Genomic DNA, 57,671 nt, shown 5'->3' on the forward strand with positions numbered 1-57,671 from the left:
GGTGGTGAAGGCCGAGGGTTCCGCTGCCCCCGTGGAGGAAGTGGAAGCGGAACAGGTTGTCGTCGATACGCAATCTTTGGCGCAATGGCTGCCTGCTAGGGCTGGCCAGGCGCTTGCTTTAGCGCTGGCTGGAGTGGCTAAACCTGCTGCTGGCGACACGTATGCGCTAGCGATTGCGGATACCAAGCGCCATGCGGTGTTGGTTGATGTGGCTGATATTTCAGCGGAGGATGAAAAGGCGCTGGCCACGTGGTTGGCGTCGGAAGATCCAAAGATGCTGCACGGCGCTAAGGCCGCCTATCATATGCTCGCTGGGCGCGGTTTTGAGCTGCACGGCGTGGTGCATGACACGGCGATCGCGGCATACTTGCTGCGTCCGGGCCAACGCACCTATGAGCTTGCCGACGTCTACCAGCGGCATCTTCAACGACAGTTGTCCACTAACGATAATGGTGGTCAACTGGCTTTGCTTGATGCAGCTGATGACCAATCGCTGGTTGATGATGCAATTGCAATTTTGGAGCTCGCTGAGGAATTAACAAAACAGCTTCAAGAGATCAAGGCGTTTGAGCTTTATCATGATTTGGAAATTCCGCTGTCTGGAATTTTGGCGCGCATGGAAGCAATTGGCATCGCGGTCGATGTTGAAACTTTGGAAGAGCAATTAAAGACATTTATTAATCAGGTTGCTCAGGAAGAAGAAGCTGCCCGCGAACTGGCTGAGGATCCAACCCTTAACCTGTCTAGTCCAAAGCAGTTGCAGGTTGTACTGTTTGACACGTTTGGAATGCCGAAAACGAAGAAAACAAAGACTGGTTATTCCACTGCGGCGGCAGAAATTGAAGCGTTGGCGATCAAGAATCCGCACCCATTCTTGGATCACTTGTTGGCGCACCGTCAGTACCAAAAGATGAAGACAACTCTGGAGGGCCTCATCCGTGAGGTGGCCCCTGATGGCCGTATTCACACCACCTTCAACCAAACGGTGGCGTCTACTGGACGTTTGTCGTCCACTGATCCCAACCTGCAGAACATTCCTGTGCGCACCGAGGCTGGCCGAAAGATTCGTTCGGGATTCGTCGTGGGCGAGGGGTATGAAACCCTGCTGACTGCCGACTACTCGCAGATTGAAATGCGCGTGATGGCTCACCTTTCCCAGGACCCAGGCTTGATTGAGGCGTACCGCGAAGGCGAAGATCTGCACAATTACGTGGGTTCCAAGGTGTTTAATGTGCCCATCGATGGCGTGACCCCTGAGCTGCGTCGCCAGGTTAAGGCCATGTCTTACGGTCTGGTGTACGGCTTGTCCGCGTTTGGTTTGTCTCAGCAGCTGAGCATTCCTGCTGGCGAAGCGAAGCAGATCATGGAGTCCTACTTCGAGCGCTTCGGCGGAGTACAGCGCTACCTCCGGGAGATCGTGGAGGAGGCTCGAAAAGCTGGTTATACGGAAACGCTGTTTGGGCGTCGTCGCTACCTGCCGGAACTGACCTCGGATAACCGTGTCGCTCGTGAAAACGCTGAACGTGCCGCACTGAACGCCCCGATTCAGGGAACTGCCGCCGACATCATCAAGGTGGCCATGATCCGGGTGGACCGTTCACTCAAGGAAGCTGCCGTGAAATCTCGCGTGCTGCTTCAGGTGCATGATGAATTGGTCGTGGAAGTAGCGGCCGGTGAGCTGGAACAAGTCCGTGAGATTCTGGAACGCGAAATGGATAACGCCATCAAGCTGTCCGTTCCTTTGGAAGTTTCAGCTGGTGATGGCGTTAACTGGGATGCTGCAGCGCACTAAGAGGTAACTGCCTTTTCGTCGACGAGCTGGGTTGGGCGCTCGCTACTCTTTCGGGTTTCGTGGCGCTTCAGCAGTGTGACGTGCTTGCTCGCAATGAGCAGCTTGGCATCTTGACTCAGGCGTGGTCACCAATCGGTGGCATCGCCTTCTACCGCGACGGACAGCTTCCAAGCACTCTAGAAAATGAGATCATCGCTGGAATCGCCGCAGAAGTTGGCAAAACACCAGCTCAAGTAATGCTGCGCTGGCACCTACAGCGTGGGCGTCACGCAATTCCAAAGTCTGTGACCCCATCACGCATTGTGGAAAACTTTGAGATCTTTGATTTCGAACTCTCCGATGAGCAACTACAGCAAATCGATGCCCTCAACACCGATCTGCGCGGTGGCCCAGAACCAGAGAACATCACCATGGAAAACTACTACCGAGAAATCCCAGAAGCCTAAAGGCCCTTTAAGGGGTCGGAAATTTCAAGGGCGCTTCCTCCTATGTTGATGTTTCTGGGCCCTTAGAGGCGAATGTAGGCCTATGTATTTTATGCCTAGTTCGGCGGGATTTAGACCCGACCAGAACATGTGGCCAATGAGAGGGGTAAAGGGGAGCTGTCGGCCATATGGGACGGTTACTAGTCGTCGAAACCAGACCATATGGCCAACGACCTCTCATTTCGGCTTCATTGGTCACCTGGTTTGGTCGGTCCATCCAGAGACCAAAAGCTCGGAAATTAGGGGAGCGCTTGGTCTGATTCGACAGTTTTGAGCACCAAAAACGTGCATTCGAGACCAACGGCAGCTTAAAAATGACTGCCGTTGGTTTTTTTAGGGGCGGTACGTGGCGAGGAAGATTGCTGTCCCGGGGAAGAGCTTTCCTCGAAGTGGTGACCATTGGCCCCAGTTTTCTTCCAACTCATCTGGCCATTCTGGTTCGATGAGGTGATCTAAGTGGAGGGAGGCGTCGATAAGCTCATTGATCCGCGCGCCCATGGTGCGGTGCTGTTCCGCATAGCTTAAAGCACCGGTTTCCTCGTCTTCTTCGACGTAGCCGCGCTGGTCGAAGTAGCTGGTGATCGCGGTGAGGCCTGCGGGGCCGGGATCGTCGAGGAAAATCCAGCGCATCGGGTGGGTGATGGAGAAAATGAGGCGTCCGCCGGGGTTGAGGACGCGCGCGATTTCCTTCATGAGTGCGGCGGAATCCTCCACAAAGGGGATGGCGCCGAAAACGGAAAAGACCACGTCAAAGGAACTGTCGGCGTAGGGGAGTGACATTGCATCGGCCTGCACGAGGTGTGCGTTATGGTCGTGACCTGCGTATTTGAGCATTTGTGAAGAAATGTCGAAAGCGGTGACAAAGGCATCCGGAACATCATTGGCCAGCCACCGAGCACATGGTGCTGAGCCGCAACCGATCTCTAGAATTTTCTTGCCGGAGAGTTCTGCGGGGGTGCCAAGAAGACGTACATCTTTTTCATGCAGCATCTCGGGACACCAATAGAACTCGCCGTGCGCGGAATCCGTGCCTAAATAAGAAGGGTGGCGTTCGTGATAGTCGGCCGCGTCCACATCCCACCAGTATCGGTTTGCTTGAGAAAACTGGCTCAATTGGTGGCTTGAGGTTTTCCCATTGGTCCCATCAGTATCGTATGTGCCCATTTTTGCCATTCTATTTGCTCTAGCTGCGCAAACGGCGTACTGTTTATTAGGCGTGTCGTTGCGTCATGTATCGGTGTGTTCATGTAGGAAAGCACATTGAGCCTGAACGTGAGATCAAAACCCCGTCTATACAGGGCATTTGAAAGATACTGCATCCTGTCCATTATCTAATTTCCTATCCATTTCGGAGCAATTTACATATGCCCACCAACAATGCACCTCAGGTAGCCATCAACGACATTGGCTCTGCTGAGGACTTCCTTGCAGCAATCGACGCAACCATCAAGTACTTCAACGATGGCGATATCGTTGAAGGCACCGTGGTAAAGGTCGATCGTGACGAGGTACTTCTCGACATCGGATACAAGACCGAGGGTGTCATCCCATCCCGCGAGCTGTCCATCAAGCACGATGTCGATCCAGACGAGGTTGTCGAAGTCGGCGACCAAATTGACGCACTTGTCCTAACTAAGGAAGACAAAGAAGGTCGTCTAATCCTTTCCAAGAAGCGTGCTCAGTACGAGCGTGCTTGGGGCGCCATCGAGGAGCTCAAGGAAAAGGACGAGCCAGTTACCGGTACCGTCATCGAGGTCGTCAAGGGTGGCCTCATCATCGACATCGGACTGCGCGGATTCCTTCCTGCTTCCCTCGTTGAGATGCGCCGCGTCCGCGACCTGGACCCATACATCGGCCAGGAGCTCGAAGCTAAGATCATCGAGCTGGATAAGAACCGCAACAACGTTGTTCTTTCCCGTCGCGCATTCCTCGAGCAGACCCAGTCTGAGGTTCGCTCCGAGTTCCTGCACCAGCTTCAGAAGGGTCAGGTCCGCAAGGGCGTCGTCTCTTCCATCGTCAACTTCGGCGCATTCGTCGATCTCGGCGGTGTCGACGGACTGGTTCACGTTTCCGAGCTTTCTTGGAAGCACATTGACCACCCATCCGAGGTTGTCACCGTTGGCGACGAAGTCACCGTTGAGGTCCTCGACGTTGATCTCGACCGCGAGCGCGTATCCCTCTCCCTGAAGGCAACTCAGGAAGATCCATGGCGCGTCTTCGCACGCACCCACGCTGTGGGCCAGATCGTGCCAGGCAAGGTCACCAAGCTCGTTCCATTCGGTGCGTTCGTTCGCGTCGAAGAGGGCATCGAAGGCCTCGTTCACATCTCTGAGCTGGCTCAGCGCCACGTTGAGGTTCCCGACCAGGTCGTCGCAGTTGGCGAAGAAGTCATGGTCAAGGTCATCGACATCGACCTCGAGCGTCGTCGTATCTCCCTCTCCCTCAAGCAGGCTGACGAGGACTACACCGAAGAGTTCGACCCATCCAAGTACGGAATGGCTGACTCCTACGATGAGCAGGGTAACTACATCTTCCCTGAGGGCTTCGATGCAGAGACCAACGAATGGCTCGAAGGCTTCGATGAGCAGCGTCAGGCATGGGAAGCACGCTACGCAGAGTCCGAGCGTCGCTACCAGGCTCACACCGCTCAGATGGAGCGTCGCCGCCAGCAGGCTGAAGAAGCCGCAGCTGAGGCTCCAGCAGGAAACTACTCCACTGATTCTGCAGAAGATGCACCTGTAGCAGAAGCAGTTGAAGAGTCCGCTGGCTCCCTCGCTTCCGATGAGCAGCTCGCTGCTCTTCGCGAGAAGCTCGCAGGTAACTAATAGTTCCTGCACCTCTTAAGAGGGCTCACTGACGTTGACAGTGAACCCTCCCAAAGAGTTTGCTCCGCATAAACACCCCGCACTTTTTAACCTTCACGGTTTGGGAAGTGCGGGGTGTTTTGTTGTGAGGCTTGGTTTTCGTACGGTGTGGTTAAGCTTTTGGCGGGCGCTTCGGCGAAAATACATGGGCCTACAACGCCGTCTAAGCGTGAAACTGGGGGATGGGGATACCTGGAATCATTTGGGGGACGTGATGCGGTGGAGGGGTGGTGCGGGCATAATCTGACAGTGTGTCCGTTTTCATTTTCAAAAAATGCAGGTCGGACATATTCAAAAGTATTACCTTTTTGGTTTGTCTGTATTCAGCTTGTTTTGGGTGGGTTTCCGGCTTATCATGATGGGTGACTTACCGCTTAATTGGAAAAAAGTGTGATCCACCACAAATCTATTGCGGGGGAGCCTGGGAAACTAGGTAAAAATTTTTGCCAAATTGTGCAATCGTTTTCACAACCTGAGAATGTCACAACACATTAAGTGGTAGGCGCTGGGGAATCGAATCCGATTCTTTTTCGGCCCAATTCGTAACGGCGAGCTTCTTAAGTGGACAAGAAAGGCTCTTGCCCGCGGGAGACAGGCCCTACGTTTAGAAAGGTTTGACATGGCGTCCAAACTGACGACGACATCGCAACATATTCTGGAAAACCTTGGTGGACCAGACAATATTACTTCGATGACTCACTGTGCGACTCGCCTTCGCTTCCAAGTGAAGGATCAATCCATTGTTGATCAACAAGAAATTGACTCCGACCCATCAGTTCTTGGCGTAGTACCCCAAGGATCCACCGGTATGCAGGTGGTGATGGGTGGATCTGTTGCAAACTATTACCAAGAAATCCTCAAACTTGATGGAATGAAGCACTTCGCCGACGGTGAAGCTACAGAGAGTTCATCCAAGAAGGAATACGGCGGAGTCCGTGGCAAGTACTCGTGGATTGACTACGCCTTCGAGTTTTTGTCTGATACTTTCCGCCCGATTCTGTGGGCTTTGCTTGGCGCTTCGCTCATTATTACGCTGCTCGTTTTGGCTGATACCTTTGGTCTGCAGGACTTCCGTGCACCAATGGATGAGCAGCCAGATACTTACGTGTTCTTGCACTCCATGTGGCGTTCTGTGTTCTACTTCCTGCCGATCATGGTGGGTGCAACCGCAGCGCGAAAGCTTGGTGCTAATGAGTGGATCGGTGCGGCAATCCCTGCAGCACTGTTGACTCCTGAGTTCTTGGCTCTTGGTTCTGCTGGTGACACCGTCACTGTGTTTGGCATTCCAATGGTTCTGAATGACTACTCCGGACAGGTATTCCCACCGCTGATTGCAGCAATTGGTCTGTACTGGGTGGAAAAGGGACTGAAGAAGATCATCCCTGAAGCAGTCCAAATGGTGTTCGTCCCATTCTTCTCCCTGCTGATTATGATCCCAGCGACCGCATTCCTGCTTGGACCTTTCGGCATCGGTGTTGGTAACGGAATTTCCAACCTGCTTGAAGCGATTAACAACTTCAGCCCATTTATTCTTTCCATCGTTATCCCATTGCTCTACCCATTCTTGGTTCCACTTGGATTGCACTGGCCACTAAACGCCATCATGATCCAGAACATCAACACCCTGGGTTACGACTTCATTCAGGGACCAATGGGTGCCTGGAACTTCGCCTGCTTTGGCCTGGTCACCGGCGTGTTCTTGCTCTCCATTAAGGAACGAAACAAGGCCATGCGTCAGGTTTCCCTGGGTGGCATGTTGGCTGGTTTGCTCGGCGGCATTTCCGAGCCTTCCCTCTACGGTGTTCTGCTCCGATTCAAGAAGACCTACTTCCGCCTCCTGCCGGGTTGTTTGGCAGGCGGTATCGTGATGGGCATCTTCGACATCAAGGCGTACGCTTTCGTGTTCACCTCCTTGCTTACCATCCCAGCAATGGACCCATGGTTGGGCTACACCATTGGTATCGCAGTTGCATTCTTCGTTTCCATGTTCCTTGTTCTCGCACTGGACTACCGTTCCAACGAAGAGCGCGATGAGGCACGTGCAAAGGTTGCTGCTGACAAGCAGGCAGAAGAAGATCTGAAGGCAGAAGCTAATGCAACTCCTGCAGCTCCAGTAGCTGCTGCAGGTGCGGGAGCCGGTGCAGGAGCCGCTGCTGGCGCTGCAACCGCCGTGGCAGCTAAGCCGAAGCTGGCCGCTGGGGAAGTAGTGGACATTGTTTCACCACTCGAAGGCAAGGCAATTCCACTTTCTGAAGTACCTGACCCAATCTTTGCAGCAGGCAAGCTTGGACCAGGCATTGCAATCCAACCAACTGGAAACACCGTTGTTGCTCCAGCAGACGCTACTGTCATCCTCGTCCAGAAATCTGGACACGCAGTGGCATTGCGTTTGGACAGCGGAGTTGAAATCCTTGTCCACGTTGGATTGGACACCGTGCAATTGGGCGGCGAAGGCTTCACCGTTCACGTTGAGCGCAGGCAGCAAGTCAAGGCAGGGGATCCACTGATCACTTTTGACGCTGACTTCATTCGATCCAAGGATCTACCTTTGATCACCCCAGTTGTGGTGTCTAACGCCGCGAAATTCGGTGAAATTGAAGGTATTCCTGCAGATCAGGCAAATTCTTCCACGACTGTGATCAAGGTCAACGGCAAGAACGAGTAACCTGGGATCCATGTTGCGCATTGGATTAACAGGAGGGATCGGCAGCGGTAAATCTACCGTTGCCGATCTTTTGTCATCTGAAGGATTTCTCATCGTCGACGCGGACCAAGTCGCCCGCGATATCGTCGAACCCGGACAACCGGCATTAGCAGAGCTAGCTGAAGCTTTTGGCCAAGACATCTTGAAACCCGACGGCACTCTAGACCGCGCGGGATTAGCAGCCAAAGCATTTGTCAGCGAAGAACAAACAGCGCTGCTCAATGCCATTACCCACCCTCGTATCGCCGAAGAGTCAGCTCGTCGATTCAACGAAGCCGAAGCTCAAGGCGCCAAAGTCGCGGTTTATGATATGCCTTTGCTTGTAGAAAAAGGCCTTGACCGCAAGATGGACCTTGTCGTCGTAGTTGATGTTGACGTAGAGGAGCGCGTCCGCAGACTTGTGGAAAAACGTGGCCTCACAGAGGACGACGTGCGGCGTCGAATCGCTTCCCAGGTGCCCGATGATGTCAGACTTAAAGCTGCTGACATCGTTGTGGACAATAACGGCACGCTAGAGGATCTTCATGCTGAAGCAAGCAAGCTGATTGCTGAGATCCTTGGTCGTGTGAATTAGTTTAGACAGACATTGGAGAGGAATCGCTAGAGCCCATTTCAGGGTGCGGGTAACTATGTGGCCGCACCCTGATTAAGCTACTTTTTCCTGTTCTTTTCTATCAAGGCATGAATGCCAGTACCTGCCACGACAAAAGTCATTACAAAGGAAACCAATACACCGAAGGCACCGATACTCACAGCTCCTGCGGCACCAACAATAATGCTTAAGACAAATGTCACAACAGTCGCGATTCCCCATTTTTTGAAACGGGCAACCGATTTATTGGGGAGAGACTCTGCATGTTGAATGTGTGGTTCCGAAACAGGAAGCGGTGCGCTCCATGAATGCATTCGTTCCTGTATCACCTGTGCCTGGTGTTGATGAGCTCGATCCATGAGTTCTTGAGGAGTCGGATCCAATGCGGTGTCATTCGATAGCGTCGGGATTGAGCTATCTTGAATAGTCTCCTCTGTTGGTTCCTCAAGAACAGGGGCCATGACAGGTTGCTCAGAAGGAATTGAAATTCTTGAGTCAACAAGCGACTCTTCAACGTGAACCGTATCAATTGATTCTGTGTTTTCAGTCTGAGATTCCAATTTTTTCGATGCCCACGCACTGAAGTCGGAAAGATGCATTAATGGTTTTGAATAGCGCAAAGCTAGCCCCATCTTCCCGTCAGTTGCGTGTGGGTCATCCGTTACTAAAAGGTCTGAACGGGTCTTGGTCACTGCTTGTTTGTACTCTAGGCCGAGTGATTCACAAAGAGTCTGGAGCGACTCACCATGGGAATATAGGTTTCCATTGACAAACGTAGAACCACGAAAAGCAACTCTGGTTCCTCTTTCCAAGAATTCATCTGGTTTTACCCAAGTGTAGGCGGAATTCTCTAATGCTCCATCCTGTGCCAATGATGTAGAGGGGCTTTCGGTTTTCCTCAGTTTTACAGGATTTTCTACTGCGGATACTTCCAAAATTGAAGCATCAGAAGCCGACCCAGAAGGCTGCCTACTGAACGGACCATTTGCATACCAGTGCTCGAAATCCTCCTGCGAAATGATTGGTTTTCCATATTCGCGGGCATTTTGTGCTTTTCGTGACATGGATGCCAGATCGCCAGCAATCAGCACATCGCATTTGGTCTTTGAAACAGAAGTCTTATATTCCAGCTCTCGATCTGCACATAACTGTTTCAAACGATCATCATCTGCAGGTCCACCGAGTAAGTGGTTACGTCCGGTGAAAGCAATTCGTGTTCCTGGTGCAAGAAGCTCACTGATGTTTTGGTTATTTTCTGAGGGAACTTCGATGTTGACGCTGTTAAGCCCAACTTGGAACGCACGGGCTTTAACATCCTCGTAGAGCTCTTGGTTCCAGAACCCGCGTGAAATCGCCCAAGCGGAGAGCAGCTCAGCGGTTTCTTCTAACTCTCCCTTGTCTTGGACGGTTACGTTGGCACCGGAAAAGGCCGCCCAGGCATTGTCAGAGTCCGTTGCGCGAGTGGGATCAAGCAGAATTGGAGTCTGGTCAGCCCATGTCGGGATGAATAGTGCGCCTTCAGTTTCTAATGCAGTGGGCGGTACAATTTCTCCGTGATCAATTGGGAAGGGGTTCTGCTGAAAAGTGGCGACCATGCTTTCACAACGCGTCATCACATTTGAGCCGGCAGGAATTACGTAGAACTCGGATATGTCGTAGCCGGTACCGAGCGCAATTTTCAATCCCTTTTCTTGATGACGAACTGCATGTTCGAGCATTGGTAGTTCGTCACCGATTACAATTCCGCCAGCAGCCTGTCTCAGAAGTAGAGGCCAAAAGTCCCCGAGTGCTGGAGCCATCGCTAATCCACCCGATGGTACTGCATTTTTCCTACCGAATTCACCCAGATCTGACATTGGGTTTATCCAGGAACCGAAATTGGCGACCACTTTGCCATTTTCCAAAATGATGGCGTGAATTCGAGCAACGTGGTCACTGATGCCAAATCTAACTCCATCGAAAGAAAGAAATACTAGACGAGATGGCGAGATTTTTGGGGTAATCTCGCGGCGTATCCTGCGAACGAGCCAGTTGTTTGCACGAATATGGCGTTCCTCCACAAGGGCACTGAATTTTAGATTCTCAAGCGATACGCCTCTTGATAAAGCTACGTAGAATTGACCGTCTGTTGCTGTACCACCGGTCAGGTTAATGAAGAGCTTTGGGATCGTCTTGCCCTGAGATTTATGGATCGTAATCGCCCAGGCCAAGATAATGGGGAACTGCTTAATGGTTCCAACTGGTTCACTAGATAAAGAGCCTGATGCTGTCGAAGGTTGCTTGACTTCCCACGTGTGCTTGCCCAGCGTTACGACCTCATCATTGTGATCAAGATGAACACTAATTGAGTCTGGGGAGGCAGAAACGACTGTTCCGAAACTACCATTCACAAATCGCCCAGCACCATCATTGATTATCGTCATTACTCGAGCACCAATTGCGTAATGAAGTTCACTTGAGCCAATGAACGATTTTTCATCAGTTTGCCCTGAATACTCAGCGATTGAAATAAGCTTCGGCGCATCCAGTTCGTTGAGGCGCTCCTGATTAATCTTCTCAACAGTTCGGCGGTGCGCTGCAAGCGTTACCCAGTCGCCGGGAGCTTTAAAAGCTGGGTCTACTTGTCCGTTAAGTACTTCAAGGGCTGCTTTTCCTAAGCTACCTTCTCGAACTTGATTCAGAACCTCGATGAATTCTTCATCGGTTTGCCTCCAAACTGTCGTGAGGGTGATGTTGGAGATTTCAAGCTCCGGGTAGCAATGTGATGAGAAGAAATAGGGGCTATCCCAGTTGGTTTTAAAAAGTTCAGCCTCATAGTCAGTAACCACCGGAGGCAATTGGAGAAGATCTCCAACGAGGACGAGTTGTACTCCTCCAAAAGGGGCATCAGTTTTTCTAATGCGACGTAATGCGAGATCAACCATGTCGAAAAGATCTGCACGAACCATTGAGATTTCATCAATCACAAGAACATCCACTGTTCTTAAAACAGCTGCAGTGTTCGCTCCTGGGTGCCATTTACCGCCAGGCTTTAGATCATCAGGATAAAGTCCAGGGCGAAGTCCAAAAGTGCGGTGAATTGTGAATCCATCAACATTTAGTGCTGCCACACCAGTGGGTGCTGTGACAAGAACATTCTTTTGGTGATTCGATTCGAGATAGTTACGGAGTAGCGTTGATTTGCCGGTGCCGGCTTTTCCCGTGATTAGAACATTTTTTCCTGAGCGGATTGATTCAAGTGCTAATTCGAATTCGCTCGTGATGATGACGGACATGAGGTGGAACTGCTTTCTGGTTCAAGTAAATGGGGTTAGAACCATTGAAGCATGAACCTTGGACATGAGAGCTCACTTCGAGTGAAAAGATCGAACATATGTGTACAGCTGCCTCCAAAATCACCCAGCCCGAAGCTCAGCAGTATGCGATTGCAGTCTTTCCTGAATCGCACTGATGAGGGTTGCGTGGTGTTGGTTGCAGATCTCAATCTCATGAGCCAGGTCCGTAAGATCCACCTGAGCAGAGTTTTTGATGCGCTGTTCCACTTCGAGTGCTTTATCGCGAAGCTGCTCCAGTTGGAGGCCAAATTCAGCGGAGGAACGCAAAATGTCGGCGTTATCACTGTTGGAGGTGAGGAATTCTGACCAAGTTCCCAACACAGTGGTTAGGTGATTTTGCTCTTTGAGTACGGAATTTCGGAGTTTTTCCAAGTCTTGATGAATAGCGTGGGCGTCAGTAGAGGTCGGGACAGTAAAGGCCCGCGGTACGATGTCTCCCCGGCTGAGGTCACTGTGTTTTTTATCTGCAAGCTGGTGCAAAAGTGAAGTCAAGGCCATGTGGGTGACTGGCGCCCAACGTTTTTCAACGCTGCGCTGGTGAAATCGACCAATAAATACCGTCGTGAGCAAAAAGTGACTAGACCAGCGGCAAGTCCGGACAGAATCACGATTTCTTGCCAGAATCCTGTGGAGATATCGATCCACAAAATGATGACAATGAGCGCCAGCGCGCCAATCACCGTGACAACGTGCAGAGCGGAAGCCTTGCTCAGGAGAGTACGCATCGATTGCCTCATTTCAATTTGTGCCAGCTAACAGGTATGACCTCGACCATATCCGACTTGGCCCGGGTGCGAGCGCAAAAGATTTTTGCTTTTCGACGTCCACTAGCAGCGATATCCACAAAAGGAGGGCGTACCCTCACCAATCAGGTGCGGATACGCCCTCTACCAACCTTGTGAACAGGTCTATCCGATGCGCTTTACTGCATCGATCACCATGTTCCAGAATTTATCAAAGTCCAGGTCAACAGCTACTTGGGTGGTGCAATCTGCTGGAGCCGGTGCGCGGAAATCAGCAACGGTCATGCCTGTGGTGAGTGCGCCGTACAGCTCCACATCGAGTGGTGCCTTGCGGGTGGTGAATACGGTTGGGTCAACAAGGTATGCAACGGCACAAGGGTCGTGTACTGGTGGGTTATCAAAGCCCTGTGCGTCCTGGTAATTCTTGCGGAAAGCGTCGAAAAGCGCGACGACGAAGTCGGCGACGTCGGTGCCCAGCTCGTTGAACTTGGCTTCGATCTCAGGTGTTGCGAGCGCCTGGTGGGTGAGGTCGAGGCCGACCATGGTCAGTGGCCACTTTTCGTTGAATACGATGTGGGCTGCTTCGGGGTCGATTTTGATGTTGAATTCAGCTACGGCGGTCCAGTTTCCTACGTGGTAGCCACCGCCCATGAGGACAACTTCCTTGACACGCTCGGCGATGCGTGGTTCTTTCCGGACTGCCAGCGCGATGTTGGTCAGTGGTCCGGTGGGAACCAGCGCTACGGTGCCGGGTTCATTATTCATGATGGTGTCGATGATGAAATCCACCGCGTGGGTGTCTTCTACCTGCTTGGTTGGTTCAGGCAGTTCGTACTTGTGGATTTCCATGCCGGTATCGCCGTGGATATCTTCGGCTACTTCAACGGGGCGCACTAGTGGTCGGGTGACACCGCGGTAGATGGGCGCATTGATTTCAGCGATGGTGGCTACGACCTGCGTATTGTGGGTGACTTTGTCCAACGTCTGGTTGCCGCCGACCGTGGTGATTCCTAGCAGTTCAATTTCTGGGCTGCCGGCTGCGAGAAGCATGGCTACAGCGTCGTCGTGTCCTGGATCGCAGTCGAGGATGATCTTGGTGGTCATAGGGTAAAACTCCTTAGTTCAGTTTGTGGATTTAGCTGGCGGCTTGAGCGGCTTCTTCAGCCTGGACTTTGGCTGCCACTGTATCGGTGATTGATTCTGGGCGTGGGATCAGCAGGGAGCAGAGGAAGGCTAGGACCAAGATGATCACGCCAGCCCACATGCCTGCGGCGTATCCTCCGCCGTTGTCACTGAATGCCGTGGAAACTGCGAAGAGGATGGCGAAGGAAATACCTGCACCTAGGTTGAAGGCACCTGCGTTCATGCCAGGCAGATAGCCTTGGTTGTTAGCAGGGGAGAGCACGATGCCCAGGCCGTTGAGCATGATGTTGGCAATACCTGCATAGGTAATACCCACGAAGATGGAGATGCCGAGGTACGCGAGATGCGAGGTGCTTCCAACCAGGAAGGTGGCTCCGGCAACGCCGATGATGGTGGCAGCGATACCAATTTGCAGGACGACCTTGTATCCAAATTTACCGGCGAGAATTCCGGCGATTGGGCCGAATACCAAGCCAGCCAGCGCATATGGGGTAAGTGTCCACCAGGACACCACGCTCGCTGACATGCCGGCACCGTTGGCAGCATCCTGCGCAAGGTTGGGCAATAGGCCATTCATTACGGCGAATACACCGGTCATTGTGAGAAGGGTGCTCAGGAGCAATGCCCAGGTGCGTCGTTGACCGAGGTATTCAACACTGACCAGCGGGTGCTTAACGCGCTTTTCAATGTTGTAGAAGAAGATGACTCCGGCGATACCGATGATGAACAGCACAACCACCAGAATCCAGTTCGCGGCACCGAGTTTGCCGGCCTCGTTGAAAGCCATGAGCAAAGATCCAATGGACACCGCCAGTGGCAGCACACCAAGCCAGTCCATCTTCGGGGTTTCTTCAGCGGTGGATTCCTTCACGCTGAAAGGCAGTGCGAGGGCAGCGACAGCGCAGAAAGCAGCCATGACCCAGAAGATGGAACGGAAACCAAGTGTTTCAGCCAACCAGCCACCAGCAAGCGCGTCCACGCCGCCGATACCACCGTTGACAGAGGTGACAATTCCGAGAAGTAGCGCATATTGCTTTTCATTGGTTACCTGCTGGCGCAGAATGATCAGACACAGTGGCACGGTTGGGCCAGCAGCACCTTGAATCAGGCGGCCCAGGAAGAGGATGGTCACATTCGGAGCAAAGGCAGCGACAACACATCCAATACCGGTGACAATCATCATGCCAACCAGCACTTTGCGGCGACCAATCAGATCACCCCAGCGTGGCAGGAACAGGGAAAACAGTGCGGCCGCGGTGAAGAAAGCAGTCTGAGTCATGCCGATTTGAGCAGCTGTTGCATTAAGTTCAGTTTCCATGGTGGCGAGGGCCGGCGCCAGCATGGAGGCGTTGAGCTGGAAGGCGAATACTGCGACCAGCAGAGCGATCATCAATGGTATGACCGTGGCGGCCGAGGTTTTATTCGGCTGAACAGGAAGTGACATCAGTGTTCTCTTTTCAGTGAGTGGTTGAGGGGAGTTCAGTGGTCAGGGTGGGGTAGGAGGCTTGAGCGCCCGGCTTGGTGGCGGCATAAGCGCCAACGCGCGCAGCAAAAGTTGCGGCCTCTATAAGGCCAGCGCCTTCAGAGAGCTTTGCGACGAGTGCCCCCGCAAACGCGTCTCCACTTCCGGTTGTGTCGACTGCCTGGATTTTTGGGGTAGGGATTGCCGTGAGTTGGCCCGGAATGCCAACCAGAGCACCTTCGGCACCAAGTGTCATCACCACGGAAGCAAAACCCTGCTCCAGCAATTCAGTGACCAAACCTTGGGGATCAGACGTGGTCGCTGGAGTTCCGAGCATGTCCAGCACCAGAGCGCCTTCGTGTTCGTTGACCAGCAGTGGATCAGCTCGACGCAGCTGAGCATGTCCCACGGGCACAACTGGAGCCAGATTGATCACCACACGTCCTTGTGAAAGATCAACGGCACGCTCGAAACCATCGGCAGGGGTCTCACCTTGAAGCAACACGATGCCGGAATTCTCAATGAGTTGGGAATGTTGATCAACAAATTCCGCGGTGACAGACGCGTTTGCACCAGGGATAACGATGATGGTGTTTTCCCCATCGTCAGACACAGTGATGATGGCAAGACCCGTGGGGCCATCCACAGTGGCAATCGCGGACATATCTGCACCTGATTGACGCATGTGCGTCAGCGCCTCGCCAGCCATCTGATCAGTTCCGACCGCACCGATCATAGTGACTTTGGCACCCAATTGCGCTGCCGCCACGGCTTGGTTGGCGCCTTTGCCACCAGCACTCACTGCACCGCCGCTGCCCAAGAGGGTTTCTCCAGGTTCAGGGTGGCGTTGAACTTTTGCGGTGAGATCGGCATTGATGGATCCGACAACGACAATGTCGGTACCGGTTGAGTTACTCATTTCGGAGTCCATCCTTCTTACTTAAAATGGAGTTGATGATTGATTCACGATGGATAAGTGCGGTGGGGATCGTAGTTTTGGTGACGCCGGGCACAGTGCCTGCAATTAATTCGGTGAGGATTGACACTGCGCGTTGGGCTAGTTGTTCCACATTTTGATCAATCACTGTCAATGGATGAGGCTGCAGGGCAAAGAGCGGATGGGTATCAAAACCAATCACGCTGAGATCCTTTCCGATAACCAAACCAGCCTTATGGCAGGCTTCAATGACACCGATTGTCATCATGGAATCGCCCGCAAAAAGTGTTCTAGCTCCTTGACCGAGTAATTTTGTAGCGCCTTCAAACCCAACGCTTTGTTCGTACCCACCCAGAAAAACGAGCTGCTCGCCTATTTTGGAGTTGGCACAGGCTGCTTTGAAAGCCTCTAATCGCTCTCTACCTGTTGAGGTGTCCATGGGGCCAGAGAGATAGCCGATCGGCACAGCGTTGTTGTGCGCCAGGAGTTCTACCGCTGCGGCGATTCCTGGTTGAGGATTAGAAGTCACCGTTGGGATGGTGGAGTCTCCTGGAAGCTCTCGGTCAACCAACACCACTGGCATTCCTTGCTTCTGCAAGTCCTCTAGTTGATTCGCGCATTCTTCATTAGGTACGCAGATGATTCCATCAACACCATGCGAGGTGAGAAATTCCAAAGACCTAGACATAGTGGTGGCATCTTCATTGCTGTTGGTGATAATCGTGGCAAGTCCAGCTTTGCTGGCGGTGCTTTGAATTTCAGTAACCATTGCGGCGAAGTAATGGTTAATCAAACTGGGAACAATCACACCAATGGTGTTGCTGCGAGAACTGCGAAGCGCACGAGCTTGAGCATTGGCCCGGTAACCCAGATCAGAGGCTAATTGTTGGATTCTTTCACGAGTCGATGCAGCAACCGCCGGATTATCTGCCAGTGCTCGTGATGCTGTGGCGATTGAGACACCTGCTTGACGAGCGACATCTTTAAGAGTCGGTCGGAATTTTTCCGTCGCCATAGTGCCTCCCTTTATCTCAATATCTACCTTGATGTAATCGTTTGCTGCAAACGATTACATTCGCTTGTGTTTCAATCTATTGCGCGCAAGGCAGTGTTGGCAACAGGGGTAGAAAGTGGGGGGTGGTGATCCCGGGAAGTGAATAAGAAGGCTAATGATTTAAAACCGCACTTCATGAGACGTCGGGCAAAGTATGGGGTACTTATGGAGTCTCACGGGGTAGGTTCATCCACAACCCTTGCGAGACTTCACATTCCGCTAATGACAGGAGCCGGAAACATGCCATTTGATCCAGTGGGCGAATGGGTAGCTAAAACTATTAACCGTGAACTTGATGAGTATCCGATGACAGAGGCCGAAGTGCTAGAAATCTGTTTTAGGCAAGGGCAGTACAACCTGAAGATGGAATACCGGATTTCAGGACGAAAGTTTCATGTAGATCGTGGATCTGCCGAATATTCACTACGTTTTAATCCTTGGACTTTAGCTCAAAGCGAAACCAGTACAGATGCTAATGGGGAACAAACTACCTTTACGATGTCCCCGAAGTTGACCGCGGATGGTTGGTTCGAACCAGGGGAGGCGGTATCAAAATCCATTTTTATGGGCAGTCCTCAACTACTGCCTAGGTGGACGCAATTTGTCACCAACAAATTGTATTCGCGACTAGGGGAGGACCCGCTCAAGATCTCGATGCTCGACTCCAGGTACCTGAAAATTATTCAAGCAGCAACGGAAGAGGAACCAGGGTGGGGTCTCTTTGTTGATTGGGTTCATGATTGCGGGCTTTATTTTTGTCGATACGGCCTAGATCGGGAGATATATCAGGAGGTGGAGGCAACGTCTGTGCATCAATGGTTATCCGGCGAGACTAGTTTTCGTGAACTTGAGAGGGATGAAATTGGTGAGCTACAGATTGTGAATTCATCTACTGACTAGCTAAAGGTGGCTAGACCAGGAAAAGGAATGTGCGTACTTGATGAGGAAAATGATGTTGGAACTTCGAAAGACCATCCAGCTAAATCCTAACTATGGGTCGCCATTCGGACTGTGGTCAAGCCATCCCATTCGCCCTCCCTATCAGGGTGCCTTTTTAACGCCGGACAGCTTTCTCTTAAGTGAGGATCTGAAGGATCGAATGGCTGCGTGGCTGAAATTATGACGAGAAAACTATGCGAATGTTGTTGAAGAAGAGTCAAACCAATGGACACTAGGTTTCGATCAACATGCTTGGGCGGAAGAGGGGCACGTTATTGCCGACTTGATTGAGGAGGAAGCTCCTGGTTATGAAGTTGTGAGAGGCTTTCTTTCCTACTTATAGAAAAACACAGTTGCATCGAGTCCGAGGGTTTCGCACGCTTGATCTAAATTCTTGAGGGTTTTCCGGCCGTTGTTTGCGCTAAACGTAGGGGTCAAGCGTCGAAAAGCGCTTGCTTGCACGCTGTTTTGCTGCGGGCCGCAACGTGTCCACCCTGTGGCGTATCCTAGAATGCATGGCTTTTGCTGCTGAACATCCTGTCCTGTCCCACTCTGAGCACCGCCCGGTTGGTGAAATCGAGCGTAGCGATGACAAATTTGTTGTCGTTAGTGAATTTGAGCCTGCGGGTGACCAGCCTGCGGCTATTAAAGAGCTCGATGAGCGCTTGGATCGCGGTGAGCGGGACGTCGTTTTGATGGGTGCTACTGGTACGGGTAAGTCCGCGACGGCGGCGTGGTTGATCGAAAAGCAGCAGCGCCCCGCTTTGGTGATGGCGCCGAATAAAACGCTGGCTGCGCAGTTGGCTAATGAGTTGCGGCAGTTGTTGCCAAACAATGCGGTGGAGTATTTCGTGTCTTATTACGATTACTACCAGCCAGAAGCGTATATCGCGCAGACTGATACCTATATTGAAAAGGACTCCTCGATCAATGAGGACGTGGAGCGTCTGCGTCACTCGGCGACGTCGTCTTTGCTGAGTAGGCGAGACGTCGTGGTTGTTAGTTCGGTGTCGTGTATTTATGGCTTGGGCACTCCACAGTCTTATCTTGACCGTTCCGTTGTGTTGAACGTGGGGGAGGAGATCGACCGCGATCGCTTTTTGCGCCTACTGGTAGATATTCAATACGAACGCAATGATGTGGGCTTTACTCGTGGTGCTTTCCGCGTGAAGGGCGATACCGTGGACATCATCCCGGCCTATGAGGAATTGGCGGTGCGCATTGAGTTTTTCGGTGACGAAATTGATGCGTTGTACTACATCCATCCCCTGACTGGTGACACCATCCGGCAGGTGAATGAGATCCGTATTTTCCCAGCTACGCACTATGTTGCGGGACCTGAGCGGATGGAAAAGGCAGTCGCTGATATTAAGGCGGAGTTGGAAGTGCGCCTGGCTGATTTGGAGAACCGCGGCAAGTTATTGGAAGCACAGCGTCTTAGGATGCGTACTGAATATGACTTAGAAATGATCGAGCAGGTTGGTTTCTGTTCGGGCATTGAGAACTATTCTCGGCACATTGATGGACGTGGGGAGGGAACCGCGCCGGCCACGCTGATTGACTATTTCCCAGAGGATTTCCTCACCATCATCGATGAGTCTCACGTGACTGTCCCGCAGGTCGGCGGCATGTTTGAGGGCGATATGTCCCGAAAGCGTAACCTCGTAGAATTCGGTTTCCGCCTGCCATCTGCAATGGATAACCGCCCATTGACCTGGGAGGAGTTTGATGAACGCCGTGGCCAAACGGTGTTTATGTCTGCAACTCCAGGCAAGTTTGAGATCGCCGCTGCCGATGGTGAGTTTGTGGAGCAGGTCATTCGCCCAACAGGTCTGGTGGATCCAAAGGTCACCGTTAAGCCAACGAAGGGGCAGATCGATGATCTAATCCATGAGATTCGCCAACGCACCGATAAAGATGAGCGCGTTTTGGTCACCACGTTGACTAAGAAAATGGCTGAGGATCTTACTGACTACTTGCTGGAAAACGGCATCCGCGTGCGCTACCTGCACTCAGATATTGATACCTTGCAGCGTGTGGAATTGCTGCGTCAGCTTCGCCTGGGCGAATACGATGTGTTGGTAGGTATTAACCTGCTGCGTGAGGGCCTTGACCTGCCAGAAGTCTCTCTGGTTGCGATTCTCGACGCCGACAAAGAAGGCTTCCTGCGCTCCACCACCTCACTGATTCAGACCATTGGCCGCGCCGCCCGAAATGTGTCCGGCGAGGTCATCATGTACGCCGACAAGATCACTGATTCGATGCAGTATGCCATCGAGGAAACCGATCGACGCCGTGAAAAGCAGGTCGCTTATAACAAGGAACACGGCATCGATCCGCAGCCGCTTCGAAAGAAAATCGCGGACATCCTCGACCAGGTCTATGACAATTCCGCTGATGGAGCAGGACCTTCTGCCTCTGGCGATGCGGCAGTCGTGGCTAAACCTGACGTGTCTAGCATGCCCGCCAAAGAAGTGCAAAAGCTTATCGACGACCTCAGCGCTCAGATGGCTGCGGCCGCGCGGGAGCTCAAGTTCGAGCTGGCAGGGCGTCTGCGAGATGAGATCTTCGAGCTCAAGAAGGAACTGAGAGGTATCAAGGATGCCGGCATCTAAGTCAGCTTGCTCACTTAAAGCTTCGAAATAAGCCCTTAAACTCTCATTCTTTTGTTAGACTTGTTCACTAATTACAGACATCCAGGGGCTTAGATTTTTAACCCCTGTCATAAGTTTTTGGGAAGGTCACATGAGCGAGAATTACAGCAAGATTGTCGTTGGCACTGATGGATCTAAGTCGTCCCTTCTAGCAGTTGAACGAGCTGCCCGAATCGCCGCAGCTTTCGACGCCACTTTGATCATCGGATGTGCATACTACGAAAGCAAGGAAGACGCTTCAGAGACTTTGCGCCAGGATTCTGTAACAATCCTCGGCGATGATCCTGCTCGTGAAAACCTGGACAAGGCAGCAGATGCAGCACGCGCTGTCGGCGCAACCTCCATCGAGACTGAGGTTCATACTGGCACTCCAGTTGAGGCTTTGATGGCAATCGTTAATGATCACCAAGCTGACCTTCTTGTGGTTGGTAACCGTGGAATCAACTCTTTGACCGGCCGTTTGTTGGGTTCAGTTCCAGCTGATGTTGCACGCCAATCAGACTGCGATGTCATGATTGTTCACACCGTGAGCTAAAAAACCAAACCAAAACCGGTGTTTCCCTCCTTTTGCATTGAGGGGAACACCGGTTTTGTGTTTCTCGAGGAAAGTGCTCGGGAGTGTTAGTGCTGCTTATCGTAGATTTCTTGCGCCCTAACTACCTGATCCAATTCAGCTTCCACAGTGCTGACTAGCAGGACTAAAGCGTCCGCGAGCTTAGTGCCCAAAGGTGTCAGTGTGTAGTCCACGTGTGGGGGAATGGAGCTGTGGACTGTTCGATCAACCATGCCGTCACGTTCTAGTTGGGCCAATGTCTGCGACAGCATGCGATCACTAATGCCCTCAACTTTTCGGCGAATTTCAGCGAAACGCATCGGTTCATCACTGCGTTTGAGCGCCACCATTGTCAAAGACCCCCATCGACCAGTGACATGCTGCAACGCGCCACGTGAAGAACACATGGAGGAGAACACATTTGCCGGTTGCTGAATAGGGGATATATCCATGGCGATAATCCTATCCCTAAAAAGTTTCTAACAAAAGTATTGCACTTACTTTTTGATAGTGCTATCTTCAGTTGTGTCCTTGAAACACACACGAATGGAGCAAGAAATGCGTATTGCAGTAACTGGAGCAACGGGATCTTTGGGTGGACATGTTGTGGATAGTCTTCTAAACAAGGGCGTCGCAGTATCAGACATCGTTGCCATTGTTCGAAATGAAGAAAAGGCAGCAGACCTCAAAGCCCGTGGAATCGCTCTTGGTGTGGCTACTTTTGAAGACGAAGCGGCACTGACTGCAGCTCTTGAAGGTGTGGACCGCCTTGTGTTTATCTCTGGCAGCGAAGTGGGGCAGCGCGTTGCGCAGCACACCAATGTCATCAATGCCGCTAAAGCAGCTGGCGTGACTTTCATTGCGTACACCAGCTTGCTCAACCTTGATACCTCAAAGCTTGCACTTGCTCCAGAGCACATTGCAACGGAAAAGCTCCTGGCAGAAAGCGGCATTGACCACGCGCTGCTGCGCAATGGTTGGTACTGGGAGAACTACGAATCTTCAATTGGCGCAGCCAAGGCCACCGGAAAGGTATTCGGCGCAGCTGAAGGCGCACGCGTTTCCGCAGCCGCACGTAAGGACTACGCAGAGGCAGCTGCTGTTGTCATCACCAGCGACAACCAGGCAGGCAAGGTCTATGAGCTCGCAGGCGCACCAGCTTTGACCTACCCAGAGATCGCAGCTGGCATTGGTGAGGTCATTGGTTCTGAGGCAGAATACGTCAACCTCTCCGTGGAGGAGTACCAAAATGCGCTGGAGCAGGCTGGCGTTCCAGCTGAATTTGCAGCACTGCTCGCAGGCATGGATCCCATCATTGCAGAGGGCGCGCTGTACTCCGACAGCACCGACCTACAGGATCTCATCGGACGCCCAAGCGACTCAATCGTTGAGGCCCTGAGCTCATAACCTGCTACTCACCTAAAATGGTGAGGCTCTGCGTTGCACGAGTGACCGCAACGTAGAGGTCTTGCAATCCCTGGGGGGATTCTTCAACGATTCCCGCAGGATCCACCACGATGACGTGGTCAAACTCTAAGCCCTTGATGTCATCGACCAGGTAGAAATCGCTTTCGTGGTGGCGGCGCGAAGAAATCACCGCGATGGTGCGCTGTGAATCCTCCTCACGCAAACTATCCATCACTGCCGACAAATCGGCATCAAGCGGCAAGTTCACTACTTCTCGACCAGATTCGCGGATCGCCATTGCCGGCGCAATATCAGGATTGATCTGCGTCAACAGCTCATTGGCCACCGACATGATCTCGGCCGGGGTGCGGTAGTTAACGGTGAGCTCGTGGTGCCTGAAACGCTTTTCGACGAAGGGCCACAGTGATTCTGCCCAATCGTCAACGCCGGCAGGCGAACCAGTTTGAGCAATATCGCCCACAAGGGTCATCCATCGCGAAGGGCTACGGCGAAACACCATGCGCCATTCCATCGGACTGAGCTCCTGAGCTTCATCTACAATCACGTGACCATACGCCCACTTATGATCCGCCTGTGCACGTTCCGCAGTGGTGCGATTATCCGTGACAGTTTGGCGTTGTGCCAAAGTTTCCGCATCGATGACGTCGAAAGCGGAGAGAACTTCAGCTTCCGTGACATCATCAATATCCGATGACTGTGATGAACTAAGAACGTCCAGGACTTCCTGTGCGTCATCGATCTGCTCGCGCCATTTGGCCTCAGCCTTCTCCCGTGCCTCCTCTGGATCGGGAAGACCGATGAGCAGGGCTAACTCATCAAGCAATGCAGCGTCCGATGGTGCCCACGGATCGAGTTCACCACGCAGCAAAGCAGACTTAGTTTCCTCGTCATACCCCGCGGCAGCAACATTAATGCGCTCTTCGGAAATCAACAGATCATGCAGGACGTCCTGAGGCCGGAGCTCCGGCCAGAAATCGTCGATGACGGACTGGAGGGCCGCGTCGTCAAGCAAATCATCGTGAAGCTGATCGATGTCGGCGGCTGACAGCAGGTTTTTGCCGCCCAGTGGATCCGCGCCGATCGTTTGAGCCAATTGGTGCGCGAGTTGTTCGACTAAATGCTCGCGGAAAATTGGGCGTGCGGAATTGTGCGACTGCCTGGCACGACGAGCTCGGGTGCGGGATTTTGCCACCGTTTTCTCATCAATGGAAATCTCGATGCCATCAACAGAGACCACGATGGTCTTCTCTGGCAGCACTTGATACGCCTTGACTGCCTCGGCCAAAATGCTGGCCATTTCCTCGCTGCCCTTAATTTCCCTGGTCAAAGTGTCCTCGGAACCCGTTGGGACGATACCGGGGAACAGCTCACCGACGGTGGACAACACCACGCCAGTCTCGCCGAGTTCAGGCAAAACGTGAGAAATATACTCCAAAAATGTCTTGTTCGGGCCAATGATCAACACGCCAGACTTAGCCAGCTGATCGCGCCAGGTATAAAGCAGATAAGCCACACGGTGCAACGCGACCGCAGTTTTACCTGTTCCAGGGCCACCTTGAACAACCATGACACCGCGGGTGGTATCGCGGATGATCTCATCCTGCTCGCGCTGAATTGTTTCAACGATGTTGCGCATGTGGCCGCTGCGGGCCTGTTCCAACGCCTGGTGCAGCACAGATTCAGAGCCGACACCACCCTGCTCGATAACATCGGCCATCTCACCGGTCAATACCTCATCATCAACACCCGTGACAACGCGCCCACGGGTGCGAATGTGCCGGCGGATATGCACGCCCTCCGGTGAAACGGTGGTGGCCAGATAAAACGGGCGCGCCATGGGGGAGCGCCAATCCAACAGCAACGTGCGGTAATTATCTTCACGCACATCAAGACCCATGCGACCGATATAACGACGATCCAAATCAGGGTGGCCCGGGACTGGGTTCTCAGCGTCCTCAGCTTCAGACTCCACATCGATTCGACCGAAGACCAACCCGAGTTGAGCCAAATTAAGCCGGTCCAACTTCTCATTCAGGCCGTGATACTCAGTTTCACGACGAACAAGTGCTTCCGGATCAGGGTTTGAGGGGTCGACGTCTTTCATCACCTCAGAAAGACGCTGATTAGACCTGGCTACCTCATCATCGAGGCGACCGAAAAGTACATCAACATAAGCCTGTTCTTGGCTAATTGCTGTGGTGAGGGCGTTATGGACATCTGATTCTGAATCAGATTGCCGAATGGTGGTCACTCCGGGAGACCTCCTGTTTCCTGATGTGGAGCAGTGAGAAAAAGTGTTTGAACTGGAATAGATACAACACTTGGGAGCTATCAATCATTCCAGATAGCGGTTAAAGCGGGAACAATGGGTGAAAAACCGCCACGTTACCCCGGCAATTCCAGGGATAACGTGGCGGAAATTTTTTCTCAATCAGGAAGAAGTTACTTAAAGTTCGATGCCCTTCAGCTTCTTCTGTGCACGATCGATGGCCTTATCAGCCTGCTTCTGAAGCTTGTCGTAGCTCTTAGTTGCCTTCTTGTTGGCGCGACCAGAGGTTTCCTCTGCGACCTGAAGAGCAAAGTTAGCCTTTTCCTGAGCCTTGCCGGCAGCCTTCACTGCAGACTTACGAGCAGTCTTGGCGTTAGCCTGCGCAGCCTCAAGCCAGTCACCGCTGTTCTCCTCAAGGTAAGAGGTAGCCTTGTGAGCGTAATCGCTCACAGTATCAGCAACCTTGTGAGCAGTCTCGGTTGCGGACTTGATCCAGTCATCCTTGTTCTCACCGACAAAATCCTGAGCGGTGTACGCGTACTCGGTGACCTTGTCAGAAGTATCGTTGAACCAATCAGAGGCCTTCTCACCGAACTTTTCAGTCTCAGAGTTGGTTGGAAGTGCCTGCTGCAGCTGCTTCTTGCCACGCTTTGCAGCATTGGTTGCACGCCACTTCACGCCAGGCTTGCCCTCAGTATCAACAGAAGTGATAAACAGGCCACCAAGCAGGGCAATGTTGGTGAGGAAACCGTTGCGGCGGTTACGCTTTTCATCCGCATCCTGGGTTTCCCAGAACGCATTGCGAGCCAGGATGTTAGGGATAGTCAGGATTGCGAGGGTAGCTGCAGAGGTGCGTGGTGCACGACCAATAGCTAGCAAAGAACCCGCACCGACTTTGGTGCCGCCAATGACGCGGGTGACCAATTCTGGATCTCTGGAAATGCGCTTTGCGTACTTACGGGGCAGCACATAACGGATACGATCCAGAACTACCTGAGTGCCTTCAACGTGTGCGCTGGTGTTCAATACTGTTTCTGCGCCATCTGCGACGTAGACCGATGCAAGCATTGGTCGAGCAAGTTTGCGGATCATTATGGTGATGCTCCAATCAAAATACTGTTGTCCAGTTTTATAAGACGAGGTGGGCCACTGGATTGTTTTCAGATTTTTTCTCCTCGTACGATCGTACCTAGGTATTGGCGACGAGGTTGGCAGGTTTCCATCTTTTGCAGGAAATTCTCAGGAAAGCACGTTGTCGGTGCGCTGCTCGAACAGTGCCTGGTTGAGAAAAGCGCTTACCAGCGACGCTCCCACCAGATTTCCAGCTGTGGACGCTCGGCTCCAAGGGTGGTTTCCTTGCCGTGACCTGGCCACACGATGCTGTCATCGTCGTAGGTGTCAAAGATGCGCTCTTTGACATCGTTGAACAGTCGGACGAAGTCGCCTTCGCTGCTGGTTTTGCCCAAACCGCCGGGGAAGAGGCTGTCACCCACGAAAAGGTGAGTTTTACCGTCGATCTCAGCGGTGAGTACTGCACCGCCTGGGGTGTGGCCGCGCAGAATGCTGATAGGGAATACATGACCCTCAAATTCAATTGAATCACCATGATGCAGTTCCACATCAACAGCGGAGGGCAAAGCTGGCACCTCAAGGAAAGGCGCGTAGTGAGTTGCTCCGGTCTTCTGGAGAACCTCCGGCAATGCACGGACGTGGTCTGCGTGGCGGTGGGTGGTCAACACTTTGGTGATGGTCACACCGGCATCTTCGGCTAATTTAAGTAGTGCAGCTGCGTCATCTGCAGCATCAATGAGTAAACCGTTGTTATTTGCGGCCAAAAGGTAGCAATTGTTGTCCATTTGGGACACGGAAATATGGTGAAGAGTGAGCTCGTTAGTCATGTGGTTCAGACTAGCGGAAACACCTTGTTCGATGCTATGTTCGAAGGTGTATTTTTTGAAGCGACAAAAATCGATTTTGAAGGGCAGTTGAGCATTGGCTGATCGCCTCGTAGTGCGCGGAGCGCGTGAACACAACCTAAAAGGCGTGGATATTGATCTGCCACGCGACTCGATGGTGGTGTTCACCGGCCTGTCAGGTTCCGGTAAATCATCACTGGCCTTTGACACCATCTTTGCGGAAGGCCAGCGCCGTTACGTGGAGTCGTTGTCCAGTTACGCCCGCATGTTCTTGGGGCAGATGGACAAGCCGGACGTGGATTTGATTGATGGATTATCCCCAGCGGTCTCCATTGACCAAAAGTCCACCAACCGCAACCCTCGGTCCACCGTCGGTACCATCACGGAAGTCTATGACTACCTGCGTCTTCTGTATGCCCGCGCTGGTACCGCACACTGCCCAGTGTGTGATGCCCGCGTGGAGCGTCAAACCCCGCAGCAGATGGTGGACCAGATCCTTGGCATGGAGGAGGGACTGAAGTTCCAAATCCTTGCGCCTGTGGTGCGTACCCGTAAAGGTGAGTTCGTTGATCTTTTCGCAGATCTTGCATCCCAAGGTTATTCCCGCGTGCGGGTTGATGGGGAAGTGCACCAGCTCTCGGATCCTCCAAAGCTAGAAAAGCAGATCAAGCACGATATTGATGTTGTGGTTGACCGTCTGCAGGTAAAAGCCAGCCAAAAGCAGCGCCTGACAGACTCTATGGAAACCGCACTTCGCCTGGCCGATGGCGTGGCTGTGCTGGAGTTCGTTGGCCTGGAGGAAGATGATCCGAATAGGCTTCGTCGATTCTCTGAAAAGATGAGCTGCCCTAACGGTCACGCGTTGACGGTTGATGAGCTGGAGCCTCGTGCTTTTTCCTTCAACTCTCCTTATGGCGCGTGTCCTGCCTGTGATGGCTTGGGTGTGCGCACCGAAGTTGATATTGATCTGATCATCCCAGATCCAGATGCACCTGCAACTAAAGCGGTTCAGCCTTGGAACTCCAGCCCAAACCACTCTTACTTTGAAAAGCTCATTGAAGGCCTGGCGAAAGCCCTCGGGTTTGATCCGGAAACTCCGTACAGTGAGCTCACCGCAGCTCAAAAGAAGGCTCTGGTCTATGGATCGAAGGAAGAAGTAAGCGTTCGATACAAGAACCGCTACGGACGCGTGCGTTCTTGGACTGCGCCTTTTGAAGGTGTCATGGGCTACTTTGACCGCAAGTTGGAGCAGACTGATTCCGAAACCCAAAAAGACCGACTGTTGGGCTACACCCGTGAAGTGCCCTGCCCAACCTGTAAAGGCGCACGCCTCAAGCCGGAAATCTTGGCCGTTCGCCTAGACTCCGGAAGCCATGGAGCGTTGTCCATTGCTGGACTAACCGCGCTGTCGGTGCATGAAGCATTCGAGTTTTTGGATAACCTCACACTGGGCAAGCGCGAGGAAATGATCGCGGGAGCTGTGCTGAGGGAAATTCACGCCCGCCTGAAATTCTTGCTTGACGTGGGCCTTTCCTACCTCACCCTTGATCGCGCCGCAGGCACCCTGTCTGGTGGTGAAGCGCAGCGTATCCGCCTGGCTACTCAAATTGGTTCCGGTCTGGCTGGTGTGCTCTACGTCTTGGATGAGCCATCCATTGGTCTGCACCAACGTGACAACCAGCGCTTAATCACTACCCTTGAGCATCTCCGAGATATCGGAAACACACTCATTGTTGTGGAACACGATGAAGACACCATCAGGCGCGCAGATTGGCTCGTGGATATTGGTCCTCGAGCTGGTGAATTTGGTGGTGAAGTGGTCTACCAAGGTGAGCCGAAGGGCATTTTGGACTGCGAAGAATCCCTCACAGGTGCTTACTTGTCTGGTCGTCGAACCCTGGGTGTTCCTGATACTCGCCGTGAGATCGACAAAGAGCGACAGCTCAAGGTGGTTGGTGCTAGGGAAAACAACCTGCGGGGCATCGATGTGAAAATCCCACTGGGTGTGCTGTGCTGCATCACTGGTGTGTCGGGATCTGGTAAATCCACGCTGGTCAATCAGATTTTGGCCAAGGTTCTGGCCAACAAACTCAACCGCGCACGCCAAGTGCCTGGTCGCGCAAAGCGGGTGGAAGGCCTCGAGCACTTGGATAAGTTGGTCCAAGTGGATCAGTCGCCAATTGGTCGTACTCCACGTTCAAACCCAGCGACGTACACGGGTGTGTTTGATAAAGTCCGTAACCTTTTTGCCGAGACCACTGAAGCGAAGGTCCGCGGTTACAAGCCTGGCCGCTTCTCCTTCAATATTAAGGGTGGACGCTGCGAAGCATGTCAGGGCGATGGCACGCTGAAGATCGAAATGAACTTCCTGCCCGACGTGTATGTTCCGTGTGAAGTCTGTGATGGTCAGCGCTACAACCGCGAGACCCTCGAGGTGAAGTACAAGGGCAAAAACATCGCTGAAGTATTGGGCATGCCGATCTCTGAGGCTGCGGACTTCTTTGAGCCCATCACCTCAATTCACCGATACCTAGCAACGCTGGTTGATGTCGGCCTTGGCTATGTCCGTTTGGGCCAGGCAGCAACAACCTTGTCTGGTGGTGAAGCCCAGCGTGTGAAACTTGCCGCTGAGCTGCAGAAGCGTTCCAACGGTCGCACCGTTTACATCCTCGATGAGCCAACTACTGGTTTGCACTTTGAAGATATTCGCAAACTCATGATGGTGATCCAAGGCCTGGTGGACAAGGGTAACTCCGTGATCATCATCGAGCACAACCTCGACGTGATCAAGGCTGCCGACTGGATCGTGGACATGGGTCCAGAAGGCGGAAGCGGCGGTGGAACTGTGGTCGCTGAAGGAACCCCAGAGCAAGTTGCTGAAGTTGCGGGTTCCTACACCGGCCAATTCCTTAAAGAGTTGTTGTAGGAGAAGATGAGGGGCTTTCATGGGAAGGCTCCTCATTTTTATGGCTAGTCGCCCCATGTCTAGCCACCTGAGGTCTAGCTACGTCGGCCTTGTTTTCTGAGGTTCTCCGGCCCCTCATGGCAGCGATTGTCAGCAGTGCGATACCGGAGAGCAGGAAGGCAATTGCGCGGGGAACTCCGGACAGCGCGACCAGGTCAAAGAACACCAGCTTGAAGGTGCCCGCAACCGCCAAGCCAACGCCGGTCCACAGGGCGCCGGGCGCGTCGAGAAGCTTCCTATTAAGCATCAGTGCTGCGGCGATGACCATCCACAGGATAGAAACCGTGGCGTGGCCGATGAGGAATCCGAGCATCATGCCGGCATTTCCTGCGATGAGGCGACCGATGAAGGTTGTGATGGTCACGATGGAAATTGCGGACAGCGTGAGAAGCGTCAAGCCGACCAAAATTTGCAGCCACAGTTTGTGTCCGTAGAAGCTGCGGCGGACTTGGATTGTGGCGACAATGAACACCAAGATCAGCAATGCTTGGATGAGCGCTTGGGTATCGGTGAGCCACAGTGGAGAAATTGAAACGACATTGCGCAGTAGCACGCCGGTTATCGCCACGGCGGCAATCAGCCAAGCGACCCATGGGACGACACCTAATTGACGCTGCGTTGGAAGCATTCGCAACCACATAAATAGTGCAGCTCCGGCGATGAGGAACACCATGACGAGAAGCGGGTTGGTGGGGAGATCGCCGTAGAACAGCTGGACAAAAGTTTCAGCAATCAACGCAAGGCCAACAACAGCAATGAGGCGTGACATGCGTTGATTTTCAATGGACGCGGTGTCTGATGAGCGCAGCGCGAAAATTCCGAGAGCTGCCACCGCACACGCTGGTATCAGGGCAAGCCATGGCCAGTCGACTGCAATGAACATGCTGGTGGTGATGAACACGATGAGCACCGGAGAAACAGCACCCACCCACGTGGAAACAGGGTTGGTTTCAAAGCTGCGCCAGTATTCCTCCAACGCGATGTCGTGGCTGTCGGTGGCGGTGATCTTAAACGGATCCCACAGTGTCAAGGCTACGAGTAGGACTGCAGTAATGGTGCCGACGATTGTTGCTGGCCATTCCATGGTTTGCCAGGATGCCGACAAAACAAACTGCAGAATGACCGCGAATGCCGCCATGCTCGCCCGGATGATATTCGTGGAGATGCGGTACGACAGCAACAATGCCGCAACAACGGAGAAAATTGGCCACCAGGCATCGGCGGAGAGCGCGAAGAGTATCGCGGAGAATCCTGAAACGGCGATGGCTCCCACAAATACTGTGTTGCCTTCGGCCGCGGACTTCTCTGTTTTGGATAGGCTCCACAATCGACCAACGATTAAGAACCCAATATTGCCTATTAATGCCACCAGCGAGCCCAATCCAGGCGGCCACCATTCCAAAATGAAGATGATTGCACTCGTTGTGGCAAGAAACGCAATCTGGGAGGTAACTGTCAACGCAACGAGTGCTTCCACACGGGTTCCGCGCTTGCGCACATAATGTGCGGCGCCAAGAAGCAGCACCGCCAGCAGGTACGCACCAATCACACGACCCAGCGGACCAAGCCAACCGCGTTGAATCGCCACCGACACCAGCAAAATCACGCCGGCCACGGTGATCACACCACCGCCGATCGCCACGCCACGCATGATCTTTTCCTCCGACGTCATCGGCGGCTTTGCTGGACGAGCTGGCCGGACGGGGTGCGGGTACGCAGGAGCCTGCACTTTTTGCTTCTCGACGCCAAGTGGCCAGCCTTCGCTCGCTGGATCCAGGGCGCGATGCCGAACGGAACGTGGAATACGGTTGGTCCCGGAAAGATCCGCCAGTGCAGGTGCCGTTGAGGCGGTTGCATACACCAGTGGTTGGGGCTCAAGCTGAGCCTCGGGTGGGGCAGTGGGCGCTGGGGTGGGAGCCGGGTTTGCGTCGATAAGCGACATCTCTTGGGCATCAAGGCGTGCAACGAGATCTTTGATGTCATTGCTCGCTGACGCCATGGCGGTAGCCGATGCCGACAATTTCTCTAACGCGGTGCGTAGAGCCAATCGGTCAGAAGAGTTCATGTCCATTACATAAGATTATGTTGGTGTGAAGAACTAAACAGCCCGATTATTCTAGTGACGCTAATTCGTTATACTGTCGACCCCCGCGGAAGTCCCCTGAACAGTGATTTTGTGTTTAGCGGGGGAGAGTGTTAGAGTCTATACCACTACCGCCCGACATCAGGTTTTCCTGGTGTGGGTCGCAAGAGGAGATCTTCCCACCTAAGGCCGCCAAGTAAAATTGGTTGGATACAGGTAAAGCAAGTAGTGATGACACGGACTAGTGCCCGTGTATAACTCTTGAAAGTCAGATCTCCCGTTCATCCTAGATGATGAACGGGTTTTTGGTCTGCATAGGGGCAATCACCTCAAGTGGTTCGGTACGTCAAATTTTCCCGCACTGCTAACAGAGGAGTCCACATCAGCGCTGAAGCTCGCATTAATGAGCGCATCCGAGTTCCCGAAGTCCGCCTTGTCGGACCTAACGGTGAGCAAGTAGGCATCGTCCGTATCGAAGATGCCCGCAAGCTCGCATTCGACGCAGACCTAGACCTGGTCGAGGTCGCACCCAACGCCAAACCTCCAGTCTGCAAGATCATGGACTACGGAAAGTTCAAGTACGAAGCGGCCCAAAAGGCTCGTGAGTCACGCAAGAATCAGCAGCAGACCGTGGTCAAAGAGCAAAAGCTTCGTCCCAAGATCGATGATCATGATTACGAGACGAAGAAGAGCAATGTGATCCGGTTCCTTGAAAAGGGATCAAAGGTCAAAGTCACGATCATGTTCCGTGGTCGTGAGCAGGCTCGCCCAGAGCTTGGCTACAGGCTCCTCGAGCGCCTGGCAAACGATGTCGTAGATTTTGGCATCGTGGAAACCCGCGCAAAGCAGGACGGACGAAACATGACAATGGTTCTCGGTCCGGTGCGCAAGGGCAAGAAATAATCACGAATAGGGTTTAAGGACAACTTTCATGAAGAACAAGACCCACAAGGGCACCGCAAAGCGCGTTAAGGTGACTGGCTCCGGCAAGCTCGTTCGCGAGCAGGCAAACCGCCGCCACCTTCTCGAGGGCAAGTCATCTACCCGCACTCGTCGCCTGAAGGGCATCGTTGAGGTTGACAAGGCCGACACCAAGCGCATGAAGCGCCTGCTCGGCAAGGCTTAAGTTAAAACCTTCGCCTAAAACCCCTCCACCTTTCAAGACAAGATTTTAAGGAAGTACCACCGTGGCACGTGTCAAGCGGTCCGTTAACGCCAAGAAGAAGCGTCGCGAAATTCTGAAGTCCGCAAAGGGCTACCGCGGCCAGCGCTCACGCCTTTACCGTAAGGCTAAGGAGCAGTGGCTGCACTCCATGACTTACTCTTACCGCGATCGTCGCGCCCGTAAGAGCGAGTTCCGTAAGCTGTGGATCCAGCGTATCAACGCTGCTGCACGTATGAACGGCATCACCTACAACCGTCTCATCCAGGGCCTCCGCCTTGCTGAGATCGAGGTCGACCGCAAGATCCTCGCTGATCTCGCAGTCAACGACTTTGCAACCTTCTCCGCAATCTGCGAGGCTGCAAAGGCTGCACTTCCTGAGGACGTTAACGCTCCAAAGGCTGCTTAAGCTTACAAACGAATTGACCTGTGTCCTGTCACCTTCACGGTGGCGGGGGACAGGTCTTTTTCTATTTTCGGGTTGGCTTAAGTGGCTTAGGTGGCTCAAGTGGCTCAAGTGGCTCAAGTGTCGAAAGTACATGAGGACCCGTGGGGAGGTGCTGGAGCACGATCCTGCTGTCACATTCGCAACTATGTGCCAATGATGAATTCCGGTGTCCACCCCAGGCGATAGGGTTCCAGTTGCTGTTGCACGACCAACCCATGGGGAGGAATCATGACGAGAAACAGGGAATTTGGCTGGGAAGAAGTCGGCCCAAGCCAAGAAGGGGAACGATTAACTCTTAGTGATGAAGCAGTCAGGCACATGGTTGATATCAATGAGCGATTCAAGGCGCTTCAAGCTGAGCATCCTATAGTGCTTCAGGACTCGGAATATGACATGGAAAAGTACCAGCTGCTAAATGAGATCTACGAGCCATTATATTTGGAGGTCATCAATTTTTTGTCACTTTCCGGTTTGATGATTTCTTTTGACTGGATGGATTGGGAAGAAGGGAAGTACTGGCTTGAATCAGACAGGCCAAATAAGTGGGAATCAATGGACGTGGAAACGGCAAGGCAGATGATTACAGCGCTGGTTCGTGCCGACTATTTTGGCTACTCCACCCCGACCGGCTTTCTTGAAAGCGGCAATTTCTTGGCCGTTCTTGATCACTTAACCGGGATGATTACACGAGGGCAACGCTGAGCCTAGGGGAGCAGACGGCACTCATGCGCGCGATAATACATAGATCGGGAGCAGGCTTTCAAGGAAATGAAACTGAGAAACAGGTTAATTCACTTAAACGTCACCTTATTTATGCACCATGTTGGTTTCAGACTCAAACAATTCAATTAGAAAACACTAATCGGACATTTAGCTCACATAACATTTCCGCTCGTGTCCACATTAATTTCTGAACCCGAGGTGAATAAGCTACGTAAACGCGCCAAGAGATCAAGGCGGGCAGAATGGTGGCTTGCCGCCGCACTTCTTGCCCCAAACTTGCTTCTCTTGGCCATCTTTACGTATCGGCCACTGTTAGATAACTTCCGGTTGTCCTTTTTCAACTGGAACATTTCCTCGCCCACATCAACCTTCATTGGGTTTGATAACTACGTTGAGTTCTTCACTCGTAGTGACACTCTCCAAGTTGTTTTAAACACCGTCATCTTCACGGCATGTGCTGTGATCGGATCGATGGTGCTCGGTTTGCTCCTGGCCATGTTGTTGGATCAGAAGCTTTTCGGCCGTAACTTTGTGCGTTCCATGGTGTTTGCCCCGTTTGTGATTTCCGGTGCTGCCATTGGTGTTGCTTTCCAGTTCGTTTTTGACCCTAATTTTGGATTGGTTCAGGACTTGCTGGGACGCATCGGCGTTGATTCGCCACAGTTCTACCAAAACCCTAACTGGGCATTGTTCATGGTGACGTTCACTTTCGTGTGGAAGAACTTGGGCTACTCCTTTGTTATCTACCTGGCTGCATTGCAGGGGCTAAACAAGGATTTGTCTGAGGCCGCAGCGGTGGATGGCGCGAGCGCGTGGACACGTTTTTGGAAGGTTACTCTTCCGCAGCTTCGCCCAACCACGTTCTTCCTATCTATTACTGTCACGCTGAACTCGGTTCAGGTCTTTGACATCATTCACACCATGACTCGTGGTGGCCCCTTGGGTAACGGTACGACCACCTTGGTTTACCAGGTGTACACCGAGACTTTCACCAACTACCGCGCGGGATATGGTGCAACAATCGCAACGATTTTGTTCCTGTTGCTGCTGATTATCACTGTTATCCAGGTTCGATACATGGATAAGGAGAACAAGCAGAAATGATCTCGACTGATAAAAACGTTTTGGTCAAAATCATGGGCTATGTCGGCATGGTTCTTGCCATCTTGTTCATTGGCCTTCCGCTGGTATTTATTGTGCTGACTAGCTTCAAGCAGCAGTCAGAGATTTACACCCAGCCGGTCACGTGGTTCCCTTCGGAATTTAATTTCGATAACTATGCAAATGTTTTCGAGCGGGTTCCGTTCCTGAACTACTTCCGCAACTCGATCATCATCACGGTTATTTTGTGTCTGGTGAAGATTATCTTGGGTGTGATCTCTGCATATGCGTTGTCGATTTTGCGCTTCCCGGGTCGAAACCTTGTGTTCTTGCTGGTTATCTCCGCGCTGATGGTGCCTTCCGAAGTGACTGTTATTTCCAACTATGCGTTGGTCAGTCAGCTTGGTTGGCGCGATACCTACCAGGGCATCATCGTTCCGCTAGCGGGTATTGCTTTCGGAACGTTCCTCATGCGTAACCACTTCATGTCTATTCCTTCTGAGCTCATTGAAGCTGCGCGAATGGATCACTGTGGACACTTCAGGTTGCTCTGGAAGGTTTTGCTTCCAATCTCTATGCCTACGTTGGTGGCGTTCTCCATGATCACCGTGGTGAATGAATGGAACCAATACCTGTGGCCTTTCCTGATGGCAGAAACCGATAATTCAGCAACTCTGCCCATTGGTTTGACCATGCTTCAAAACAATGAGGGTGTCTCCAACTGGGGACCTGTCATGGCCGCAACGATCATGACCATGTTGCCTGTGCTTGTGATGTTCTTGGCACTGCAGCAGTACATGATCAAGGGACTTATCTCCGGCGCCGTCAAGGGCTAAAAACTTCTCGCTAAAGGCTTCTCCTAGAAGCTTCTCCATGGGTTAACACAACCCATATCCCTCCCACTACATATATAAGGACTGAAAATGGCTCAGATTTCTCGTCGTCACTTCCTGGCTGCAGCAACTGTTGCAGGCGCAGGTGCAACTTTGGCAGCATGTGCGGGTACCGGTGGAAGCACTTCTTCCTCCAGCGATTCTGGTTCAGAGGGTGACACCAACACCATCGTTTGGTGGTCTAACCACCCAGCGAACTCCAAGGACGTTGAGCTGGAGCTGATTTCCCGCTTCGAGGCTGAAAACCCAGATCTGAAGGTTCAGCTGGTTGATGCTGGAGCTAACTACGCTGAGGTTTCCCAGAAGTTCAATGCCGCTCTTTCTGGCGGCGACCTTCCTGACCTCGTGGTTCTTTCTGACACCGAGTGGTTCAACTTCGCCATCAACGGCGCAACCGTGAATATCGATGAGGTTGCAAAGCGCAACAACATCGACACCTCCACCTACGTTGACTCCCTGTTCAATGACTACTCACACGAGGGTGGCCACTATGGTTTACCTTTCGCTCGCTCCACTGTCCTCTTCTACTACAACAAGGATCTGTGGGCTAAGGCTGGCCTGGAAGATCGTGGCCCAGAGTCATGGGAAGAGTTCTCCGAGTGGGGTCCAAAGCTGCAGGAAGCAATGGACAGTGGTTTCGCACACGGTTGGGGAGATGCAACCAACTACCTTTCTTGGACTTTCGAAGGCCCAATGTGGTCCCTCGGCGGCAACTACTCTGAAGGTTGGGAGTCCCGTCTGACTACCCCAGAGACCATCCGTGCAGTTGAGTGGCTCAAGTCCACCGTTGATGAAGGTTTCGCAACCGTCTCCACCGACGTCACCAACGAGTTTGCAACCGGCCTGATCGGTTCATGCATCCAGTCCACCGGTGATCTGTCTTCGGTTGCCGGCGCTGCAAGCTTCGACTGGGGTGTAGCAGCACTTCCTAACCCAACCGGCGAGGGCGCTTGCCCAACCGGTGGCGCAGGCCTGGGAATCCCATCTGGCATCTCTGAGCAGCGTCAGGACAACGCCCTGAAGTTCATCGACTTCCTCACCAACGTCGCGAACACTGGCTACTGGTCCCGCGAGACCGGTTACGTTCCAGTTCGTAAGGATGCTGCATCTGATCCAGATCACGCAGCATTCCTCGAGGAGAACCCTGCATACAACGTTGCAGTGGAGCAGCTTCCTGATACCCGTTCCCAGGACAACTTCCGCGTGCTGCTGCCAAACGGTGACCGCACCATCGGTGACGCACTGGAGAAGATCTGCCTGACTGGTGCAGACATCGATGTCACCCTGGCTGAGGTTGAGACCCAGCTGAACACCATCTACACCCGCGACATCGAACCACTTATTTAATCCGAGCACTTCAGCTACACCTATTTAAGGAGGCTGTGACATGGCGTCAATCGTCTTTGAAAACGTCACACGCAAATACTCTCCGGGCGCACGCCCGGCCGTCGACAAGCTTAATTTGGAAATCGCCGACGGCGAGTTCCTAGTTCTTGTTGGACCCTCAGGCTGTGGAAAGTCCACTTCTTTGCGCATGCTGGCTGGTCTTGAGCCTATCGACGAGGGACGTCTACTCATTGATGGTAAAGACGCCACGGAACTGCGTCCGCAGGATCGTGACATCGCTATGGTCTTTCAGAGCTACGCGCTGTACCCAAATATGACTGTTCGGGACAACATGGGCTTTGCGCTGAAGAATCAGAAGGTGGCTAAGGCTGAGATCGAAAAGCGTGTTGCTGAAGCCTCACGCATTCTGCAGCTGGATCCGTATCTTGATCGAAAGCCTGCAGCTTTGTCTGGTGGTCAGCGCCAGCGCGTGGCCATGGGCCGTGCAATTGTGCGTGAGCCATCGGTGTTCTGCATGGATGAGCCACTGTCCAACCTAGATGCGAAGCTGCGTGTGTCTACGCGTGCGGAGATTTCCGGTTTGCAGCGTCGCATGGGCGTGACCACGGTGTATGTGACTCACGATCAGGTCGAGGCCATGACCATGGGTGATCGCGTCGCTGTGCTTTTGCTCGGTGTGCTGCAGCAAGTAGACACCCCGCAGAACCTGTACGACTACCCAGCAAATGCGTTCGTCGCCAGCTTCATTGGTTCCCCTTCCATGAACTTGATTGAGGGCACCATCCGTGGCGATAAGGTCACTTTGGGTACTGGAATTCAGATTTCAGTTCCTGATGAGGTGGCAGCAGAGGTTCGCAACAACCCGGATCACTTCGAGGGTCGTCCAGTCATTGTTGGTGCTCGCCCAGAGCACATGTATTTGACCACGGCGAATGAGAGTGGTGCTGTATTGGGCGAAGTCAGCCACATTGATGAGCTCGGCGCGGATTCAATGGTCTACGTATTGGCGTCTGGTGTGAAGAACCCGAATACTGATCTTTTGGGTGAGGGCATTCCAGAGGATATGCGCGTGACCGTTGTCGGTGCTGAAGAGACCGATAAGGCCCAGCTGGGTATTCGTGTTGAGCGCCATCACGGTCTGAAGGCCGGCGATAAGGTGCACGTTGTTGCTGCACCGAAGGATGTTCACCTCTTCGACGGTCTTGATGGTCGCCGAATCGGTGCAACGGTTCTAGTTCCAGCCCATACAGTCCAGGCTGGTCACTAGATTATTTACCAGTGCAACTCCCCAGCAGGGGAGGGCGCGAGGAAACGAGAGGGATCGCTAACAGTGGCGTAATCAACGCCAGCTTGTTGTGCGATCCCAAACGCATTTTCATCCCGAATTGTCCAGCAGCCAACCTTGATTCCCTTGGCATGTAGATCAGCAATTGACGCCACGTTTAGTGCTTTCCACGAGGGCAGGATCGCGCCCACATTTTTTAGCGGGATGTAATCAAGAATGCGCAGATCATCCATGGACGCATCGCGCAAGATTCCCACGCGAGCTTCTGGCAGTCGATCCACGATTTCCACCAGTGCTGCATCGATGAAACTGATGAACAGCAGGCGCTCCAGGTGCTCTGGGTATTTCTGCAATAATACTGCGGCTGCTGGAACTGCACCGGCAGATTTGATTTCCACTTGGATCGGCAGGCTCGTCTGGAGTAGAACTTCCTCCAGGGTTGGTACGGGGGATCCGTCGATAAGCGTTATCTCTTTGATTTGCGCGGCGCTTAAGCGCGCAACCGGGGTGTCGCGGTGCAGGGAATCTGGCGCGGCAACACGCGCTGCGGTGCGGTCGTGGATAACGATGACCTGATTGTCAGCGGTGGCGTGGATATCCAGCTCAAAAGCGTCAGCGGGCGCGGCAGCCTGGAAAGCGGCCATGGTGTTTTCGAGGTGCAGATCTTCCGCACCGCGATGGGCAACAATGTGCATATTCTTATACATCCTTTTCTGTGGGCTTTTTAAGGATAGGGAGCAAAGTTGACCGCACGGTTAACTGTTAGTGTTATGAGCATGGCATTGGACTTTAATGAGGCGTTTACCGAACGCACCCCGCGCATCGTCAACGCAGCTAAACTGCATCGCGCCGCGCAGCGCAAAAAAGATAAGCGTTTTCTAGTTGAAGGCGAAAATTCCGTTGAAGCAGCTGTCGCTACCGGCGCAGCAACTGACCTCTTTGTCACTGAATCCGCTGCGGAGCGCTTCGAGGAAATCGTCCGCACCGCCGGTTACATGAATGTCTACACCCACGCGATCACGGACAAGGCCGCGAAGCATCTTAGCGACACCGTCACCACCACGGGCATTTTTGCGCTTTGCGACGACGTCCTGTGGTCAGTCGGCAAGGCGATCACCGGCCAGCCACGTCTAGTGAGCGTGCCGGTTGAGACCCGCGAGCCCGGTAATGCCGGAACCTTGATTCGCGTATCCGACGCGGTCGGCGCCGACGCCGTCGTCTTCGCTGGTGAATCAGTAGATCCACTTGGCGCAAAAGCTGTGCGCTCCTCAGCGGGATCGCTGTTTCACATTCCAGTGGCACGCAACAACAACATCGCAGATGTCTTGGGGCAGCTTCGTTCCAAGGGTTTGCAGATCCTTGCGACCTCAGCAGATGGGGAAGTAGACCTCGATGACGCCGATGAGCTGCTAGCCAAGCCAACCGCATGGCTTTTTGGTAATGAAGCTCACGGACTTGATGAGAGCTTGCTTGCTCAGGCTGATCACCGCGTGCGTATTCCGATCCGCGGCCGCGCAGAATCACTCAATTTGGCCACAGCAGCGTCAATTTGTCTGTACGAATCCTCCAAGGCACTATTCGCCGGTGAGTAAACCCCAATTCATGCCCAGCGGGTATGATGGCGGGGTTAGTTGACTTAACAATAAACATGAGGGAAGGGCTGGACTACACGGTGTCCGAAATTCAGTTGACCGAAGCCAGTTTGAACGAGGCGGCCGACGCCGCGATCAAGGCTTTCGACGGTGCACAAAACCTAGATGAACTCGCAGCACTGCGCCGCGATCACTTGGGTGATGCCGCACCTATTCCGCAGGCACGACGCTCACTGGGAACTATTCCTAAAGATCAGCGCAAGGATGCGGGCCGCTTTGTCAACATGGCACTTGGTCGCGCAGAAAAGCACTTTGCTCAGGTCAAGGTTGTTTTGGAAGAAAAGCGCAACGCAGAAGTCCTAGAGCTTGAGCGCGTTGACGTCACCGTTCCAACCACCCGCGAGCAGGTTGGTGCGCTGCACCCCATCACGATCCTCAACGAGCAGATCGCAGACATCTTCGTGGGCATGGGCTGGGAAATCGCCGAGGGCCCAGAGGTGGAAGCAGAATACTTCAACTTCGACGCACTGAACTTCCTGCCTGATCACCCAGCTCGTACACTGCAGGACACCTTCCACATTGCGCCGGAAGGCTCCCGCCAGGTGCTGCGTACCCACACCTCACCAGTTCAGGTGCGCACCATGCTCAACCGTGAAGTTCCGATCTACATCGCATGCCCTGGCCGTGTGTTCCGTACCGACGAACTCGATGCAACACACACCCCTGTGTTCCACCAGATCGAAGGCCTTGCAGTTGATAAGGGTCTGACTATGGCTCACCTGCGCGGCACCTTGGATCACCTGGCCAAGGAACTCTTCGGCCCAGAGACCAAGACTCGTATGCGCTCCAACTACTTCCCATTCACCGAGCCTTCCGCTGAGGTTGATGTGTGGTTCCCTAACAAGAAGGGTGGTGCAGGCTGGATCGAGTGGGGTGGCTGTGGCATGGTCAACCCAAACGTGCTTCGTGCAGTGGGTGTTGACCCAGAGGAGTACACCGGATTCGCGTTCGGCATGGGCATTGAACGTACCCTGCAGTTCCGCAACGGCCTGAGCGATATGCGCGACATGGTTGAGGGCGATATTCGCTTCACCCTCCCATTCGGCATTCAGGCATAACTCATCCCGCACACGACTTATATATAGGAGCAAAATTCCACCATGTTGATTGCACAAAACTGGGTGACGGGACTGCTGGGCCACGCAAACGAAGGCTGGAAGGTGCCATCGTCTGATTTGGACTCAGGTTATGTCCGCGTCGGCTTTGAAACCGAAGGCTACTGGCCAATCCCTGAAACCACCGGACCACTCGTTTTCGGCCGCGTGGAAACCATCGAAGAGCTCACCGAGTTCAAGAAGCCCATCCGCCACTGCCACGTCAATGTTGGCGACGCCAACGGAACCGGCGAACTGCAGTCCATCGTTTGTGGCGCCCGCAACTTCAAGGAAGGCGACACCGTTGTCGTGTCCCTTCCTGGCGCTGTGCTGCCTGGCGATTTCGCGATCTCTGCTCGTGAAACTTACGGACGCATGTCTGCAGGCATGATCTGTTCTGCCTCTGAGCTGGGTCTTGCTGATAAGCAGAACTCCGGCATCATCACCCTGGATCCTTCTTACGGCGAGCCTGGCGAAGACGCACGTCAAGCACTGGGACTTGAAGATACCGTTTTCGATGTCAACGTCACCCCAGACCGCGGTTACGCACTGTCTGCTCGTGGCCTGACCCGCGAACTGGCATCGGCTTTCAGCCTGACCTTCACCGACCCTGCGATCGAGCCAGCTGTAGCAGGCATTGAGGTCAAGGTCCCAGCAGTTGAAGGTTCCTTGATTAACGTGGAGCTGCGTGAAGAGACCAAGGCAATCCGTTTCGGTCTGCGTAAAGTCTCTGGCATTGATCCAGCAGCAGAATCCCCATTCTGGATGCAGCGTGAACTCATGCTCTCTGGTCAGCGACCAGTCAACGCCGCCACCGACGTCACCAACTACGTCATGTTGCTGCTCGGCCAGCCGATGCATGCTTTCGACGCAGCCAAGGTTACTGGCGATCTTGTTGTCCGCAACGCAACTGCAGGCGAGAAGTTCGAAACCCTCGATCACGTCAAGCGTACCCTCAATGAGGAAGACGTTGTGATCACCGATGACAACGGCATTCAGTCTTTGGCTGGCGTTATGGGTGGTCTCACCTCCGAGATCTCTGACACCACCACCGATGTCTACTTCGAGGCCGCAACCTGGGACACCATCACCGTTGCGCGCACCTCACGTCGCCACAAGTTGAGCTCCGAAGCTTCTCGACGTTTCGAGCGTGGCGTTGACCCTGCGATCGTGGAAATCGCCCTCGATATCGCAGCAACCCTTCTCGTGGAGATCGCAGGCGGCACCGTCGATGCGGGTCGCACCCTCGTTGGTGATGTCCCTGCCATGCAGCCCATCACCATGAAGGTCACTCGACCTTCCGAGCTCGCAGGCGTGGATTATTCCGCAGAAACTGTGATCGCTCGTCTGGAAGAGGTCGGATGCACCGTCGCTGTTTCCGGCGACACCTTGGAAGTAACCCCTCCAACCTGGCGCGGTGACCTCACCATGTCCGCTGACCTCGTGGAAGAAGTACTCCGCCTCGAAGGTTTGGAAGCAATTCCAACCATCATCCCAACCGCACCAGCAGGCCGTGGACTAACCGATGCACAGAAGCGCCGCCGCGCCGTTGGCCACGCTTTGGCTTACGCTGGCTACGCCGAAATCATCCCAAGCCCATTCATGGACCCAGAGGTCTTCAATGTATGGGGACTCGCAGCAGACGACGAGCGCCGCAAGACCGTTTCCGTTCTCAACCCACTTGAGGCAGAACGCAACGTCCTGAGCACCTCCTTGCTGCCCTCCATGCTCGATGCTGTCAAGCGCAACGTTGCACGTGGACACAACGATTTCTCCCTGTTCGGCCTGCAGCAGGTCGCCTTCGAGCACGGATCCGGCGTTTCCCCAATGCCATCTGTTGCTTCACGCCCTGAAGAATCTGTCGTGGCAGAACTGGTGGATTCACTGCCAAACCAGCCACTGCATGTCGCAACCGTGGGCACCGGCAACATCGAGTTCGAAGGCCCATGGGGCAAGGGCCGCGCCTACACCTTCGCCGACGCGATTGAATCCGCGCGCACAGTCGCCCGCGCTGCTGGCGTCACCTTGGAGCTGGCCAACGCCGACGCACTTCCGTGGCACCCAGGTCGTTGCGCCGCATTGCTTATCGACGGTACCCCCGTCGGTTACGCTGGCGAACTTCACCCACAGGTCCTGGAAAAGGCCGGTCTACCAGCACGCACCTGTGCAATGGAACTGGATCTCAGCGCACTGCCACTGGTAGAAAACCTCCCAGCGCCAGTCCTGTCCTCCTTCCCAGCACTGCACCAAGACATCGCCCTAGTTGTGGATGAAACCATCCCGGCCGAAGATGTCCGCGCAGTTGTCGAAGCCGGCGCCGGCGAACTGATCGAAACGGTCGAGCTTTTCGACGTCTACCGCTCCGAACAGCTCGGCGAGAACAAGAAATCCCTCGCGTTCTCCCTGCGTTTCCGCGCAACCGACCGCACCCTCACCGATGAGGAAGCCAACGAAGCACGACTTCAGGCAGCAGAGCTAGCAAAGGAGAAATTCAACGCTGAAATGCGTGGCTAGTTTCACATAGGTTCTATAGGCGCCCTGGTGGTTAATCCCACCGGGGCGTCTTTTGCTGTGCTGTGAACTGCGACACCAACTTCACGTGGTCGACTTCAGTGTGATTTTCCGGCTTTTCCTCGTGAAGTCGTGGGATGTGAAGTCGCCCCTTAAGTTCGATACCTTGCGCTCAATTTCGCATACTCAATTTCTTAAGGGCAATTTCAATAGGTTTTTGATGATTTTCCTAGCAGTATTGTAGGTAAGAAATCGCTCCGAGAACCCGCCATGTGAAATTGCTGCCGTGAAATCGAAGTTTCGGGTTGTGGCGGTGGGGGAGCTGAGGAAACAGTTAGTTTTTGCTTAAACACCCAAAATACAGTGACTGGTGTTACTGTTGTGACTGAAGTTAATTGATTGGCAGGCAAATGCATTGAAATCGTGATCGCCTGTTATTGTTTTGTACGTCGAATAACAGTCCCACAACAGTTCCCCAAAAGGTGCGAGCGGGAAAAGGAGAAGCAAACATGGCTCAGCGAAAACTGGCCTCTGTGATCGGTGCAGCATTGGCAGCATCTGCTGTACTGGTTGGATTAATGACACCCGCAACAGCACAAAGTAGTGGCAGCTCATCAACAGACATCACTCGAGCACTTACCTCAAGTGGTGGTGTGGCTGATAGTCGTGCTCCAGAAGGTGGCGCAAAGGTCGTTGTTTTCGGTGACTCCCACACCTCTGGCACCAATGCTCCATTCCGTACCGATGAGCGTGGCTGCCTCAAGGGTGCAAACAACTGGGCAGACCAGCTGCAGTCTCAGCTAGGACTTGGCGCGGGGGACCTCATTGATGTCTCCTGCTCCGGTGCATCGATCAACTCTGATGGATTCCACTTCTCTGATGAAGTCCGCCATGCTGAAGCTCGTGGCGCAATTGGGCCAAACACCACCGATATTTTTGTTCAGTTGGGCAAGAATGATCAGTGGGGCCTTTCCAATGTGAACCTTCTGCAGTCTGTTCAGACCTGCTTGACTGATGTGTTCGCTGGTTGTGGCGATGCTGCGGTTGCTGCTGGCAAGATGCAGGATCCAAATGCAGTTACTGCTGAAAACTATGCAGAGCGCATGAAGCCAGTCATTGACTACTTGAAGTACTACGCACCAAACGCAGAGATCACCTTGGTTGGTTACCAGGAATACACCGCTCGCAGCGGAAGTCAGGTATGTGTTCGCCTTGGTGGAACTCCACTGGTGAAAAATGATGCACCTGCGCTGGTTTCGTTCATGAACAAGTTGGACATGGCGATTGATGGTGCTGCTGGAATCCTCGGCGTCAGCCACGTTGATCTGCGTAGCGCGACTGAAGGGCACGACAGCTGCTCCAACGATCCTTGGGTCAACGGTGTCTTTGATGCACGTGCAGAAATCGTCGGCGGTCCGTGGCACCCATCTGTTAAGGGAGACTCGGTTACTGCAGGGATCCTGCGAGATCGAGTAAACGCCTAAAGATGACGTCGAAAAGCATTAGCGGCAAGCGCCCGAATCTGCCGTCGCTCACTGGAGCGCGGTGGCTCGCGGCGCTCGCTGTTTATTTTTTGCATGCGTTGGTGTTTTTGTCGGTGTATCCGTTCCAGCAGTCGGAACTGTTTGCCACAATCCATAAATTTGTCCCCATGCAGTTGGGTTCGGCGGGTGTGACCTTCTTCTTCATCTTGTCTGGATTTTTGATCTATTGGTCAAATAGCCAGCTCAAGGGTTTTAAGAATGTGCTGTATTACTGCAAGCGTCGCATCACCAAGATTTATCCCATGCATCTGATTGCGTTGGCGATGTTTATTGTGGCGTCGGCGAAGTTCACCACCACGGGTATTACCTGGGTGCTGGATTTTGCGCGAGTAGAGCTGTGGCTGCCGAATGCGCTGCTCATCCACACGTGGAATCCTGATTGGGTGACGTTGGGTGGACTGAATGTGCCGTCCTGGTCGCTCGGCGCGGAGATGCTGTTCTATCTGACGTTCCCGCTGTTTATTCCGTTGGTGCGCAAAGTGAAGGGCGTGGGTAACTGGTGGGCATTTGGCATCACTTTTGCCGTCAGCTTGGCGCTGATTACAGTGATTCACTTTTATGCAGATGGACCAAAGGGCATTGAGAACTTCTTTGTTCCTCGCCTGTGGGATACCAATGTGTCACCGGTCGCGGAAGTGCACGCCGATCCAGTGTGGTTTATGCAGGAAGAAATTCCAGTGCTGGAATCTTACTGGCTGTCTTACTACTTCCCGCTGACCAGACTCATCGAGTTCTACCTCGGTGTGTTTGGCGCGAAGCTGGTTGCTGAAGGCATGTTCAAAAACACCAACATCACCATCCCGCTGATCGCACTGGCTGTTTCTTTTGTTGCTACTTGGTTTGTGCCACTGGCATTCAAGATGTCTGTCATCATGTCCCTGCCAATGGCTTTTGTTGTGGCAACGCTTGCGGTGAGAGACATCGAAGGCAAGAGTGGGGAGATCGCCTCGCCTCGCGCAGTTTTGTTGGGTAATATTTCCTTTGCCTTCTACATGGTGCAATTCCCCGTCATGGTGTTTGTGCAGCGCTATTTCATTGCTGGCAAAGAATACGGCTTCCTTGGCTGGGCATTCTATGCAGTGGTGTGTTTCATCGTGTCGGTCATTCTCGCGTGGGTGCTGTTTACCTTCGTTGATGATCCTTTGATGAAGGCCACGGCGCGCAAGAAGGGGAGTAGGCGCTTGAAGCAGTCCAATATTTTGGTCCGTGACCTGAAAGTTCTCTTCAGCAAAAGCCCCGAAAAGCCGTTAAAAGTTGAGACTCGCGCTGAGAATCTCACAGAAAACTCCGAAGCTCCCGCTAAGGTAGCTACCGGAATCAAATCTTAGGGAAGGAAAACATATGGCTATTTACCGTAAGCTTGCGGCTTCCGCTGCAGCACTGGCCCTGTCCGCATCACTGGTCGCTTGTGGCGACTCTGAGGACACCACCGAAGAAACCTCAACCACCTCTTCTTCGACCACTTCCAGCTCCTCCAGCAGCTCTAGCTCCAGCACCGCGGCTACTTCTGAGGAATCTTCCGCAGTTGAAGAGCCAGCAGTGGAAGCTCCTGTGGAAGAGGCTCCAGTCGAGGCACCTGTTGAGCAGGCACCTGTCGTGGAGCAAGCTCCAGTTGAGCAGGCTCCGGCACCGGTTCAGGAAGCACCTGCACCAGTTGAGCAGGCTCCAGCTCCAGTTCAGGAAGCACCTGCAGCTGACGCACCACCTGCACTTCCAGGTGGTGGCGGCGGACACGCTGGCTACTAAAAATTCATGCTTTTACCCACTTGCAGTTTTAGCTGTAGGTGGGTTTTTGCATGTCTAACCCGTCTTTTATGCACACCCTCGCAATGAATCAAAAAATTCTGCATGAATAATTTGCATGATAATGCATAACGTGTATGGTGTAACTATGACAATCAAGGTTGCAATCGCAGGAGCCAGTGGATATGCCGGCGGAGAAATCCTTCGTCTCCTTTTAGGCCATCCAGCTTATGCATCTGGTGAACTAGAAATCGGAGCACTCACCGCGGCATCAACCGCAGGCAGCACGCTCGGTGAATTGATGCCACACATTCCGCAGTTGGCGGATCGTGTTATTCAAGACACCACAGCTGAAACTCTAGCCGGTCATGATGTCGTATTTCTAGGACTTCCACACGGATTCTCTGCAGAAATTGCACTTCAGCTCGGACCAGATGTCACAGTGATTGACTGTGCAGCTGACTTTCGTCTGCAAAATGCTGCAGATTGGGAGAAGTTCTACGGCTCAGAGCACCAGGGAACATGGCCTTATGGCATTCCAGAAATACCAGGACACCGCGAGGCTCTTCGTGGTGCTAAGCGTGTAGCAGTGCCAGGATGTTTCCCAACCGGTGCAACCTTGGCTCTTCTTCCTGCGGTTCAAGCGGGACTTATCGAGCCAGATGTTTCCGTAGTGTCCATCACCGGCGTATCAGGTGCAGGTAAGAAAGCATCTGTTGCACTACTTGGCTCGGAAACCATGGGTTCACTCAAGGCGTACAACACCTCCGGAAAGCACCGCCACACCCCGGAAATTGCCCAGAACCTCGGCGAAGTCAGCGACAAGCCAGTCAAGGTGAGCTTCACCCCAGTGCTTGCACCGTTACCTCGCGGAATTCTCACCACTGCAACCGCACCTTTGAAAGAAGGCGTTACCGCAGAACAGGCTCGCGCAGTATATGAAGAGTTCTATGCACAGGAAACCTTCGTGCATGTTCTTCCAGAAGGTGCACAGCCACAAACCCAAGCAGTTCTTGGCTCCAACATGTGCCACGTGCAGGTAGAAATTGATGAGGAAGCAGGCAAAGTCCTTGTTACCTCCGCAATCGATAACCTCACCAAGGGAACTGCCGGCGCCGCTGTTCAGTGCATGAACTTAAGCGTTGGTTTTGATGAGGCAGCAGGCCTGCCACAGGTCGGCGTCGCACCTTAAAGTAGCGCCTTAAAGCGGCGCTTCAAACCAAGCGCCCTAACCAGCAAACACAACAAACACATCTAATTCAGTAGGAGTTCCACATGGCCGAAAAAGGCATTACCGCGCCGAAAGGCTTCGTTGCTTCTGCAACGACCGCGGGTATTAAAGCTTCTGGCAATCCTGACATGGCGTTGGTGGTTAACCAGGGTCCAGAGTTTTCCGCAGCGGCCGTGTTTACACGTAACCGAGTTTTCGCAGCGCCTGTGAAGGTGAGCCGGGAGAACGTTGCTGATGGCCAGATCAGGGCTGTTTTGTACAACGCTGGTAATGCTAATGCGTGTAATGGTCTGCAGGGTGAGAAGGATGCTCGTGAGTCTATTTCTCATCTAGCTCAAAATTTGGGCTTGGAGGATTCCGATATTGGTGTGTGTTCCACTGGTCTTATTGGTGAGTTGCTTCCGATGGATAAGCTCAATGCAGGTATTGATCAGCTGACCGCTGAGGGCGCTTTGGGTGACAACGGTGCAGCTGCTGCCAAGGCGATCATGACCACGGACACGGTGGATAAGGAAACCGTCGTGTTTGCTGATGGTTGGACTGTAGGCGGAATGGGTAAGGGCGTGGGCATGATGGCGCCGTCTCTTGCCACCATGCTGGTTTGCTTGACCACTGATGCATCCGTTACTCAGGAAATGGCCCAGATCGCGCTGGCTAATGCCACCGCCGTTACGTTTGACACCCTGGATATTGATGGATCAACCTCCACCAATGACACCGTGTTCCTGCTGGCATCTGGCGCTAGCGGAATCACCCCAACTCAGGACGAACTCAACGATGCGGTGTACGCAGCATGTTCTGACATCGCAGCGAAGCTTCAAGCTGATGCAGAGGGCGTGACCAAGCGCGTTGCTGTGACCGTGGTAGGAACCACCAACAATGAGCAGGCGATCAATGCGGCTCGCACGGTTGCTCGTGACAATTTGTTCAAGTGTGCAATGTTTGGATCTGATCCAAACTGGGGTCGCGTGTTGGCTGCAGTCGGCATGGCTGATGCTGATATGGAACCAGAGAAGATTTCTGTGTTCTTCAATGATCAAGCAGTATGCCTTGATTCCACTGGCGCTCCTGGTGCTCGTGAGGTGGATCTTTCCGGCGCTGACATTGATGTCCGAATTGATTTGGGCACCAGTGGGGAAGGCCAGGCAACAGTTCGAACCACTGACCTGAGCTTCTCCTACGTGGAGATCAACTCCGCGTACAGCACTTAAAAAGAAACAACACTCCAACTAACAAGCAGGGAAAAGGGCACAGGCATGAATGACTTGATCAAAGATTTAGGCTCTGAGGTGCGCGCAAATGTCCTCGCTGAGGCGTTGCCATGGTTGCAGCACTTCCGCGACAAGATTGTTGTCGTGAAATATGGCGGAAACGCCATGGTGGATGATGATCTCAAGGCTGCTTTTGCTGCCGACATGGTCTTCTTGCGCACCGTGGGCGCAAAACCAGTGGTGGTGCACGGTGGTGGACCTCAGATTTCTGAGATGCTAAACCGTGTGGGTCTCCAGGGCGAGTTCAAGGGTGGTTTCCGTGTGACCACTCCTGAGGTCATGGACATTGTGCGCATGGTGCTCTTTGGTCAGGTCGGTCGCGATTTAGTTGGTTTGATCAACTCTCATGGCCCTTACGCTGTGGGAACCTCCGGTGAGGATGCCGGCCTGTTTACCGCGCAGAAGCGCATGGTCAACATCGATGGCGTACCCACTGATATTGGTTTGGTCGGAGACATCATTAATGTCGATGCCTCTTCCTTGATGGATATCATCGAGGCCGGTCGCATTCCTGTGGTCTCTACGATTGCTCCAGGCGAAGACGGCCAGATTTACAACATCAACGCCGATACCGCAGCGGGTGCTTTGGCTGCAGCGATTGGTGCAGAACGCCTGCTGGTTCTCACCAATGTGGAAGGTCTGTACACCGATTGGCCTGATAAGAGCTCACTGGTGTCCAAGATCAAGGCCACCGAGCTGGAGGCCATTCTTCCGGGACTTGATTCCGGCATGATTCCAAAGATGGAGTCTTGCTTGAACGCGGTGCGTGGGGGAGTAAGCGCTGCTCATGTCATTGACGGCCGCATCGCGCACTCGGTGTTGCTGGAGCTTTTGACCATGGGTGGAATTGGCACGATGGTGCTGCCGGATGTTTTTGATCGGGAGAATTATCCTGAAGGCACCGTTTTTAGAAAAGACGACAAGGATGGGGAACTGTAAATGAGCACGCTGGAAACTTGGCCACAGGTCATTATTAATACGTACGGCACCCCACCAGTTGAGCTGGTGTCCGGCAAGGGCGCAACCGTCACCGATGACCAGGGCAATGTCTACATCGACTTGCTCGCGGGCATCGCAGTCAACGCGTTGGGCCACGCCCACCCGGCGATCATCGAGGCGGTCACCAACCAGATCGGCCAACTTGGTCACGTCTCAAACTTGTTCGCATCCAGGCCCGTCGTCGAGGTCGCCGAGGAGCTTATCAAGCGTTTTTCGCTTGACGACGCCACCCTCGCCGCGCAAACCCGGGTTTTCTTCTGCAACTCGGGCGCCGAAGCAAACGAGGCTGCTTTCAAGATTGCACGCTTGACTGGTCGTTCCCGGATTCTGGCTGCAGTTCATGGTTTCCACGGCCGCACCATGGGTTCCCTCGCGCTGACTGGCCAGCCAGACAAGCGTGAAGCGTTCCTGCCAATGCCAAGCGGTGTGGAGTTCTACCCTTACGGCGACACCGATTACTTGCGCAAAATGGTAGAAACCAACCCAACGGATGTGGCTGCTATCTTCCTCGAGCCAATCCAGGGTGAAACGGGCGTTGTTCCAGCACCTGAAGGATTCCTCAAGGCAGTGCGCGAGCTGTGCGATGAGTACGGCATCTTGATGATCACCGATGAAGTCCAGACTGGCGTTGGCCGTACCGGCGATTTCTTTGCACATCAGCACGATGGCGTTGTTCCCGATGTGGTGACCATGGCCAAGGGACTTGGCGGCGGTCTTCCCATCGGTGCTTGTTTGGCCACTGGCCGTGCAGCTGAATTGATGACCCCAGGCAAGCACGGCACCACTTTCGGTGGCAACCCAGTTGCTTGTGCAGCTGCCAAGGCAGTGCTGTCTGTTGTCGATGACGCTTTCTGCGCAGAAGTTACCCGCAAGGGCGAGCTGTTCAAGGTACTTCTTGCCAAGGTTGACGGCGTTGTAGACGTCCGTGGCAGGGGCTTGATGTTGGGCGTGGTGCTGGAGCGCGACGTCGCAAAGCAAGCTGTTCTTGATGGTTTTAAGCACGGCGTTATTTTGAATGCACCGGCGGACAACATTATCCGTTTGACCCCGCCGCTGGTGATCACCGACGAAGAAATCGCAGACGCAGTCAAGGCTATTGCCGAGACAATCGCATAAAGGACTTAAACTTATGACTTCACAACCACAGGTTCGCCATTTCCTGGCTGATGATGATCTCACCCCTGCAGAGCAGGCAGAGGTTTTGACCCTAGCCGCAAAGCTCAAGGCAGCGCCGTTTTCGGAGCGTCCACTCGAGGGACCAAAGTCCGTTGCAGTTCTTTTTGATAAGACTTCAACTCGTACTCGCTTCTCCTTCGACGCGGGCATCGCTCATTTGGGTGGACATGCCATCGTCGTGGATTCCGGCAGCTCACAGATGGGTAAGGGCGAGACCCTGCAGGACACCGCAGCTGTATTGTCCCGCTACGTGGAAGCAATTGTGTGGCGCACCTACGCACACAGCAATTTCCACGCCATGGCGGAGACGTCCACTGTGCCGCTGGTGAACTCCTTGTCCGATGATCTGCACCCATGCCAGATTCTGGCTGATCTGCAGACCATCGTGGAAAACCTCAGCCCTGAAGAAGGCCCAGCAGGCCTTAAGGGTAAGAAGGCTGTGTACCTGGGCGATGGCGACAACAACATGGCCAACTCCTACATGATTGGCTTTGCCACCGCGGGCATGGATATTTCCATCATCGCTCCTGAAGGGTTCCAGCCTCGTGCGGAATTCGTGGAGCGCGCGGAAAAGCGTGGCCAGGAAACCGGCGCGAAGGTTGTTGTCACCGACAGCCTCGACGAGGTTGCCGGCGCCGATGTTGTCATCACCGATACCTGGGTATCCATGGGTATGGAAAACGACGGCATCGATCGCACCACACCTTTCGTTCCTTACCAGGTCAACGATGAGGTCATGGCGAAAGCTAACGACGGCGCCATCTTCCTGCACTGCCTTCCTGCCTACCGCGGCAAAGAAGTGGCAGCCTCCGTGATTGATGGACCAGCGTCCAAAGTTTTCGATGAAGCAGAAAACCGCCTCCACGCTCAGAAAGCACTGCTGGTGTGGCTGCTGGCCAACCAGCCGAGGTAAGACATGTCTCTTGGCTCAACCCCGTCAACACCGGAAAACTTAAATCCCGTGACTCGCACTGCACGCCAAGCTCTCATTTTGCAGATTTTGGACAAACAAAAAGTCACCAGCCAGGTACAACTGTCTGAATTGCTGCTGGATGAAGGCATCGATATCACCCAGGCCACCTTGTCCCGGGATCTCGATGAACTCGGTGCACGCAAGGTTCGCCCCGATGGGGGACGCGCCTACTACGCGGTCGGCCCAGTAGATAGCATCGCCCGCGAAGATCTCCGGGGTCCGTCGGAGAAGCTGCGCCGCATGCTTGATGAACTGCTGGTTTCTACAGATCATTCCGGCAACATCGCGATGCTGCGCACCCCGCCGGGAGCTGCCCAGTACCTGGCAAGTTTCATCGATAGGGTGGGGCTGAAAGAAGTCGTTGGCACCATCGCTGGCGATGACACCGTTTTTGTTCTCGCCCGTGATCCGCTCACAGGTAAAGAACTAGGTGAATTACTCAGCGGGCGCACCACTTAAAGCGCCCCTAGTTCAAGGCTTGTTAATCGCTTGTTAATGCAGGCAGGTAAGGTATAACCCGAGTGTTTTTTCGAGGAATACCAACCCTTTCAACACAATAATTTTCTTTAAACATCCTTGCTGTCCACCACGGCTGGCAAGGAACTTAAAATGAAGGAGCACACCTCATGACTAACCGCATCGTTCTTGCATACTCCGGCGGTCTGGACACCACTGTGGCAATTCCATACCTGAAGAAGATGATTGATGGTGAAGTCATCGCAGTTTCTCTCGACCTGGGCCAGGGTGGAGAGAACATGGACAACGTTCGCCAGCGTGCATTGGATGCCGGTGCAGCTGAGTCCATCGTTGTTGATGCAAAGGATGAGTTCGCTGAGGAGTACTGCCTGCCAACCATCAAGGCAAACGGCATGTACATGAAGCAGTACCCACTGGTTTCTGCAATCTCCCGCCCACTGATCGTCAAGCACCTCGTTGAGGCTGGCAAGCAGTTCAACGGTACCCACGTTGCACACGGCTGCACTGGTAAGGGCAACGACCAGGTTCGTTTCGAGGTCGGCTTCATGGACACCGATCCAAACCTGGAGATCATTGCACCTGCTCGTGACTTCGCATGGACCCGCGACAAGGCTATCGCCTTCGCCGAGGAGAACAACGTTCCAATCGAGCAGTCCGTGAAGTCCCCATTCTCCATCGACCAGAACGTCTGGGGCCGCGCTATTGAGACCGGTTACCTGGAAGATCTGTGGAATGCTCCAACCAAGGACATCTACGCATACACCGAGGATCCAGCTCTGGGTAACGCTCCAGATGAGGTCATCATCTCCTTCGAGGGTGGCAAGCCAGTCTCCATCGATGGCCGTCCAGTCTCCGTACTGCAGGCTATTGAAGAGCTGAACCGTCGTGCAGGCGCACAGGGCGTTGGCCGCCTTGACATGGTTGAGGACCGTCTCGTGGGCATCAAGTCCCGCGAAATCTACGAAGCACCAGGCGCAATCGCACTGATTAAGGCTCACGAGGCTTTGGAAGATGTCACCATCGAGCGCGAACTGGCTCGCTACAAGCGTGGCGTTGACGCACGTTGGGCTGAGGAAGTATACGACGGCCTGTGGTTCGGACCTCTGAAGCGCTCCCTGGACGCGTTCATTGATTCCACCCAGGAGCACGTCACCGGCGATATCCGCATGGTTCTGCACGCAGGTTCCATCACCATCAATGGTCGTCGTTCCAGCCACTCCCTGTACGACTTCAACCTGGCTACCTACGACACCGGCGACACCTTCGACCAGACCCTGGCTAAGGGCTTTGTCCAGCTGCACGGTCTGTCCTCCAAGATCGCTAACAAGCGCGATCGCGAAGCTGGCAACAACTAAGCCACCTTTTCAAGCATCCAGACTAGAACTTCAAGTATTTAGAAAGTAGAAGAACACCACATGGAACAGCACGGAACCAATGAAGGTGCGCTGTGGGGCGGCCGCTTCTCCGGTGGACCCTCCGAGGCCATGTTCGCCTTGAGTGTCTCCACTCATTTCGACTGGGTTTTGGCCCCTTATGATGTGTTGGCCTCCAAGGCACACGCCAAGGTTTTGCACCAAGCAGAGCTACTTTCTGATGAAGATCTAGCCACCATGCTGGCTGGTCTTGATCAGCTGGGCAAGGATGTCGCCGACGGAACCTTCGGTCCGCTGCCTTCTGATGAGGATGTGCACGGCGCGATGGAACGCGGTCTGATTGACCGCGTTGGTCCTGAGGTGGGCGGCCGTCTGCGCGCTGGTCGTTCCCGCAACGACCAGGTGGCAACCCTGTTCCGCATGTGGGTCCGCGACGCAGTGCGCGACATCGCGCTGGGAACAACCGAGCTTGTCGATGCCCTCAGCGCCCAAGCTAAGGCACATGCAGACGCGATCATGCCAGGCAAGACCCACTTCCAGGCAGCTCAGCCGGTCCTTCTGGCACACCAGCTGCTGGCACACGCACAGCCTTTGCTGCGCGATATTGATCGTATCCGTGACCTGGACAAGCGTCTTGCGGTGTCTCCTTACGGTTCCGGCGCACTTGCTGGTTCCTCTTTGAAGCTCAACCCTGAAGCAATCGCTGAAGAACTCGGCTTTGATTCCGCAGCAGATAACTCCATTGATGCCACCAGCTCCCGCGATTTCGCATCTGAAACCGCCTTCGTGCTGGCGCAGCTTGCAGTGGATATGTCCCGCTTGGCTGAAGAAATCATCGCATGGTGCACCCCAGAATTTGGTTACATCACCTTGTCTGATTCCTGGTCCACAGGCAGCTCAATCATGCCGCAGAAGAAGAACCCTGACGTGGCAGAGCTGACCCGTGGCAAGTCTGGTCGCTTGATCGGTAACCTCACCGGTCTGCTGGCTACCCTGAAGGCACAGCCTTTGGCGTACAACCGCGATCTGCAGGAAGATAAGGAACCAATCGTAGATTCCGTGGCTCAGCTCAACCTGCTGCTCCCTGCAATGACTGGTTTGGTTTCCACCTTGACCTTCAACACCGAGCGCATGCGTGAACTTGCACCAGCAGGTTTCACCCTTGCCACCGACTTGGCTGAGTGGATGGTGCGCCAGGGCGTTCCATTCCGTGAGGCACACGAAGCATCCGGCGCTTGTGTGCGGATCGCGGAGTCCAGGGGAGTGGACCTTATCGATCTCACTGATGAAGAACTCAGTGGCGTTGATGCACGTCTGACCCCAGAGGTACGGGAAGTGCTCACCATTGATGGTGCAGTGGCTTCCCGTGCAACGCGCGGTGGAACCGCGGGCGTGCAGGTTGCGGAGCAACGCGCACGTGTCGATGCCGCAAGTACCGCTCACGCGGAGTGGGCACGTGCGGGGGTACGTCGATAAGCATTAGTTTATGGCCTGTGCTGCTTTCCGATTGCGGGAGTTGCACAGGCCATTTATTATCAATTCATGAATGGTTCCCCTGATTACTCAAGAAAATCTCGAGGCAGGGGATTTTCCGTATTTTTAGGCATCATCCTGCTGGTCATCGCGGTATTAGCGGTCTTGGTGGGCCGCGGAACCATCGCCATGCCAAAGCTCTTCGGATCAAGTAACTTGACCTAGGTCAGAGCAGTAATTGGCTCGGAAAAGAAGGAATTCTTCGAAGATCCAGAAGTCATTGAAGCCTTCGCCGACCACGGCTTTGAAGTTAACGTGGACACCGCAGGATCTCGTCGGATCGCCACTGATGTGGACTTGAGCCCGTACGATTTCGCGTTCCCATCCTCTGCACCAGCTGCGCAGAAGATCTCCGATGGCGTGGTCAGCGCCGATTACCCGCTCTCTACGATCACGGGCTCCGACCAGGGCGAGCAGGTAGCAGAGCTGGCCGGCTGGTTCGCTGAGCACCCCGACGCTTTAACAGATACTTTTCGACGTCCGACCACCGCGAACGCAACCCTCCCAGCGGAGCTTAGCTCGCAGACCATCATCGAAGCTCCCTTCCCAGGGAGCAAGACGGTCACCGACGCGCTTATCGACGCCTACACCAATCAATTCCGCGTCCCAGGCGAAACCACCTTTGTGCTCGACGTTTCCGGATCCATGCTGGGCCAGCGCATCACCTTGCTCAAAGACACCATGTCAGACCTGATCAGCGGCGGCGCGACCACTGACCTTGCCAACGTGTCCCTGCGCGACCGCGAAAAAGTATCGATCATTCCTTTCAGCTTCGGGCCACACGAAGTAATCAGCGAAACCCTCGGTGCCGTGGGCAGCCCAAGCCGCACCGATCTGCAGCAGCGCGTTGAAGCCTTGCAAGCAGACGGCGGAACCGGGATTTACGACGCAGTGCTCGCCGCCTACGCAGAGTCCGCTGGTGGCGACTACATCCCATCCATCGTGCTCATGACCGACGGCGAACTCACCGCAGGACGAACCTACGATCAATTCCTCATCGAATGGAACGCGCTTCCTAGCAATATCCGATCAATTCCAGTGTTTGTCATCCTTTACGGTGAAGCCAATGTTGCGGACATGGAACAATTAGCAGCAACAACCGGCGGTAAAACCTTTGACGCCATCAACGGTGACCTAGACGAAGCATTTAAGGAGATTCGTGCCTACCAATAATGGAGGATCCTTCTTTTTCTCCCGCAAGAATCTCGCGGGCATCG

Annotated in this window: 48 protein-coding genes and 1 pseudogene (2 of these 49 cut by a window edge); 35 read left to right on the forward strand and 14 right to left on the reverse strand. The window is 53.6% G+C overall.

Annotation, left to right across the window (positions count from 1 at the left end; translation table 11 throughout):
* Together polA and KW808_RS07310 are read left to right on the forward strand one after the other, a co-directional pair.
* Positions 1 to 1,792: the 3' portion of a DNA polymerase I gene (gene polA, locus KW808_RS07305; protein WP_003861533.1), read on the forward strand. It extends 851 nt beyond the left edge of the window; the window shows 1,792 of its 2,643 coding nt (coding positions 852-2,643); its start codon lies beyond the left edge, outside the window; it ends in the stop codon at positions 1,790 to 1,792.
* Between the two features lie 68 nt (positions 1,793 to 1,860).
* Positions 1,861 to 2,238, forward strand: a pseudogene (locus KW808_RS07310) (aldo/keto reductase); the annotation flags it as partial.
* 372 nt (positions 2,239 to 2,610) lie between these two features.
* Here KW808_RS07310 and KW808_RS07315 read toward each other — a convergent pair.
* Complete coding sequence (locus KW808_RS07315) at positions 2,611 to 3,390, reverse strand: class I SAM-dependent methyltransferase (RefSeq protein WP_003861536.1); 780 nt, start codon at positions 3,388 to 3,390, stop codon at positions 2,611 to 2,613.
* A gap of 251 nt (positions 3,391 to 3,641) precedes the next feature.
* Here KW808_RS07315 and rpsA point away from each other — a divergent pair, with 251 nt between their 5' ends.
* The 3 genes from rpsA (at position 3,642) to coaE (ending at position 8,419) form a co-directional block, all read left to right on the forward strand.
* Entirely contained in the window at positions 3,642 to 5,102 is a 1,461-nt protein-coding gene (gene rpsA, locus KW808_RS07320; protein ID WP_003861538.1) for a 30S ribosomal protein S1, read from the forward strand.
* A gap of 658 nt (positions 5,103 to 5,760) precedes the next feature.
* Positions 5,761 to 7,806 carry a glucose PTS transporter subunit IIA gene (locus KW808_RS07325; protein WP_003861539.1) on the forward strand — a complete coding sequence of 682 codons (2,046 nt, stop codon included), beginning with the start codon at positions 5,761 to 5,763 and terminating at the stop codon, positions 7,804 to 7,806.
* Positions 7,807 to 7,816: 10 nt separating this feature from the next.
* Entirely contained in the window at positions 7,817 to 8,419 is a 603-nt protein-coding gene (gene coaE / locus KW808_RS07330; RefSeq protein WP_003861541.1) for a dephospho-CoA kinase, read from the forward strand.
* 77 nt (positions 8,420 to 8,496) lie between these two features.
* Here coaE and KW808_RS07335 read toward each other — a convergent pair whose 3' ends face one another.
* From KW808_RS07335 to uriR, 7 genes are all read right to left on the reverse strand, one after another.
* Positions 8,497 to 11,712, reverse strand: a complete 3,216-nt coding sequence (locus KW808_RS07335) for an AAA family ATPase (RefSeq protein WP_003861543.1) — start codon at positions 11,710 to 11,712, stop codon at positions 8,497 to 8,499.
* 120 nt (positions 11,713 to 11,832) lie between these two features.
* Entirely contained in the window at positions 11,833 to 12,270 is a 438-nt protein-coding gene (locus tag KW808_RS07340; RefSeq protein WP_003861545.1) for a hypothetical protein, read from the reverse strand.
* On the reverse strand, positions 12,261 to 12,497 hold the full coding sequence (locus KW808_RS07345) for a hypothetical protein (protein ID WP_003861547.1): 237 nt from the start codon (positions 12,495 to 12,497) through the stop codon (positions 12,261 to 12,263). The genes KW808_RS07340 and KW808_RS07345 overlap by 10 nt, the downstream gene beginning before the upstream one ends.
* A 183-nt stretch (positions 12,498 to 12,680) precedes the next feature.
* Positions 12,681 to 13,619, reverse strand: a complete 939-nt coding sequence (gene uriH / locus KW808_RS07350) for a uridine-preferring nucleoside hydrolase UriH (protein ID WP_003861548.1) — start codon at positions 13,617 to 13,619, stop codon at positions 12,681 to 12,683.
* A 31-nt stretch (positions 13,620 to 13,650) separates the two neighbouring features.
* Positions 13,651 to 15,102 (reverse strand): uridine transporter UriT, encoded by a 1,452-nt coding sequence (gene uriT, locus KW808_RS07355; protein WP_003861550.1) that lies wholly within the window; start codon positions 15,100 to 15,102, stop codon positions 13,651 to 13,653.
* A gap of 13 nt (positions 15,103 to 15,115) precedes the next feature.
* Positions 15,116 to 16,039 carry a ribokinase RbsK1 gene (gene rbsK1 / locus KW808_RS07360; protein ID WP_003861553.1) on the reverse strand — a complete coding sequence of 308 codons (924 nt, stop codon included), beginning with the start codon at positions 16,037 to 16,039 and terminating at the stop codon, positions 15,116 to 15,118.
* A complete protein-coding gene (gene uriR, locus KW808_RS07365) occupies positions 16,032 to 17,072 on the reverse strand; it encodes a transcriptional regulator UriR (protein WP_003861555.1) in 1,041 nt (346 codons plus the stop codon). The genes rbsK1 and uriR overlap by 8 nt, the downstream gene beginning before the upstream one ends.
* A 279-nt stretch (positions 17,073 to 17,351) precedes the next feature.
* On the opposite strand from uriR, the gene KW808_RS07370 reads away from it, so the two are divergent.
* The 3 genes from KW808_RS07370 (at position 17,352) to KW808_RS07380 (ending at position 21,239) form a co-directional block, all read left to right on the forward strand.
* On the forward strand, positions 17,352 to 18,011 hold the full coding sequence (locus KW808_RS07370; protein WP_003861558.1) for a hypothetical protein: 660 nt from the start codon (positions 17,352 to 17,354) through the stop codon (positions 18,009 to 18,011).
* A 554-nt stretch (positions 18,012 to 18,565) separates the two neighbouring features.
* Complete coding sequence (gene uvrB, locus KW808_RS07375; protein WP_003861562.1) at positions 18,566 to 20,665, forward strand: excinuclease ABC subunit UvrB; 2,100 nt, start codon at positions 18,566 to 18,568, stop codon at positions 20,663 to 20,665.
* A gap of 130 nt (positions 20,666 to 20,795) precedes the next feature.
* Positions 20,796 to 21,239 carry a universal stress protein gene (locus KW808_RS07380; RefSeq protein WP_003861564.1) on the forward strand — a complete coding sequence of 148 codons (444 nt, stop codon included), beginning with the start codon at positions 20,796 to 20,798 and terminating at the stop codon, positions 21,237 to 21,239.
* 86 nt (positions 21,240 to 21,325) lie between these two features.
* Here the strand turns inward: KW808_RS07380 and KW808_RS07385 are convergent, their stop codons facing one another.
* Positions 21,326 to 21,709 (reverse strand): winged helix-turn-helix transcriptional regulator, encoded by a 384-nt coding sequence (locus KW808_RS07385; RefSeq protein WP_003861566.1) that lies wholly within the window; start codon positions 21,707 to 21,709, stop codon positions 21,326 to 21,328.
* Between the two features lie 106 nt (positions 21,710 to 21,815).
* Between KW808_RS07385 and KW808_RS07390 the strand changes: the two genes are divergently transcribed.
* Positions 21,816 to 22,664: an SDR family oxidoreductase gene (locus KW808_RS07390; RefSeq protein WP_003861568.1), complete on the forward strand. Its 849-nt coding sequence runs from the start codon at positions 21,816 to 21,818 to the stop codon at positions 22,662 to 22,664.
* A gap of 4 nt (positions 22,665 to 22,668) precedes the next feature.
* On the opposite strand, the gene KW808_RS07395 is transcribed toward KW808_RS07390, so the two are convergent.
* The 3 genes from KW808_RS07395 to KW808_RS07405 all read right to left on the reverse strand — a co-directional run bounded on the left by KW808_RS07395 (position 22,669) and on the right by KW808_RS07405 (position 26,852).
* Entirely contained in the window at positions 22,669 to 24,936 is a 2,268-nt protein-coding gene (locus KW808_RS07395; protein WP_003861570.1) for a HelD family protein, read from the reverse strand.
* A gap of 195 nt (positions 24,937 to 25,131) precedes the next feature.
* Positions 25,132 to 26,046 carry a DoxX family protein gene (locus KW808_RS07400; protein ID WP_003861571.1) on the reverse strand — a complete coding sequence of 305 codons (915 nt, stop codon included), beginning with the start codon at positions 26,044 to 26,046 and terminating at the stop codon, positions 25,132 to 25,134.
* A gap of 203 nt (positions 26,047 to 26,249) precedes the next feature.
* On the reverse strand, positions 26,250 to 26,852 hold the full coding sequence (locus KW808_RS07405) for an MBL fold metallo-hydrolase (RefSeq protein ID WP_003861573.1): 603 nt from the start codon (positions 26,850 to 26,852) through the stop codon (positions 26,250 to 26,252).
* A gap of 94 nt (positions 26,853 to 26,946) precedes the next feature.
* On the opposite strand from KW808_RS07405, the gene uvrA reads away from it, so the two are divergent.
* Positions 26,947 to 29,796 (forward strand): excinuclease ABC subunit UvrA, encoded by a 2,850-nt coding sequence (uvrA, locus tag KW808_RS07410; RefSeq protein WP_003861576.1) that lies wholly within the window; start codon positions 26,947 to 26,949, stop codon positions 29,794 to 29,796.
* Here uvrA and KW808_RS07415 read toward each other — a convergent pair.
* Entirely contained in the window at positions 29,780 to 31,906 is a 2,127-nt protein-coding gene (locus KW808_RS07415) for a DUF2339 domain-containing protein (protein ID WP_034983718.1), read from the reverse strand. The two genes, uvrA and KW808_RS07415, sit on opposite strands and share 17 nt — an antisense overlap.
* A 345-nt stretch (positions 31,907 to 32,251) precedes the next feature.
* Here KW808_RS07415 and infC point away from each other — a divergent pair, with 345 nt between their 5' ends.
* The 8 genes from infC (at position 32,252) to KW808_RS07455 (ending at position 38,859) form a co-directional block, all read left to right on the forward strand.
* Positions 32,252 to 32,821: a translation initiation factor IF-3 gene (gene infC / locus KW808_RS07420; RefSeq protein WP_003861579.1), complete on the forward strand. Its 570-nt coding sequence runs from the start codon at positions 32,252 to 32,254 to the stop codon at positions 32,819 to 32,821.
* A 28-nt stretch (positions 32,822 to 32,849) separates the two neighbouring features.
* A complete protein-coding gene (gene rpmI, locus KW808_RS07425) occupies positions 32,850 to 33,044 on the forward strand; it encodes a 50S ribosomal protein L35 (RefSeq protein ID WP_003858721.1) in 195 nt (64 codons plus the stop codon).
* A gap of 61 nt (positions 33,045 to 33,105) precedes the next feature.
* Entirely contained in the window at positions 33,106 to 33,489 is a 384-nt protein-coding gene (gene rplT, locus KW808_RS07430; RefSeq protein WP_003858719.1) for a 50S ribosomal protein L20, read from the forward strand.
* A 267-nt stretch (positions 33,490 to 33,756) separates the two neighbouring features.
* Complete coding sequence (locus KW808_RS07435; RefSeq protein ID WP_003861581.1) at positions 33,757 to 34,230, forward strand: DUF6508 domain-containing protein; 474 nt, start codon at positions 33,757 to 33,759, stop codon at positions 34,228 to 34,230.
* Positions 34,231 to 34,422: 192 nt separating this feature from the next.
* Positions 34,423 to 35,355 (forward strand): carbohydrate ABC transporter permease, encoded by a 933-nt coding sequence (locus KW808_RS07440; RefSeq protein WP_044394808.1) that lies wholly within the window; start codon positions 34,423 to 34,425, stop codon positions 35,353 to 35,355.
* Positions 35,352 to 36,188: a carbohydrate ABC transporter permease gene (locus KW808_RS07445; protein WP_003858715.1), complete on the forward strand. Its 837-nt coding sequence runs from the start codon at positions 35,352 to 35,354 to the stop codon at positions 36,186 to 36,188. The genes KW808_RS07440 and KW808_RS07445 overlap by 4 nt, the downstream gene beginning before the upstream one ends.
* Before the next feature lie 87 nt (positions 36,189 to 36,275).
* Positions 36,276 to 37,592: an ABC transporter substrate-binding protein gene (locus tag KW808_RS07450; protein WP_003861583.1), complete on the forward strand. Its 1,317-nt coding sequence runs from the start codon at positions 36,276 to 36,278 to the stop codon at positions 37,590 to 37,592.
* A 40-nt stretch (positions 37,593 to 37,632) separates the two neighbouring features.
* On the forward strand, positions 37,633 to 38,859 hold the full coding sequence (locus KW808_RS07455; protein WP_003861585.1) for an ABC transporter ATP-binding protein: 1,227 nt from the start codon (positions 37,633 to 37,635) through the stop codon (positions 38,857 to 38,859).
* Between the two features lie 5 nt (positions 38,860 to 38,864).
* Here the strand turns inward: KW808_RS07455 and KW808_RS07460 are convergent, their stop codons facing one another.
* Complete coding sequence (locus KW808_RS07460) at positions 38,865 to 39,572, reverse strand: glycerophosphodiester phosphodiesterase (protein WP_003861586.1); 708 nt, start codon at positions 39,570 to 39,572, stop codon at positions 38,865 to 38,867.
* A gap of 81 nt (positions 39,573 to 39,653) precedes the next feature.
* Here KW808_RS07460 and KW808_RS07465 point away from each other — a divergent pair, with 81 nt between their 5' ends.
* The 17 genes from KW808_RS07465 to KW808_RS07545 all read left to right on the forward strand — a co-directional run.
* Positions 39,654 to 40,469, forward strand: coding sequence for a TrmH family RNA methyltransferase (locus KW808_RS07465; protein ID WP_003858706.1), 816 nt, complete (start codon positions 39,654 to 39,656; stop codon positions 40,467 to 40,469).
* A gap of 56 nt (positions 40,470 to 40,525) precedes the next feature.
* Positions 40,526 to 41,587, forward strand: coding sequence for a phenylalanine--tRNA ligase subunit alpha (gene pheS / locus KW808_RS07470; protein WP_011897202.1), 1,062 nt, complete (start codon positions 40,526 to 40,528; stop codon positions 41,585 to 41,587).
* A gap of 42 nt (positions 41,588 to 41,629) precedes the next feature.
* Positions 41,630 to 44,137, forward strand: coding sequence for a phenylalanine--tRNA ligase subunit beta (gene pheT / locus KW808_RS07475; RefSeq protein WP_003861589.1), 2,508 nt, complete (start codon positions 41,630 to 41,632; stop codon positions 44,135 to 44,137).
* A 506-nt stretch (positions 44,138 to 44,643) separates the two neighbouring features.
* On the forward strand, positions 44,644 to 45,618 hold the full coding sequence (locus tag KW808_RS07480) for an SGNH/GDSL hydrolase family protein (protein ID WP_003858702.1): 975 nt from the start codon (positions 44,644 to 44,646) through the stop codon (positions 45,616 to 45,618).
* Positions 45,619 to 45,620: 2 nt separating this feature from the next.
* Entirely contained in the window at positions 45,621 to 47,006 is a 1,386-nt protein-coding gene (locus tag KW808_RS07485) for an acyltransferase family protein (protein WP_003861591.1), read from the forward strand.
* Between the two features lie 13 nt (positions 47,007 to 47,019).
* Complete coding sequence (locus tag KW808_RS07490; RefSeq protein ID WP_003861594.1) at positions 47,020 to 47,424, forward strand: hypothetical protein; 405 nt, start codon at positions 47,020 to 47,022, stop codon at positions 47,422 to 47,424.
* 145 nt (positions 47,425 to 47,569) lie between these two features.
* On the forward strand, positions 47,570 to 48,613 hold the full coding sequence (gene argC / locus KW808_RS07495; protein ID WP_003861597.1) for an N-acetyl-gamma-glutamyl-phosphate reductase: 1,044 nt from the start codon (positions 47,570 to 47,572) through the stop codon (positions 48,611 to 48,613).
* Between the two features lie 83 nt (positions 48,614 to 48,696).
* Entirely contained in the window at positions 48,697 to 49,863 is a 1,167-nt protein-coding gene (gene argJ, locus KW808_RS07500; protein WP_003861599.1) for a bifunctional glutamate N-acetyltransferase/amino-acid acetyltransferase ArgJ, read from the forward strand.
* 45 nt (positions 49,864 to 49,908) lie between these two features.
* A complete protein-coding gene (argB, locus tag KW808_RS07505; protein WP_003858695.1) occupies positions 49,909 to 50,862 on the forward strand; it encodes an acetylglutamate kinase in 954 nt (317 codons plus the stop codon).
* Complete coding sequence (locus KW808_RS07510; protein ID WP_003861602.1) at positions 50,863 to 52,038, forward strand: acetylornithine transaminase; 1,176 nt, start codon at positions 50,863 to 50,865, stop codon at positions 52,036 to 52,038.
* A gap of 13 nt (positions 52,039 to 52,051) precedes the next feature.
* Positions 52,052 to 53,011 (forward strand): ornithine carbamoyltransferase, encoded by a 960-nt coding sequence (gene argF, locus KW808_RS07515; RefSeq protein WP_003858685.1) that lies wholly within the window; start codon positions 52,052 to 52,054, stop codon positions 53,009 to 53,011.
* A 3-nt stretch (positions 53,012 to 53,014) separates the two neighbouring features.
* Positions 53,015 to 53,530 (forward strand): arginine repressor, encoded by a 516-nt coding sequence (locus KW808_RS07520; protein WP_003858683.1) that lies wholly within the window; start codon positions 53,015 to 53,017, stop codon positions 53,528 to 53,530.
* A 167-nt stretch (positions 53,531 to 53,697) separates the two neighbouring features.
* Positions 53,698 to 54,903, forward strand: coding sequence for an argininosuccinate synthase (locus KW808_RS07525; protein WP_003858678.1), 1,206 nt, complete (start codon positions 53,698 to 53,700; stop codon positions 54,901 to 54,903).
* A gap of 60 nt (positions 54,904 to 54,963) precedes the next feature.
* Positions 54,964 to 56,397 carry an argininosuccinate lyase gene (argH, locus tag KW808_RS07530; RefSeq protein WP_003861605.1) on the forward strand — a complete coding sequence of 478 codons (1,434 nt, stop codon included), beginning with the start codon at positions 54,964 to 54,966 and terminating at the stop codon, positions 56,395 to 56,397.
* Between the two features lie 66 nt (positions 56,398 to 56,463).
* Positions 56,464 to 56,619: a hypothetical protein gene (locus tag KW808_RS07535; RefSeq protein WP_230622932.1), complete on the forward strand. Its 156-nt coding sequence runs from the start codon at positions 56,464 to 56,466 to the stop codon at positions 56,617 to 56,619.
* Between the two features lie 90 nt (positions 56,620 to 56,709).
* A complete protein-coding gene (locus KW808_RS07540; protein ID WP_003861606.1) occupies positions 56,710 to 57,627 on the forward strand; it encodes a vWA domain-containing protein in 918 nt (305 codons plus the stop codon).
* On the forward strand, positions 57,614 to 57,671 hold the beginning of the coding sequence (locus KW808_RS07545; protein ID WP_003858673.1) for a hypothetical protein. 557 nt of this gene lie beyond the right edge of the window; 58 of the gene's 615 nt are visible here — the first part of the coding sequence; its start codon is at positions 57,614 to 57,616; the stop codon falls past the right edge of the window. The genes KW808_RS07540 and KW808_RS07545 overlap by 14 nt, the downstream gene beginning before the upstream one ends.

This window comes from [Brevibacterium] flavum, from assembly GCF_019317305.1.
Lineage (GTDB): Bacteria > Actinomycetota > Actinomycetes > Mycobacteriales > Mycobacteriaceae > Corynebacterium > Corynebacterium glutamicum.

Bases quoted from the DNA above. Each gene is read 5' to 3' on its own strand.
- KW808_RS07445 (WP_003858715.1), top strand. From the start codon at position 35,352: ATGATCTCGACTGATAAAAACGTTTTGGTCAAAATCATGGGCTATGTC.
- pheT (WP_003861589.1), top strand. From the start codon at position 41,630: ATGTTGATTGCACAAAACTGGGTGACGGGACTGCTGGGCCACGCAAAC.
- uriR (WP_003861555.1), bottom strand. From the start codon at position 17,072: ATGGCGACGGAAAAATTCCGACCGACTCTTAAAGATGTCGCTCGTCAA.
- KW808_RS07480 (WP_003858702.1), top strand. From the start codon at position 44,644: ATGGCTCAGCGAAAACTGGCCTCTGTGATCGGTGCAGCATTGGCAGCA.
- KW808_RS07465 (WP_003858706.1), top strand. From the start codon at position 39,654: ATGGCATTGGACTTTAATGAGGCGTTTACCGAACGCACCCCGCGCATC.
- argJ (WP_003861599.1), top strand. From the start codon at position 48,697: ATGGCCGAAAAAGGCATTACCGCGCCGAAAGGCTTCGTTGCTTCTGCA.
- uvrB (WP_003861562.1), top strand. From the start codon at position 18,566: ATGGCTTTTGCTGCTGAACATCCTGTCCTGTCCCACTCTGAGCACCGC.
- argH (WP_003861605.1), top strand. From the start codon at position 54,964: ATGGAACAGCACGGAACCAATGAAGGTGCGCTGTGGGGCGGCCGCTTC.
- uriT (WP_003861550.1), bottom strand. From the start codon at position 15,102: ATGTCACTTCCTGTTCAGCCGAATAAAACCTCGGCCGCCACGGTCATA.
- KW808_RS07510 (WP_003861602.1), top strand. From the start codon at position 50,863: ATGAGCACGCTGGAAACTTGGCCACAGGTCATTATTAATACGTACGGC.
- argC (WP_003861597.1), top strand. From the start codon at position 47,570: ATGACAATCAAGGTTGCAATCGCAGGAGCCAGTGGATATGCCGGCGGA.
- KW808_RS07535 (WP_230622932.1), top strand. From the start codon at position 56,464: ATGAATGGTTCCCCTGATTACTCAAGAAAATCTCGAGGCAGGGGATTT.
- pheS (WP_011897202.1), top strand. From the start codon at position 40,526: ATGAGGGAAGGGCTGGACTACACGGTGTCCGAAATTCAGTTGACCGAA.
- KW808_RS07400 (WP_003861571.1), bottom strand. From the start codon at position 26,046: ATGATCCGCAAACTTGCTCGACCAATGCTTGCATCGGTCTACGTCGCA.
- argB (WP_003858695.1), top strand. From the start codon at position 49,909: ATGAATGACTTGATCAAAGATTTAGGCTCTGAGGTGCGCGCAAATGTC.
- KW808_RS07385 (WP_003861566.1), bottom strand. From the start codon at position 21,709: ATGGATATATCCCCTATTCAGCAACCGGCAAATGTGTTCTCCTCCATG.
- KW808_RS07340 (WP_003861545.1), bottom strand. From the start codon at position 12,270: ATGGCCTTGACTTCACTTTTGCACCAGCTTGCAGATAAAAAACACAGT.
- rbsK1 (WP_003861553.1), bottom strand. From the start codon at position 16,039: ATGAGTAACTCAACCGGTACCGACATTGTCGTTGTCGGATCCATCAAT.
- KW808_RS07345 (WP_003861547.1), bottom strand. From the start codon at position 12,497: ATGCGTACTCTCCTGAGCAAGGCTTCCGCTCTGCACGTTGTCACGGTG.
- argF (WP_003858685.1), top strand. From the start codon at position 52,052: ATGACTTCACAACCACAGGTTCGCCATTTCCTGGCTGATGATGATCTC.
- coaE (WP_003861541.1), top strand. From the start codon at position 7,817: ATGTTGCGCATTGGATTAACAGGAGGGATCGGCAGCGGTAAATCTACC.
- KW808_RS07415 (WP_034983718.1), bottom strand. From the start codon at position 31,906: ATGGACATGAACTCTTCTGACCGATTGGCTCTACGCACCGCGTTAGAG.
- KW808_RS07450 (WP_003861583.1), top strand. From the start codon at position 36,276: ATGGCTCAGATTTCTCGTCGTCACTTCCTGGCTGCAGCAACTGTTGCA.
- KW808_RS07370 (WP_003861558.1), top strand. From the start codon at position 17,352: ATGCCATTTGATCCAGTGGGCGAATGGGTAGCTAAAACTATTAACCGT.
- KW808_RS07485 (WP_003861591.1), top strand. From the start codon at position 45,621: ATGACGTCGAAAAGCATTAGCGGCAAGCGCCCGAATCTGCCGTCGCTC.
- rpmI (WP_003858721.1), top strand. From the start codon at position 32,850: ATGAAGAACAAGACCCACAAGGGCACCGCAAAGCGCGTTAAGGTGACT.
- KW808_RS07490 (WP_003861594.1), top strand. From the start codon at position 47,020: ATGGCTATTTACCGTAAGCTTGCGGCTTCCGCTGCAGCACTGGCCCTG.
- uriH (WP_003861548.1), bottom strand. From the start codon at position 13,619: ATGACCACCAAGATCATCCTCGACTGCGATCCAGGACACGACGACGCT.
- KW808_RS07520 (WP_003858683.1), top strand. From the start codon at position 53,015: ATGTCTCTTGGCTCAACCCCGTCAACACCGGAAAACTTAAATCCCGTG.
- KW808_RS07435 (WP_003861581.1), top strand. From the start codon at position 33,757: ATGACGAGAAACAGGGAATTTGGCTGGGAAGAAGTCGGCCCAAGCCAA.
- KW808_RS07325 (WP_003861539.1), top strand. From the start codon at position 5,761: ATGGCGTCCAAACTGACGACGACATCGCAACATATTCTGGAAAACCTT.
- KW808_RS07335 (WP_003861543.1), bottom strand. From the start codon at position 11,712: ATGTCCGTCATCATCACGAGCGAATTCGAATTAGCACTTGAATCAATC.
- rpsA (WP_003861538.1), top strand. From the start codon at position 3,642: ATGCCCACCAACAATGCACCTCAGGTAGCCATCAACGACATTGGCTCT.
- KW808_RS07380 (WP_003861564.1), top strand. From the start codon at position 20,796: ATGAGCGAGAATTACAGCAAGATTGTCGTTGGCACTGATGGATCTAAG.
- KW808_RS07525 (WP_003858678.1), top strand. From the start codon at position 53,698: ATGACTAACCGCATCGTTCTTGCATACTCCGGCGGTCTGGACACCACT.
- KW808_RS07460 (WP_003861586.1), bottom strand. From the start codon at position 39,572: ATGCACATTGTTGCCCATCGCGGTGCGGAAGATCTGCACCTCGAAAAC.
- KW808_RS07455 (WP_003861585.1), top strand. From the start codon at position 37,633: ATGGCGTCAATCGTCTTTGAAAACGTCACACGCAAATACTCTCCGGGC.
- KW808_RS07405 (WP_003861573.1), bottom strand. From the start codon at position 26,852: ATGACTAACGAGCTCACTCTTCACCATATTTCCGTGTCCCAAATGGAC.
- KW808_RS07390 (WP_003861568.1), top strand. From the start codon at position 21,816: ATGCGTATTGCAGTAACTGGAGCAACGGGATCTTTGGGTGGACATGTT.